The following is a 57671-nucleotide window of genomic DNA, read 5'->3' as shown; positions in this document are numbered from 1 at the left end:
GAGGTATAAACCATATCACCGTTTGGGTCAATGGCCACTTCAAATTTACTCTGAATGGTCTCTTTATGCTTCTGAAGTATCCGTACCAAATTTAGATACATATTGTTTTTAGCGGCAGAATTCTTATAAGCACCGGTGTCCTGAACCGTTACCGAATAAGCAAGCTTATTATAGGCCAAAACCTTTCCGTTCCGGTCATAAATATTACCCCTTGTACCGGCACTGGTAATAGTCTGCTCTGTAATCTGAAGATATTCATTAAGGGCTTTTTCTCCATTGATGATCTGCATATGGAATAGCTTGCTTACTAAGCCCGCATACATGGCAAAACAAATGGTTCCAAGTATAAAAAGCCGCGATGAGACGACTTTTTTAAAAAACTCAGAAGCGATATCCAATAAATCCCTAAACAATGTTAGAATCTCCTCTTTTTCCTGTGTCTTCTAAATGTCGGTTCAATATCAGGAATACCCGATAAAGAAGCAGCGTCGTCACCACGGTAAAAATGATTTCCGGTAAAACTATGTTTATGAAATAGTATCCAACTCTTAACTTCTGGCGAATCAGGAACCGGAAAACGTAAATGTAAAAGTTATAAGCCAATTCATTTAACACGCTGAGTATTAAAGGAAGGGTGATATAATCTTCGTAATAATACTTCGTACAGATACCATTCACATATCCTACATATAGAAAAATAAGAGTGTAAAATCCGAATGGGCCAGTATAAAACAAATCCATTAATAATCCGGAAAGCAGTCCGTAATACATTCCGGCCTCTTTTCCGTGTATAAAACCAAAGGAAAATGTCAGAATTAAAAGCAGATTTGGAGAAGCGGATAAAAACGGTAGCAACGGAAATATACAATTTTGAATCGTAAATGCCAGAATAATCAGCAGTACGTTGAAGAAAATACGTCTCATGTTACTCCTTTTCGCTACCTAGAAGCACCTTCTGTCGCCTGTGTTTCAGCTGGAGGGTTCTCCTTGGAAGCTTCTTCTTTCATCATATCAGATTTTAATTTAGTAACTACTAATACATCCTGCAGGCTGTCAAACTCTGCGGCAGGTACCAGATATCCGGATTTGGTAACGTTGTTGCTATCATTGGTAATATCAGATGCATAACCTACCAAAAGCCCCGGAAGAAACACGGAACTAATATTAGACGTGACAATCTTATCTCCGTCCTTTAAGTCGCTTTCCTTTAAAACGTTGGTAATTCGTAGTCTTCCTTCTTTAAATAAGGTCAAATCACCAGCAATGATACAGCTGTCACCGGATTGCATTGCCATACCACTGACCCGACTGGAATCATCAATGATTGAACGGACTGTTGCATAATTAGCACCCACATCCGTAACAATTCCCACTAAGCCGCCGCCAGCCATAACATTCATATTTACTGCTATGCCATCCTTGGAGCCCTTATCAATACGAAATACCTGAAACCAGTTGCTAGAATCATTGGCAATGACTCTGGCGCCTACCTTCTCATATTGACCGTACTGCTGGTCCAAACCATAAAGTTTACGAAGGCGGTTAAGTTCAAGTTCCTCCGACTGAAGTCTGGTATTCTCCTCTGTCAGCTGTGTGATAATATCTTTCATTTCTCTATTTTCTTTTTGAGCATTGCGTAATTTAGACAAGTCTGTAATTTCACCGTATATAGAGGAACCTACCGAATTAACACCGGACTGTACTGGTATTAAAATATAGCCCACACCGGTACGGAGTGGGGTCAGCCATTCATCTCGCATCGAAGTTAACCCGATTAACAGGACACAAAAAACGGTTAAAGATATAAGAACATATTTACTGCGCTTTGATTCCATTTACAAAATTCCCCGTTCCTTCAAACTAATATAGCAATTATCTCCAATAATTATGTGATCCAACAGCCGGATTCCTAATAATTCTCCAGCTTCCTTCACTCTTTTCGTAAGAAGGATATCTTCCCTGCTGGGAGCCGGATCACCGCTTGGATGGTTGTGGATCAACACCAGGCTTACTGCATGGTGCTTAACCGCTTCAATGAAAATCTCTCTTGGAGAAACCACGGATGCATTTACTGTACCCTGAGAGATCATTACGTCCCTAATAAGGAATCCTTTGGTATTCAAGAACATCACATAAACAAGCTCCTGTTCCCTGTGACGCATATCCTCTACATAGTAGTTCACGATATCAAGAGGGTTATGGAATGAAACTTCACCCAGATGAGCCGTCTTTTTCCAAATACGCTTGGATAGTTCTCCAATGCACAGTAACTGAGCACCTTTGACTTTTCCAATCCCCTTAATCTGCATAAGTTCCTGCATCGAAAAGTGCAAAAGCCCTAAAATACCCTTCTTCGGATAATTTAGGGCTAGTATCTTTTGTGCCAGCGCCAGAGAATTTTCCTCTCTGTTGCCTGTGCGGATAATGATAGACAAAAGTTCCGCGTCGCTTAAGCTCTGTGCCCCTTCTTTCAAACACTTTTCGTAGGGCCTTTCATCCGATGGGATGTCTTTCATGGTTATACGTTTCATATGCCTCCTGTCGCAACTCTCCAGGTACGTGTAAGACATATGTAAGAATCAAATGAACCGATACGTTATGAGGGCTACCCCTAATCCTATAATGCCGGCCATGGTTATTTTTATATTAAAACCAAGGGTAATGACTAGAATGCCGAAATTAACCACCATGGGTGTATCAAATCCAAAGGACTGTCCTGTATTAAGCCATGACAATCCGGATATGCCCTCAGTAAGATTTCCAATAAAGCCTCCTAGTACAACACCGGCAAGCATAAGAAGAAGCAGTACCCAGCAATTTTTGTACTTCATCTGCTCTGCTACCCCTTTTGGTTTAATGGCAGGAATGTCCATTCCTATCATAATATTTTAGCATAGTTTTCCATACGTGTATACCGTTTTTTTAAATTTGGATCAATCCTGCATCCAAAAGCTTTTGGAGGGACATTAAAATACCAAGCTTCGCATGATACCAGGTAAGTCCGCCCTGAAAAAAGACGGCGTAGGGAGGTTTTATAGGTCCATCTGCACTTAATTCAATGGAAGATCCCTGAACAAACGTCCCAGCCGCCATAATAACAGGAGCATCGTATCCTGGCATATCCCATGGTTCCGGCGTCACAAAGCTGTCGACCGGAGCCGCCGCCTGGATTCCCTGACAAAATGCAATGACGCTTTCTGGATTTCCAAAGGTAACAGCCTGAATAATGTCATGGCGGGACTCACTTCCACTTGGAATTACAGGGAAACCTAGCTTTTCATATACATTTGCTGCAAAAACAGCACCTTTAATGGCTCCGGCTACTACCGTGGGAGATAAAAATAATCCCTGATAAAAGGCTTGATTAAGTCCTAGGCTAGCCCCTACCTCTTTACCAAGACCAGGTGCACTTAGTCGATAAGATGCTCGGTCAATACAGTCTGTTTTTCCAGCAATGTATCCGCCGATTGGAGCGAGGCCGCCGCCTGGATTTTTAATGAGCGAGCCAACAATCATGTCTGCACCAACATCGGATGGTTCTATACGCTCCACAAATTCACCATAACAATTATCTACCATACATATTACATCTGGCTTTATATCCTTAACAAATGCAATCAGCTCACCTATCTGTGAAACAGAGAAGGTAGGACGAGTATCATAACCCTTTGATCTTTGAATGGTAACTAACTTTGTTTTCTCGTTAATGGCTTTTTTGATAGATTCGTAATCGAATGTACCATCTTGTAAAAGGTCGACCTGACGGTAACTGACTCCATACTCTTTTAAAGAACCAGTACTCTCTCTAATTCCGATTACCTCTTCCAAGGTATCGTAAGGCTTTCCTGCCGGTGAGAGCAATTCGTCTCCAGGACGAAGATTTCCAGAAAGTGCGATGGAAAGTGCATGAGTTCCGCTAATTAGATTTGGTCTGACCAAAGCTGTCTCGGTATGAAATACACTGGCATATACTGATTCCAGAGTATCGCGGCCAAGATCGTTGTAACCGTAGCCAGTGGTTGCAGCAAAGTGAATGTCACTAACTCTGTTATCCTGCATGGCTTTGATTACTTTCATTTGATTGTATTCTGCATTCTGATCAATTTCTTGAAAATGCTCTTTTAAACCTTCTTCAATTGTTTTTCCAAAATCCAGGACTTTTTTGCAGATACCAAGATTCTCATACATATTATCTATTTCCATGATTCGTTATTCTCCAATCCGTATTTCTCATTGATTTCCTTTACCATGGATTCCAGTACCTTATCCTGATCATAGGAAAAGTCGGGTAGATTCAGCCACCTTACATCTCGTTCTCTTTTAAACCAGGTAATCTGTCGTTTGGCAAAATGTCTCGTGTCTCTCTTTAAGAGATATATCGCATCGGATAGGGTGCAATCTCCCTGAAGATAATCGAGGATCTCTTTATAACCAAGCCCCTGCATGGAAACCATATTCCTGGTGCAGCCTGAGGCTTTTAGCTCTTTCACTTCTTCTAAAAGTCCCTGCTCTACCATCTGATCCACTCTCTGATCAATTCTTTGATATAAGATATCCCGGTCTGTATTGACTACATAATAGAGAAAGTCATAAGGAGATTTCTTTTCCCGTTCTCGTTTGTTATGTTCTGAAATGCATTCTCCTGTCTGTCTGTGGTACTCTATGGCTCGAATGACTCTTTTTATGTTGTTGGCATGAATCTGTTTCGCCGAATCAGGATCAATAGCCAGAAGTATCCCATGAAGATGCTCAGCACCTTTTTCTTCTGCTAGAGCTTCTAATTCTTCTCTTATAGAAGTGTCCTCACCATTCTCTGTAAAATCGATATCATTTAATAATGCCTGGATATAGAAACCAGTACCTCCTGCCAAAATAGGGATGTTTCCTCTGGAATATATCTCTTCTAATGATGCTTTTGCCATCTCCTGAAATACAGTTACATTGAATTCCTCATTTGGTTCCAAGACATCAATAAGATGATGGGGGATCCCCATCATCTCTTCTTTTGTGATTTTGGCTGAGCCAATATTCATGCGCCGGTATACCTGCATGGAATCTGCACTTATAATCTCTCCTCCGATCGCTTTTGCAAGACGAACAGACAAAGTGGTTTTCCCCACCGCGGTAGGACCGGTTAAAATAATCAATGGTTTCATTACACTATCCTCTTAAATTTCTTTTCCAGCTCATATTTGCTCATGGAAATAATGGTAGGTCTTCCGTGAGGGCAAGCATAAGGGTTTTCAAGACTGAGAAGCTGATCAATCAACTCATTGGCTTCCGCAAAGGAAAGACGGTTTCCGCCCTTTACTGCCGCTTTACAGGACATGGAAGCTACTCGTTCATATATAATATCTGGATTACTGGCTGAGCCTTCCTCTGACAGACTATCGATCATCTCAATTAAAAGTTCTTTCTTTGCAATGGAGAAAAGGTTTGCAGGAACTCCTCTGACCGCATATTCTCTTCCTCCAAAAGGTTCGATCTCAAAACCCATTTCATTGAAATATTTCAAATGCTGTTTTAATAAAACCTCTTCGTTCCGGTTTAGGGTTAAGATGATGGGAGGATTCACTAGCTGGGAAGTATATTCCCTTGTTTTTAGTGTTGCCATGGTTTTCTCATATAAAACCTTTTCATGGGCAGCATGTTGATCAATGATATAAAGCTGTTCATTAAATTCCACCAGCCAGTAGGTATCAAAAAGCTGCCCAATGAGATTATGTTTTGATCTTGCTTTGGGTTCTAACAGTTTTCCGTCAAAGAGATCCATTTGCTTTGGCTTTTCCTCTGGCTGTACTTCAGCCACGACTTGTTCCTGAGGTTTTAGCCAATTGTCCAAAAGATCATCTGGTTCTCTAACTGTTTGTGGCTGGGTGATGGGGGGCTGAGATGGAATCAGTCGCTTTTGGAACCCACTCGTCAAGTCAGGGGATATACTATATTCTTTCGTTGGCACTCTCGCAGTTTCTATCGCTGCAGCCTGTTGCTGCATTGCCATTAGTCTTCTCTGTTCAAATGGTTCTGGAGCTGGCTCATGCTTTCTACCAAGAAGGCCTTGATGGCTTTCTTCTTTCTTTTTTTCCAATTCAATCTCAGGAATGAGTTCTTTATGGGCAAGAGCACTGGCAACTGCTTGGTATACCATCTGGTATACCATTTCTCCATCTCGAAAACGCAGCTCCATCTTAGTGGGATGGACGTTGATGTCAAGCAGCTCAGGTTCAATCGTAAAATGTAGCATGGTAAACGGGTATTTATGTTGCATCATAAATGGTTTGTATGCTTCTTCGATGGCACGGCAAATTACGCTGCTTTTAATATATCTTCCATTTATAAAATAATTTTCATAATTGCGGTTTCCTCTGGCAATGACTGGCTTACCAATGTATCCCTGAATGGATATCTCAGGTTTTTTAGCAGAAATCTCTAAAAGATTGGAAGCAATCTCTCTTCCAAATACGGTGTATATAATATCCTTTAAATTATGATTTCCAGAGGTATGAAGCTTGTTCTGGTTATTTTGAATAAAGCGGATGGAGACTTCAGGATGGGACAAAGCCAGCTTTTCCACCAGTTCTGCCACATGTGCTCCTTCTGTCGTTGGAGTTTTTAGAAACTTTTTTCTGGCTGGAGTGTTATAAAATAAGTTTCTTGCTATGAAGGTAGTTCCTTCGGGAGCACCTATTTCTTCCAGAGTTTTTTCCTCCCCACCGTCAATTTGATAGCGGGTTCCAGTAAGTCCAATACTGGTTTTCGTAATAAGTTCCACCTGAGATACGGAAGCGATACTTGCAAGAGCCTCCCCTCGAAATCCCAGGGATGAAACGGTGAACAAATCCTCTACGGATTTTATTTTGCTTGTAGAATGGCGCAGAAATGCCAGCGGAACTTCCTCTCGCGCAATTCCGCAGCCATTATCTGTGATCCGGATGAAGGTAGTTCCCCCTTCTTTGATCTCCACAGTTACAGCTGTGGCCTTTGCATCAATGGCATTTTCTAATAACTCCTTTACCACAGATGCGGGGCGTTCAACAACTTCACCAGCTGCAATCTTATTTATGGTGTTTTGATCCAGTATCGTTATATTAGGCATAACAGGCTCCTTTCTGCTTGTCCGTTCATGTTAATCGAACATTAAGGTGCACCCGTTGGTTTTCTTACTGCCAACGGTTCTTAAGCTTTGTCTGCAAGCGGTATAAGATATTAAGAGCATCGATTGGAGTCATGTTCCCAAGCTCTAACTCTCCTAATTCCTTAATAATATCATTGTCTTTAACTGTATCAAACAGAGACATTTGCTGTAAATCCACTTCATCTGGCTTTGGAACAGCTTTTCTCTGGGTTATGTTTGAATTGGTCTCTGCAATCTCTTTTGCTTTCACTGTGATATCAGCTTCACTCAATTCGGATAATAGCTCTTTCGCTCTATAAATAACAGTATCTGGCACACCGGCAAGCTTTGCTACCTGAATGCCATAACTTTTATCTGCGCCGCCTTTTATGATCTTTCTTAAAAATACAATATCATCGCCTTGTTCTTTTACTGCGATGCAGTAGTTGTTTACTCCGCTTATAGTTCCTTCTAACTCCGTCAGTTCATGGTAATGAGTTGCAAATAAGGTCTTTGCACCGAGAAGCTTGGAGTTACTGATGTGTTCTACGACCGCCCATGCAATACTCAGACCGTCAAAAGTACTAGTACCACGGCCGATCTCATCTAATACAATCAGACTGTTTTTGGTCGCATTGCGGAGTATATTTGCCACCTCTGTCATCTCTACCATAAAAGTACTCTGCCCGGATGCAAGATCGTCCGATGCTCCTACTCTGGTGAAAATGCGGTCGCAGATTCCAATGTTAGCCTCTTCCGCAGGGACAAAGCTACCGATTTGGGCCATCAATACAATGAGGGCAGTCTGTCTCATATAGGTAGACTTTCCAGCCATGTTAGGCCCTGTTATAATGGAAAGTCGATTTTTGCTGTTATCCAAATAAGTATCATTGGATACAAATAAATCATCTCTAAGCATCTTTTCAACCACTGGATGGCGGCCATTTTTAATATCAATCAATCCTTTTTCATTAATACTAGGTTTCACATAGTTATTCCTTGTAGCAACGGAAGAAAGGGAAGTAATTACATCAACTCCTGCAATGGCACGAGCCGTTTTTTGAATGCGGAGAACCTGTGCCGCGACAGAATCACGAACCTCAGTAAACAACTGATATTCTAAGGTATAAAGCTTATCCTCTGCGCCAAGGATTACGTCCTCTAATTCTTTAAGCTCATCGGTGGTATAACGTTCTGCATTGGCAAGGGTCTGCTTACGAATGAAATAATCCGGTACAAGATCCTTAAAAGAATTAGTGACTTCAAAGTAATAACCAAAGACTTTATTGTACTTTACCTTTAAGTTTTTAATTCCGGTCTTTTCTTTCTCCCTTGATTCCAGTTCAGCCAGCCAACTTTTTCCTTCCGTCTTCGCATGACGAAATTTATCCGCTTCCTCATGAAACCCTTCTTTGATAATACCACCTTCACGCACTGTAATGGGTGGATCATCGATGATGGCCCGATCAATTAAATCTTTTACATCCGTTAAGGGGTCCAGCTCTTCTTGAAGATTCATCAGCATCTCGCTGTTAAATTCCTCTAATATTTTTTTGATATAGGGAAGCATCTCCAAAGAATTTTTAAAGGATATCAAATCTCTAGGGTTTGCAGTCTTATAGCTGATACGCCCGATCAAACGCTCCAAATCATATATGGGATTTAAGTATTCGCAGATTTCTTCCCTAGAAATATAATTCATATTAAGTTCTTCTATTGCATTCTGACGATTGATAATCTCTGATTTATGTATTAGGGGTTGTTCTATGTATGTACGAAGCATTCTTGCGCCCATGGCTGTCTTTGTTCGATCCAAGACCCATAAAAGACTGCCTCTCTTTTGCTTTTCCCGAAGGGTCTCAAGAAGCTCTAAGTTTCGTCTGGTAGAAGTATCAATGATCATAAACTGACCCGTTGAATAAGGTGTTATGTTGGTAATGTGAGACAAACTGCTCTTTTGAGTCTCATACATGTATTGCATCACGGAACCGGCAGCAATAATCCCGTTATCATAATCTTCTAATCCCAGTCCAGAGAGTGCTGCAACCTTATAATGCTCTTTTAAAATTTTTCGGCAGACTTCATCCGAAAAGAAATGATTATCCAGAGATGAAACTACCGCATGATAGCGGTTTTTGATATCTTCTATATCAACGCCAGAGACATAAAATGCCTCATTGCATATGATTTCAGATGGGTTGAATTTATTGATTTCATCTGTTAGTTCTCGTTCTGATTCTACCTCAGTAACAAGAAAGTCACCGGTACTGATATCTGCAACGGCAATTCCAAAAGTTTCTCCAATATAGACAATGCCCATCAAATAATTGTTTTTTGTTTCATCAAGAGCCTGGGCACTTGTAATGGTTCCAGGTGTTACAACACGGATTACTTCTCTTTTAACCAATCCCTTTGCAAACTTTGGATCTTCCATCTGCTCAGCAATTGCAACTTTATATCCCTTTTGAACAAGGCGTATTAAATAATTCTCAACGGCATGATGAGGAACGCCGCACATAGGCGCCCGTTCCTCTAATCCGCATTCTTTTCCTGTTAATGTTATTTCCAACTCCCTGGAAACGGTAACCGCATCCTCGAAGAACATTTCGTAAAAATCTCCTAGTCTGTAAAACAGGACGCAGTCCGGATATTCCTTCTTCGTTTCCAGATAGTGGGTCATCATTGGTGATAAACCGGCCATGCTTTTTTGTTTCCTCTTTTCTTATAGTTATGGTCTTAAAGTTCCCATGTAATAGAATCCTTTTGATTCATCCAGATACACATTCACGGTTTTTCCGATAAGAGAAGAATCTCCTTTAAAATGAACGGTGACATTATTGCCCATGCGCCCGGTTAAAAGTTCTCTTGCAGGATCATTGATGTCCTCGACCAATACTTCTTGTATTGTATGCTCGTCCCTGCGACACATTTCGGAAGAAATGAGCTTCACTTCTTTTAATAAGCGATCAAAACGGTTTTTTACAGCCTCATCTGAGATCTGACATTCCATCTTTGCTGCTGGAGTTCCGGTACGTTTGGAGTAAACAAAGGTAAAAGCACTGTCAAAACGAACCTTTTTCACCACATCAAGTGTTTCTAAAAAGTCCTCTTCCGTCTCTCCTGGGAAACCTACGATAATATCTGTGGTCAGGGAAATATCCGGCATGGCTGCACGTATCTTGTCCACAAGCACTAAGTACTGTTCCTTGGTATAACTCCGGTTCATAGCTTTTAAAATATTGCTACTTCCAGACTGAAGAGGAAGATGGATATGGCGGCATACTTTTTTAGAGTTTTTCATGGCCTCAATCAACTCGTCGGACAGATCCTTTGGATGGGATGTCATAAAACGAATTCGTTTCAGTTCCTCAATCTGGTCAATCTCGGTGAGAAGCTCTGCAAAGCTTACAGGCTCTTCTAAGTTTTTACCGTATGAATTAACATTCTGGCCTAGAAGCATAATTTCCACAACGCCGTCTTTAGAAAGCTTTTTAACCTCGTCTACAATATCCTTAGAACTTCTGCTTCGCTCTCTTCCACGTACATAAGGAACGATGCAGTAGCTGCAGAAATTATTGCAGCCAAACATAATATTAACGCCTGATTTAAAGGGATACTTCCGATCCGTAGGAAGATCCTCGACGATACGGTCTGTTCCTTCCCATATATCCACTACCATCTTTTTCTTTTGCAAACGTTCCGCCATCAATTCCGCAAGCTTAAAGATATTATGGGTACCAAAAATAATATCAACAAAACGGTAGCTTTTCCTAATCTTTGCAACAACTTCTTCTTCCTGCATCATGCAACCACAAAGGGAAATCATCATGTGAGGGTTTTTCTGCTTTAAGCTATTTAAGTGGCCCAAACGTCCGTATACTCTCTGGTTGGCATTCTCTCGGACCGTACAGGTATTATAAAGTACAAAATCGGCTTCTTCCGAATCCGTTTCCTCAAACCCGATGGCTTCTAAAATCCCCTGAAGTTTTTCTGAATCCCTGGAATTCATTTGACAACCAAAAGTGGCAAGATGAAAGGTAAATGTTTCTTTCTCAGCAACCTCCTTTAGCTTATCAAGCAAAGCCTTGCAATATTCTATAAAATAATACTGCCTTGCAGGCTCTTCAATCGGTGCGTGATGACAGGCTTCATCATAAGTCATATTTATATAATTCATCTACTTAACCTCTTATTTTTATTCGATTTTCCCATTATAACATAAATACTATTGATTGCAAAGTCCAAAATCCACTTGCTCCACCTGTATCCTGCTGGTTGTAATCTGATTGGTAAATGCCTCATCATGCTCAACAAATATCATAGTTGGCTGGAATTCTTTGATTAATTCTTCGATCTGAATTCTCGAATATACATCTATAAAATTCAACGGTTCATCCCAAATATAGAGATGTGCACTCTCGCAGAGACTTCTGGCAATCAGAACCTTTTTCTTTTGTCCTTCACTGTAATCTTCCATGTTGTTATCAAACTGTTCTCTGGAAAAATCAAGCTTTCTTAAAACGGATTTAAAAAGGGGATCTTCCACCCCACATGCCTTGGCATACTCCGTTAAACTTCCGTGTAAAAAGGAAGTGTCCTGGGATACATAAGAGATAATTAAACCGCTGGCCGCTTCAATAACTCCCCTGTATAATAGTGAGCTAAGATCTTCTTCCCTTCCAAGGATAAGCTTAATAATACTTGACTTACCACTCCCGTTTTTTCCTTGAAGTGAAATCCGTTGCCCTTGCTCTAGTAAAAAGCTAATTGGTTTGCACACGGGAGAATCAAAATAGGGGACTACTTCGTTTAACGTGAGAATTCGTTGCATATGATGTTTTGCTTTATAAAGTTTCAGACGTTCTGCTTCTTCCAAGTTTTTTAATAACCCTTTTTTCTCTTCAATTGCATGGTCCTGTCTTTGCTCCAAGTTTTTTCTGCGCATCTGCATCCGTCTGGATTTTTCACCAATATAGGCTCTGGAATCTATGGATTTTTCATGGGCCATGGACTTTTTACCGATTTTGGTTGATTCTACTTGTTCCGCCCATTCTTTGGATTGCTTTGCGGATGCTTCCAAACGGTGTATTCCCTTTTTCAACTTGGTATTTTCAGATAATTCGTATTGGTCTTGTCTTTGCTTGTTGTCATACCAGGATGTGAAATTACCTTTTTGAACTTCTATATTGGATTTATTAATGGATAGAATATGATCCACTGAGGTGTCAAGGAAATTTCTATCGTGGGATACCAGTATAAATCCCTTTTTACTGCTTAAATATTGACTAACCAAAGCTCTTCCTTCCCGGTCGAGATGATTCGTTGGTTCATCAATTAGAAGGAAATGGTTTTCCTTCAAAAATAGCGCTGCCAGAAGTACTTTAGTTCGTTCTCCATTTGATAACGTTGAGAACGGGCGATACAAAACATTTTCATTAACCTGCAATTTGGTCAATTCCCTCTTAAGCTCCCAATACTCATATCCTTCATTAAGGGAATCAAGAATCTCCATGGTGTTTCGATCTTGATCTTCTACCAAAAATGGAAAGTAATCAAATGTAACACTTGAAACAATGCTGCCTGTAAATTCGTAGCGCTTCATCAAAAGGTTTAAAAATGTGGTTTTCCCTCTCCCATTTCTCCCGGTAAATCCAAGTTTCCAATCCGTATCGATTTGAAAAGACACATGTTCAAACACGGGCTCAATGGCTCCTTCGTATGTGAAAGACAAATCTGTAACTTGTATTAACGACATATACATACCTCCAATTCAGCAGAAAGATATTTCTGCACAAAAAAACGGCTGCAAGAATTCAATTCTCGCAGCCGACAGCCACCTGCCTTTTCAGGCAAGGGGATTTACCAATTTTCGCAAATTTAAAAACTATAAATTTACAAACAAAAAAGGCCTGAGAATGAAGTGATATTCTTGCATAACAAACACAACAAAAAAGCATAGGAAGCCTATTACTTATATTGTGTAGTAACATCAGCAAGAATTATAACTTCATTCTTTCACCTCTTTCTTTAAAATATAAATCTAGCATACCATAGAATACAAAATGTGTCAAACATAGAAGACCTAATTTGCTCTTCCAGTAATTGTGATTTCTACTCTTCGGTTCTTTGCCCTGCCATCTTCCGAATCATTGGTAGCAATAGGATTGTAATGGGAATTGCCTTCAATCGACATCTTTTCTGCTTCTAATCCGATGGAGGTCATATAATTTAATACAGTAACCGCACGGTTTACGGAAAGCTGCCAGGAATCAGCTTCGTTATAAGCATCTCGGTTTCCCAAATCCGCAGTATTACCTGTTATGGTAATATGATGAATGTCTCCGTAGATTGCTTCCAGACTTTTTGAAATCTCTTCAATAATCGGCTTGCTTTCCGCTTGTAATATAGCGGTATCCGGTTTAAATAGCATGGCATCTCTCATTCGAATGGTAATTGATGTGCCAGTGGAAGATAAATCTATAGTCTGTTCCAGGTTCCGCTCTTTTACATAAGACTGTAAGCTTTTATATACATTTTCCAAATTATCTGATGGAAGAATGCCTCCTGACTGCTCTGAGCCTTTAGAGGATCCATGATTTAAAGCCTGCTCCAACCCCTGAGACAACTCTTTTACTTTTTGTGAATCAACGGAACTCATACCATACATAATGATAAACAAAGCCAGGAGCAGAGTAATCATATCTGCATATGTAAGTAACCAACGATCAGAATTATCTTTCTCGACTTCATGTTCTACGCTGCCTCTTCTGCCCATCGTACTCTCCTCCTTCGATTAGTTATCAATTCCCTGCTTATATCTCTTCCCGCCGTCTGAAAATGCTTGGAAGTAGAGAGCAAGTTCATTTTCAATGTTCCTAGAGGTGCTGCCTCTGGCTATCATGCATACACCATCTACAATCATCTCTTTTTGAATATGTTTTCTCTTTAACTGTGTCTTTAACTTAGTTGCAATGGGTAAGTAAACAATGTTCGCCAAAAAGACACCGTAAAGGGTTGCGATAAATGCAGTCGCAATAGAACCGGCTAATTTTGATGGATCATCAAAGCCGGCTGCGAGTACCATGATTAGTCCCATTACGGTACCGATAACTCCCATGGTTGGGGAAAATCCGGCTGCGGACTCAAATACGTTGGCCTCAATGCTTCTTTGCTGTACATATGCTCTAATATCGGACTCCAGAGTGTATTGTATATCTTCCGGAGATTTCAACTCCTGAATCAATACAAGGCCTTCTTTTAGAAGGAGATATTCTTCCTGATTAAGCTCAGGATCACGACTTATTTCTTCAAGACATGTTACACCATTCGCTCTATAACGGGTAGCGATCATGGATATCTTAGAGATAATCCTCTCCATACTTCCTGAATGAGGATGGTTAAAACTTTTCATCATCGCTCTCATAGCCATAGCAATGTCTGTAAAAGAAAACGATGCGATAACACATCCTACGGTTCCTCCAAAGACAATGATAAAGGGGCTAACTAAAAACAAGGATGATATTACACCGTGCTCCAGCGCATAACCCGTCAAAAGCGCGGCTACACCAATAATAATTCCAACAATCAGCGAAAAATCCATAATAATCTCCTTTGTAACTAGTATTATAATTTTATAGCTTCAATTTTATCATATTTTGACGAAATCGTACGCTAAAAAAGCGCTAAATTTAGTTTCAAATTTAGATTAAGTGGTATAACAGTCTAATTTCATGTAACAAATAGTATGCTGATATCCGTTTTATGGGCGAACCTGACCATTTCCGTATATGATATATTTGGTGGTGGTCAATTCCTTAAGCCCCATAGGGCCCCTAGCATGTAGCTTTTGTGTGCTGATTCCGATCTCTGCTCCAAATCCAAACTCATATCCATCCGTAAACCTGGTAGAAGCATTGATATAAACAGCAGCGGCATCAACCTCATTTAAAAATTTCTGAGAATTTCCATAATCGGAAGTAATAATCGCCTCAGAATGTCTTGTACTGTACTGGTTAATGTGGTTAATGGCCTCATCAATCGAGCCAACAATCTTTAAAGACAGAATGTAATCCAGATACTCTTTGCCCCAATCCTCTTCTGTTGCAGGCACGAAGCTGGGTTCAAGAGAACAAGCCTCTTTATCAGCACGTATTTCAACAGATTTAAGGGAAAGTCTTTCTTTTAATAATGGAAGAAATTTAGGTGCGATCTCTCTATGAATTACTAAGGATTCGCAGGAGTTGCAAACACCGATTCTTTGCGTCTTCGCATTGAAAATAATATCTAGTGCCATATTAAAATCAGCCGACTCATCCACAAAAACATGGCAATTGCCCGTACCTGTCTCAATAACCGGAATCGTGCTGTTATCTACAACGGCTTTAATTAGTCCTGCGCCACCTCTAGGAATCAGTACATCTACATATTCTCTAAGACGCATAAACTCCTTTGTTACTTCTCGGTCTGTATCTGTAATGAGTTGGATGGAGTCTTGTGGAAGTCCAGCATCTGACAATCCTATTTGTAGCCATTTTACAATAGCTATATTGGATTCCAGGGCATCGCTTCCACCTTTTAAAATTACTGCATTACCAGATTTAAAGCACAATCCAAAGGCGTCGGCTGTGACATTTGGTCTTGCTTCATAAATAATTCCGACCACTCCTAAAGGAACGCGCTTTTGTCCAATGGTAAGACCGTTAGGCCGGTTCTTCATAGATAGAAATTCTCCCACCGGATCTTCAAGAGCCGCAACAGACAAAAGGCCGTCTGCCATGGCTCCAATTCGATCGGAAGTCAGTTCCAGACGGTCAATTAACCCAGCATTCATACCTGATTTAGTAGCTTTTTCTACATCTTTTTGATTGGCAGCAAGAATTTCTGTTGCTCCCGATATCAGGGCCTCAGCCGCTGATCTTAAGCCCTGATTCTTTTTTTCAGAGCCAAGTATCCCAAGAATATTTGTAATCTCTTTCGCTTTCTTTCCAATTTCATGAACTGTCATATTAGAGTCCCCCAATTCTATCCTTTCGGAGTGATAATCCGGTCTACTCGTTTGTCGTGAGATTCTGCCGGAATTCGTTCAAATAGCTGAAAATCATATGCAATAGCTAAGCGGGGGTGAGAAGGCTCCCGTTCAAAGAAACGGTCGTAATATCCGCCGCCGTACCCCAACCTATTTCCTTCCCTGTCAAAGGCGATTCCTGGTACAATAACAGGAGCATCTGGATCACACACCTTTAAACAGGTGGATTTTGGTTCCATGATACCCATTACGCCCTCTTCTAGATCTTTCTTGCCACTTATAGCGTAAAACTCAATTTGTTTGCCCGAAACTTTAGGAACAGCTATGTATTTCCCCTGATTTAGTAAAGCCTCCATGAAACTCCATGTACCGGCTTCCCCGTGAAAGGAAGCATAGCAATAAATACAAAAGGCTTGGTGGATTTCTGTGAGATTTAACAGCTTCTGGCATATAACGTCATTCCATAAGTGTTCCGTAGCAGAGTCCAGTGTTTTCCTTTGTTCCTTAATCCAGCTTCTTATTTCATTCTTTTCTGACTTTTCCATATTTTTCACCCAGATCGGTAATCGATCCGTCTTCTTCCTGAATAGAGATACTATTTAGGTTTCCTCTTAAACTGGAACGTATGGATTCAATATAATCCTTCCGTAAAGCAGCCTGCTCTGCCTTTTCTTCCTCTGACAAACCAACTGATTTGGATTTGTGATAGAGAGCATTGATGCGGTCTAATTTTTCCTGATTCATTTGTTTCTCCTTAATACTCGTGGTTAATATAGTCCATCAAATCAAAATCATGATTGGGATGAGCCATAAACAAAGTTCCTTTTTCTTCCCCCGACATAATCTGTTGAATTACTTCAACGTGATCGCCATTGGCAATTACCATATCTGACCCACCATCGGTAGCAATACGTGCTGCAGCAAGCTTTGCAGCCATGCCTCCGGTTCCTACATCGCTTCCTGATGTGGATTTACCCATCTGGAGAAGCTCGGGTGTTATCTTCTCCACCAGGCCAATGAATTTCGCTTCTGGATTCTGCCTTGGATCATCCGAATACAGACCATCTATATCAGAGAGCAGTATCAGCAAATCAGCTCCAATAAGAGCGGCAACAATAGCAGAAAGCCGGTCATTATCTCCAAAATTATCAACCAGAGGGATTTCAGAGGTGGATACTGTATCATTTTCATTGACTACCGGAATGGTTCCCAGTTTTAACAGTTCATCAAATGTATTCTGGGCATTATATCGGTTGATATCATGAGTCATTGTATTCTTAGTTAATAGGACTTGTGCAGCGATCTGATTATATTCTGCAAACAGTTTTTGATAAACCATCATTAGTCTTGCCTGACCAACGGCGGCAAACGCCTGTTTTTCAGCGATGGTACCAGGCTTGGAATGATGTCCCAAGGCCTGGCGTCCAGCAGCAATGGCTCCAGAAGAAACCAGTATAACTTCCTTGCCTTCTCCTTTTAGATCGCTAATAACACGAATGAGTTTTTCGATTTTTGTAAGATTTAAATCACCGGTACAAGCGTGAGTTAAGGATGAAGATCCAATTTTAATGACAATTCTTTTCTTTTCTTTTAATTTCTCTCTCTCCCTGATGCTCATAGTCTCATCCACTTTCTTCCGTTCTTTTGTTAAATATCTTACATCATTTTTAAAGTTTCGTCAATTTTTATAGAGAGAGCTTATTGAATCTTGCGGCAATAGCTTCTGCGACTTTTAAACCATCCATAGCGGCAGATGTGATTCCTCCGGCATATCCGGCACCCTCTCCGCAAGGATAGATTCCCTTGATGCTGCTTTCAAACACATCATCTCTTGGGATTCTTACTGGGGATGATGTTCTGCTCTCCACACCTGCTAAAATCGCATCCGGTCTTGAAAAACCCTTGATCTTGCGGTCAAATGCTTCTACTCCTTCGATCAATGCTTCTGATAAATAAGCGGGCAAGAAATCACTGATGGAAGAAAATCCATATTGACCTTTAAATGCTGGCTCTACATCACCAAAGCCACTTGATAACTGTCCTTTTTTAAAATCTCCGTAAAGTTGTACGGGAATCTTACCTTCACAGCTTAAATAAGCTGCTTTTTCCAGTTCTCTTTGATAGTGCACTCCGGAAAGAGGACCTGTTGCGCCAAAATCTTCTGGTGTTACGGTTACGATTAAAGCACTGTTAGCATTTTTCCCAGCCCGGTTGTGATAACTCATTCCGTTTACTGCAAGCATATTATCTTCTGAGGAAGCATTAACAACATAGCCACCTGGACACATGCAAAACGTATAAATACCTCTGCCACTTGAACTTTGGTGAGTCAACTTATAATCAGCGGCTCCAAGAACAGGATGATTTTTGACACCATACTGGCAACTATTTACGTTATCTTGAGGATGCTGGATTCTTAATCCTACGGCAAATGATTTCGCCTCCATAGGAACTCCTCTTTTTTCAAGAATTTCAAGTGTATCTCTTGAACTGTGACCAATGGCTAATACGAGAATTTCCGCAGAGATCTCCTCTTCGCCTACAACTACACTAGAGAGTTTACCGTCCTTTATGATAAAGTCGGTTACGCGGCTGTTAAAACGCACCTCTCCTCCAAGGTGATTGATTTCCTCTCTCATCTTTTTTACAATACCACCCAAAACATCGGTACCAATATGAGGCTTATTCATATACAGTATGGAAGGGTCTGCTCCAAACTCTACAAACAGCTCTAAAACCTTGCGGTTTCTCATTAGAGGATCTTTCACCAAGGTGTTAAGCTTACCATCAGAAAAGGTTCCTGCTCCGCCTTCTCCAAACTGAACATTGCAGTCTTGTTTCAAAGTTCCATTTTTCCAGAATTCATCCACTGCTTTTCTTCGTTCGTCCACTGCTTGTCCGCGTTCTAGCAGTATAGGGCGGTATCCGTTTCTAGCAAGCATGACACCGCAAAATAATCCTGCTGGTCCCGCGCCAATAATGACCGGACGTCCGGGCATCGCCTCAGTGCCATTTACAGGGAAGCGATATACCTTTTTCTCAGTTAGTACGACATTGACATTTTTAGCTCTATGTAATACTGTTTTCTCATTTTGTACTTTAACATCAACGGTATAGGTAAAATGAAGTTCCTCTTTTTTCCTTGCGTCAATGGATTGTTTGATAATTTTTAAAACTTCTATTTCCTCAACAGGCATTCTTAATGTCTTTGCTGCTTTTAACCATAATTCTTCTTCCGTATGGTCCACTTTTAATTTTAATTGATTAATTCTAATCATCTTAGTCCTCTTCCCGCATGTCTTCCAGCCAGTATACCACTGGTCCATGCCCATTGTAAGTTATATCCACCACATATTCCATCTACATCTAGTACTTCGCCAGCCAAATAAAGTCCTTTGACCAACGTTGATTCCATGGTCTCAGGGTTGGCCTCTCTTGTATCAATTCCTCCACTGCATACTTGAGCTTGCTCATAGGAATTGAAGGAGGTGACCACTGTCTTTAGCCCTTTTAAGGCATCGGTCAAAGCTTTTATCTGGGCTTGGGTAAGCTGAGCGACATTACCCGAATGTATTCCAGCTTCTTTTAGAAGGATTGGAATTAACTTTTGATTGATTACGCCATTTAAAAACTCTTTGGCTGGCCGATGTCCAAAGCGGTTCCTTCTTTCTGTGAGATATTCCATGGTTTCTTTATAATCCATAGCTGGTATCAAATCCAGTTCTATTATAACTGGTTTATTCTCCTTTAATCCCTTTACCGCAAACCTGCTTACTTGAAAAACTGGAATCCCTGAAACTCCATAATCAGTTAGCTGTAACTCTCCTCGGTCTGAGGCGGTTACTTTTCCATCTACCTTTAGTGTAACGATGGCTTCGGTCCGCACACCGGTTACCTGCTTGTACCACGTTTCCTTGCATTTAAGTTGAACGAGAGCAGGAAGTGGGGGGATAATCCGGTGTCCTAACGCTTTTGCAAGTGTATAACCACTTCCATCGGAACCAGTCTTTGAAGCGGCCATAGATCCAGCGGCCAGAATGACCGCATCTGCCTTTCGTTTTCCTGCCGATGTTATAACAGTAAGATCAGGTTGAATTTGTGTTACCCGACAATCCGTTATGATTTCCACGCCCAGATACTTTAGCTCAGCAAGTAGTGCTTCAAGAACTGCTGTGGCCTGTCCGGAATAGGGATAAATATATCCATTCCTGTCTGTAAGTACGAGACCAAGATCCCGAAAGAAATGAAGTGTCTCTTCTACCGTTACTTGTTTCCTGGCTTTATTAATAAATTCAGGATAGTTACTACGGTAGGCTTCATCAAACTGATTCATATTCGTTAAGTTGCATTTTCCATTGCCAGTAGAAAGAAGTTTTTTCCCTGGTTTTGATGTATGTTCTATAATTGCAACAGAAGCGCCCGATCTGGCAGCTACAATTGCTGCTGTAAGACCAGAAGCGCCTCCGCCTACAACAATTACCTGTTGTTTCATATCCTCCTCCTGTATCTTCAAATGAACTGTTTTAAGGAGTTCATCTTTTTGTTTTAAGAAATTCCTAGCTTGTATAGGATTCCAAGTAATTAAACACCTCTATCATGGAAGTAAACCAAATTCCCTCCATTAGCTTTCCGCGTTCTTCCTCCGGAAAGTCTGTGACAGGCATATGGGTATAGAGACAGATGGTGGTTTTATCTTGATAGAGGACGAGCAAATATCCGTCCTCTGAAACAAGATAATATTTCTCCTTGCCTTTTGCATTGGCAGGTTGGACCTCTTCCTGATTAATGACGATCTGCGCTTCTGTTACGGTTTCGGTTTCAAGGGTCGCACCTGGCAAGGCTTTTTCTGGCCTTACACTGTCTTTTGTTATGACAAACCCAACACCCAAACAGATCGCAGATGCGGCGACGAACAAAAGAAAGCAGAACATATACTTCTTCATGAAATGATACCTCCTTCAAGTAAGTATAGTATCTGCTCTCTTTTCGGTTTTTAATCACAACAAATGGAATTTTCTTGCAATATTTGCTATTTTACCCCCTCCTGGAAGGCTCATCAGCTCTTTTTCATCGACACAATGAAGTTTTAGCAAAAGAACTCCATATACACCTGAGGCTACGATAATAGCAACCAGAACACCAAGAAAGTTGCTTTTTAATATAGAATGAATAATAAAATGGGTTCCATAGGCAGCACCACCCATAATTGCAGCGGCAAACGTAGGTAGAAGAAAGGTCTTTATTACTTCCTGCTTATAGTGAAGAAATTTGCCAATTGCCAAACCATTAAAAAGGCACATGGTTAAGGCAAATATAATGTTTGAGTACAGAACTCCGTAAATCCCCATTTTAAATACAAATATCATGACGCAAAGGATCCCTACATGTAGAACGAGAGAAATAACTGCGTTCTTAAGAGGAGTACGCATGTGGTTGATTCCCTGAAGCACTGCGTTTGTCACCGTTGAAAGGGAGAAAAAAACAACCGCTACGGATCCATATACCATCATACGAATAAGATCTGTATTATCATCTCTTTGGAACAGCAAATTACATATGGGTCCTGCAAGCACTGTTAGTCCCACAGTAGCTGGGATGGATATAATCATTGAAAAACGGATTACCATGGATATTTTTCTGGTTATCTGCATCTTGTTGCGTTCTGCTACTGCCTGGGATAGAGATGGTATAAGGGCAGATGCCAAAGAATTCGCTATGGCTACTGGAATATTAAAAAGCAGACGGTACTTTCCAGAATATATACCCCAGTTAGAAGCGATTTCAGAAGTTTCCATACCAAGAATCGACATACCATTCCCGTAAATACTGTTATCTATAACAATGCTAATATTATATGCAACACTACTTAATACAATGGGAAATACAGTCATCACAAGCAGACTAGACAGTTCCTGGTAAGATTCCAGTCGTCTGGTTCGATCTCTTATAGACTGTTTTTTAATCACCGGCCGATAACTTAGCATGATAAATACCAAGAATAAAAGAGCTGCCAACGCTCCAACTCCCGTTCCAATGGTTCCTCCAGCAGCTCCAAAAGCAAAGGAATACTGATTGGAACCATACACTGCATTGGACTTAAGTCCTAATTCAAATAACTTTGCAGCCGCATAGATGCTGATTACAGCATTCACGATCTGCTCAAAAACCTGGGATATGGCCGTGGGAAGCATAGTGCCAAGTCCCTGAAAATAGCCACGAAAAACCCCAAGGTATGCAATAATCCAAATGGTTGGAGCCAGTGTTTTAAGAGCGTAGCTGGTATAGGGCATCTTTAGAAAATCATTTGCGAAAACATCTGCTCCAAACCAAAGTACTGCCGCCCCAAGGCCTCCAACTACGGTTCCATAAAATAAAGATACCTTTAAAACACGAAACGAGTTTATATATTCTTTTCGTGCTAATCTGGTAGCAACCAACTTAGAGACTGCGGTGGGCATACTGTAAGATGAGACAATCAAAAGTATGGAGTAGATTGAAAAGGCGGAGCTGTAATAACCGTTTCCTTCATCACCTAAAATACTGGCCAGGGGAATACGGTAAAACATCCCTATAATACGTACGATAATACCGGCAACCGCAAGAATTGTACCTTGAATCAGAAAATTCGAAGCACCCCTTTTGGTTGAGTTATTTCTTGTTTTATTGTTTTCCATATAATTCTACATTGGGAGAATCCTGTGCGGATATGATACAAACCCAGGTTTTTCCCTGGTTCAGGATAATCTCATTATTCTCCATGTCGTAATAATGTGTGGGTCCGAATTCATCATTCTTTGACCACTTAAGAGGGATTGCACGTCCCTGTGTTATATACATTCCATAGGATACGCCTTGCACATCAATATTCAAATAATCGGTGGTTGCATAATGTGCTGCAGGACAGTATTGCAGTAATATATTCTTGACTTTAATCTGTCCTTCATCCCCTTTATGAGGGCCTCCATACTGGAAGCGATAATACAGGCCATCGTCTTCATGATATTCAAACCATGGTTTATTCAGAGGATAACCAGGTTTTACTTTGTAAGCATCCCTAACCTGAGGCGCATCCTTTAATGTGACTTCCTTGCCAGTTTTTGCAAAGCGGTAATGACCTTGATAGGCCTTGTTGTATTCCTTCGAATACCCAAGCTTAGCAATGGACTCATTTAATCTGCTCCCGCTGGTATACGCATTGTGGGGAGCCTTTTTATCTTTGGAACGGAAATATGCAACATTACCAATGGCCTCTAAACCATTGATATTATCCACATTAGCTAAGTAGGGTTTTGCAAAGGTACTTTGACCATAATGAGCATAGATTGCATCAAATTCACGGGCAAAGTATGTATAATAAGTACGGCAGCTTCTCACCGAACCAATTCGCTCCAAATTATCATAATCTTCAATCAGTGCCATATATCGGTTCATCCCACCTTCGGCAGGCGCCTCATACACAATGCTGGCCCGGTTAATTCCATATTGGGGAAGGGCAGCTTTATCGTTACTCATCATGACGGCGATTGGTCTGCGATCTCCAATAGCTGCTTTTATCATCTCTCCGGTTAGATAACTGCGTATCATCCCATCTTTTTCTTTGCGTTCAGAAAAGGTATAGTAATCACCTGGGCTTTCTTCCGGTGTTTCAGCGGCTTTTGTGCTACTGTCTATCTTGATTTCATTAGAGGCAGCCTCTTTCGTTGGAAGTTCCGTCACCGATACTTCCGCATATCGCTTTCCACATCCCATTAAAAAAGTGGCAGATAACATCAATCCAGCAAGCCCAAACCATACCTTTTTCATCATCTTACATATCCCCTCCGACTTAATATTTCTTCTTGCTTTTGTTCCATGACCAGACGCTCGTCCTCTTCCATGTGGTCATATCCAAACAAATGCAACATACTGTGAGCCACTAAAAAGGCCATCTCCCTCGTCTCAGAGTGGCCGTATTTTTCCGCCTGCTCCATAACCTTATCAACGGAAATTACAATATCACCAAGAAGAAGTTCTCCAGTTTCGGGACTAAAATAATCGTTTGTCATATCCTCTAGGTGATCAAAGTTGGAAGGGGATTCATAATCCACCATAGGGAATGAAAGAACATCTGTAGGACTGTCTATATTACGGAATTCTTTATTGATTTGGCGAATGTCCTCATTGTCAGTAATCAGAACATTCACCTCAGCTTCATAAGGACATCCTTCATAATCCATAGATTCCTCAATTGCGGCTGTAATAATTTCTTTATACGGAATATCGAGTTTGGTTTCGGACTCGTATTCAATGTTAATCGTCATAATGTGCCTTTCTGCCACCAGTGGCTTTTGTCTTTCGTTCTACCGGCTTTTCCTTTGATTCAAATTCATCATAGGCTTGTACAATTTTCTGAACAAGAGGATGGCGGACCACATCGCTGCTTGTCAGCTGGCAAAAGCTGATATCATCAATTTTATTAAGAATCCTCATTGCCGTATCAAGACCGGATGTTGCCCCTGAAGGAAGGTCCTTTTGAGTCTGATCACCCGTTACAATTACTTTTGATCCAAACCCAATTCTTGTAAGAAACATCTTCATCTGGGCAGGAGTCGTGTTCTGTGCCTCATCCAAAATAATATAGGCATTATCCAGGGTACGCCCCCTCATATAAGCAAGAGGAGCCACTTCAATTAATCCCTTTTCCGAGTTATGAAGAAAGCTTTCCGCCCCCATAATCTGATAAAGAGCATCGTATAAAGGTCTTAAATAAGGATCAATCTTGCTTTGAAGATCTCCCGGAAGAAACCCAAGCTTCTCTCCTGCTTCAATGGCGGGTCTTGTGAGAATAATTCGATTCACTTCTCCGTTTTTAAATGCCTGTATGGCCATTGCCATGGCTAAATATGTTTTGCCTGTACCGGCAGGTCCAATGCCAAACACAATCATCTTTTTCCGAATTTGATCCACATACTGCTTTTGACCAAGGGTCTTTGGCTTTACCGGTTTTCCAGCTACCGTGCGGCAGATAATATCTTTATCTATTTCAAGTATCTGACTGTCGCTTTCAGAAAAAGAGAGAGAAAGGGCATAATCCACGTTCTGCTCCGTTATGGAATTTCCGCGCTTGGACAGTTCAATTAAATTACTAAAAACACTTCTTGCTTTCTGAACCATTAATTCTGGTCCTATGATTTTAAGAGCACCATCTCTTGCGACCATGGTGACATGAAGAGTCCGTTCAATCTTCTTTAAGTAACTGTCAAATTGTCCACATACATTTTTTTCGTGTTCTGCTGGGATATCTATGATTGTCTCAATTACGCTCATCTGAATGATTTGTCTCCTTCTGTTCCTCAGTTGTCTGAATCTTAAAAGCTTCCTGCCTTCCAACCGGTTCATCCGTTATGAGATCCATGGTAATTTGGCATAAAGATTCATTATCTAGTATTTTAACACGATTCTCTAAAATTTGTACCCCTTTTTCCAATAATTTTTTTTCGAATTCCTTATTTATGTTATCAGCCAGCTGTTTTTTCTCCTCTTCAGTATAGGGACGTTCATAGGAAATAAATTCTTTTCCTGTTATGTTACCTATATAGATGGGCAGATAGAAATTCTGAAACAAATGAAGCTGTTCCTCTTCCATGGTTTTTTTCCATGAGGTTCCATCTGGACGCGGGCGCATAAGCAAAAAAGATGTATTAAACGCTTTGACGTACAGTCCTTTTCGAACCTTACCTGTTTCCACATCAATTTTACGGTATAAAGGAACCTTTCTTTCTTCATGATATTCTGTTTTCGCTCGAATATCGGCCTCCGAATGAACGTAATGTGTGTTTACGATTTCCTCACTGTCTCCGATAATAGGAATTGCACTGCTTACCAATACCTGGCCTTTGGTTATGGTATCTCCCACGGATACCATTGGAATCCCACTTCGAACGATCATAGAAGTAATTATCCCGTCCTTCTCCGCCACAATATCGCAAGGAGTTTCATCCTTTACCGGGATTTCTGACAGCACCTCGTTCTCCTTTATCTTAACCAAAAGCCTGGTTCCCGATACTCTAGCAGATACCCATGTTATCTCTGGAAAAGAGGTACGGAGGGATTCCTCTAGTGCATCACAGTCAATTTTAGATTTCTGCATACCGTAACGGATCTGCTCCGATTCACAGTACTTAAGAAGAGTGTCGTATGTATACATTCTATTTCCATCAAATTCGATATCCCAAATAAAAAGAGAAAGAGCATATATAATTACAAAAAATCCAAAAAAACCTGCAGCATAAAATTTACGTCTACGATTGCGGTATAAAAAAAAAGGAAGTCCAAACTTTTTTAAAATCCTAAGTCTGACCTTCGATTTGCGAACAAGAGGTTTTATCTTTCGAAACCCCGGGACGGTCATAAAAAATTGATAAGTCGGACCAGTATTCACTACTTTCCACAACTCTATCTCATGAACCGTACACATATTTAAAAACCGTTCCGGAGAAAACCCGGACATTTCTATAAAAAGATAACCGAAAAAGTGACGATTCAGCCATTCAATCACGTTCTTACACCTCCAACTCCCCTGCTTATTCAAATTCCAGGGATTTGATAAATCCATTGATTTTCATCTCTTCATTGGTGTAATATTCGATCATGAGCCTACTTCCGGTAATATTGACCCGACAATTCTTTGCCTGAAGTTTTATAAAGTTATCTGTATACAAGATAATGCTTCGGTAATTTTCGATCACAACGCTATGGCGCCCGAGAAAGGACACAAGCACCTCTCCAAGCACGACATCCTTGGGTAGTTTTAAGGTGGAAGCTGCCTTTTCTATGGATTCCTCCAACATATTCTCTCTGCCTTCCTCACTTTTATTCCTTTATACTATATGCAAAGAGGATATGGAAAATTCTAAGGCCCTTCAAAAGTAGAAAAAAACCCCTGGTTACGCCTAGGCAAAACCAGAGGTTTATCTTTTAGAAATTAGTTAAATTTACGTTTTCTAGCCGCTTCAGACTTTTTCTTGCGTCTTACGCTTGGCTTCTCGTAATGCTCTCTCTTACGAATTTCCTGTTGGATACCTGCTTTAGCACAGTTTCTTTTGAATCTGCGTAAAGCGCTATCTAAGGTCTCGTTATCTTTAACGATTACATTTGACATGGCTCACACCTAACCTCCCTCCAGTTGTGTACTTGTGCATAATACAACTGTTTGGGTATTTTATAGCACTGATATGATTATAGCATAATTTTGCCATACGTCAAGAAAAACTTTCATATTTTTTCGTTATTCAGCAACAATTAATTTAGTTGTTCATTGACTACTTCCACAGCTTTTGCAAGACATTCATCAACTCCAGCTGGGTTCTTTCCACCTGCCTGAGCCATATTTGGACGTCCGCCGCCGCCACCATCTACAAGAGCAGCGATTGCCTTTAATAAATTACCAGCATGAGCACCTTTCTTTTGTGCATCATCTGTAACGGAAGCCATAAGGTTAACTTTATCGCCTTGAATGGAAGCAATTACAATAACACTCTCACCTAATTTATCCTTAAGCTGGTCACCAAGAGTACGGAGTCCGTTCATGTCTACATCCATAACCTTAGTCACAAGAACCTTAACGCCGTTAACTTCCTTTACCTGATCCATTACATTACCAAGAGAATCTTTTGCAAGCTTACTTTTTAATTTTTCATTCTCAGAGTGTAGGGCTTTGATTTCCTCTAAAAGAGATTCAATCTTTGAAGTCAGGGAAGATGGAGTTGTTTTGGCTGTTTTTGCCGCTTCGTGGAGTTCACGTTCGGTTTCTTCATAATAGTGCATAAGACCATCTCCGGTCAACGCTTCGATTCTGCGGACACCTGCAGCAATTCCTGCTTCGGAAAGAATCTTAAAATTACCAATAGCACTGGTATTTTCAATATGGGTACCACCACAAAGTTCTGTGGAGAAATCTCCCATCTTTACTACACGTACACTATCTCCGTATTTTTCGCCAAATAATGCCATAGCGCCAGACTTCTTAGCATCCTCAAGTGTCATGACTTCTGTATTCACTGGAAGTGAACTCTTGATTTTCTCATTTACAAGGTTTTCCACATTTTTAATATCTTCTGGTGTTAATGCTGAAAAATGAGTGAAATCGAAACGAAGTCTGTCTCCTTCAACCAGAGAACCAGCCTGCTCTACATGGTTTCCTAAAACAACTCTTAATGCTTTCTGGAGAAGATGGGTAGCACTGTGGTTCTTTCCGATATTCTGACGATTTTTCTCGCTAACCTTTAAGGTAACTTCATCTCCGGTCTGGAACATACCTTTTACCATTTTTCCTACGTGGCCAATCTTTCCACCCTGTAAGTGAATGGTATCTTCTACTTTAAACTCACCGTTTTCACTAACAATGGAACCAACATCACCCTGTTGTCCACCCATTGTGCCATAGAATACAGTTTGACTTGTAATAATAGTACCGATCTCACCGTCTGTAAGAGCTTCTACAAGCTCTGTTTCTGCGGTAAGAGCTGTAATAGCGGAAGTACAAATAAGATTTTGATAGCCTACGAATTCTGTAGAAAGTGTGGGATCAATGGACTGATAAACCGTAACATCCGCTCCCATATAGTTTGAAGTCTTTCTTGCATTTCTCGCAGTCTCTCGCTGTTTTTGCATTGCAGCCTTAAAGCCTTCTTTATCTACTCCAAAATTTTTCTCTTCTAGAATCTCAAGAGTCAAATCAAGAGGGAATCCATAGGTATCGTATAATTTAAATGCTTCATTCCCAGTAAGGACGGTTTCATTCCTACTACGCATATCATCTTCCAAATCACTTAAAATAGCAAGTCCCTGGTCAATGGTCTTATTAAACTTATCTTCTTCCTGAACCAGTACCTTTAAAATCATTGCGTTTTTTTCTTCAAGTTCAGGGTAACCATCCTTTGAAAGTTCAATGACAGTTTGGGAAAGATCTGCAAGGAACTTTCCTTCAATCCCCAGAAGTCTTCCATGACGTGCCGCTCTTCTTAAAAGACGACGGAGTACATAACCTCTTCCCTCGTTAGACGGCATAATTCCGTCAGAAATCATGAAGGTACAGGAACGAACATGATCGGTAATCAGACGAAGGGATACATCAACGTTTATATCCTTTTTATATTCTGTATGAGCAAGTTCTGCCACACGGTTTAAAAGAGCTTTTACTGTGTCAATATCAAAGATAGAATCTACCTCTTGAACTACCACTGCAAGACGCTCAAGGCCCATACCTGTATCAATATTCTTCTGTTTTAATTCTACATAATTGCCGTGACCATCGTTCTCAAACTGAGTAAATACGTTATTCCAAACTTCCATGTAACGATCACATTCACAGCCAACGGTACAGCCAGCTTCTCCACAACCGTATTTCTCGCCACGGTCATAATAAATCTCAGAACATGGTCCGCATGGTCCAGCACCGTGTTCCCAGAAATTATCTTCTTTTCCCAAACGGAAAATACGTTCCGGAGCAATTCCAATCACTTTATTCCAGATCTCAAACGCTTCGTCATCTTCTAAATAAATGGATGGATACAGTCTGTCTGCTTCCAATCCCACAACTTCAGTCAAAAATTCCCATGACCACTGGATGGCTTCTGTCTTAAAGTAATCACCAAAGGAGAAATTACCAAGCATCTCGAAGAATGTGCCATGACGTGCTGTCTTTCCAACATTTTCTATATCACCGGTACGGATGCACTTTTGACATGTGGTCATTCTATTTCTTGGGGGAATCTCCTGACCGGTAAAATATGGCTTTAATGGAGCCATACCTGAATTAATCAATAACAAGCTGTTATCATTATGTGGAACCAGGGAAAAGCTTTTCATAGCCAGATGTCCCTTACTTTCAAAAAATTCAAGGAACATTTTCCTTAAGTCATTCACACCATAGTTCTTCACGTTACTGTCCTCCGTTTGTTATATTGTCTCTTCTGACAAAGTGCCGTTATTGGCGGCAACCTTGAGTTTTTTAATATTGCGCCGCTTATTAATACTGATTCAATCATTATAATAATGATGCAAAAACAGCATGCGGCAGGCAGGAAATATACAAAATATAGCTATTTTCCCTCCCATACACTCATGTCATTTATCTTACTATCCTATCATAAGGGATTTTATTTATCAAGATGTTCCAATGGAAATTTTTTCTATTCAATAAAAAAGTACGGCAAAAGCCGTACTTTACTGATTTTTAGAAGATGGAAGCACATCTGAATATTCTTTTACCAGTTCATATGTTCTTTCCCTAGTAGATTCAGCTAAAGAGGCAGTATATTCAAGACCTTCCAGACTGCCGCCGCTGAACTTCTTTGCGGCATCCACCGCTTTTGAGTCTCTGGTCTTTACCCAGTTCTGCTGAGATACTTCCAGAGATTTTCGCTCTTCGTCGGAAATCGCCTGAGCAACGGTATCATAAATCGTGTTTTGTTCCATATTCCAAAGTTTCAGTTCCTTATCAGCCAACGCTTTCATGGAATATGTGTTAGAATCTCCTGATTCCTCTCGTATTTTTTTAATTTGCTCATCCAGGCTCACCAGATGTTTCTGGTAAGACGCAGCTCCGTTTTCAGAAGCTGGTTCAATTGATGACTTTGCCTTTAAATCCGGGTTTATAGGAGAAATAATTGTTTCTTGTATGCTTTCTGCTGCTGGAGGGGCCATAACCGCATCTGCAGAATCGCTTGCAATTCCCATCCGCTCTTCCGGTCCAGCTTCTGCCACTACCCGCTTATTAGTGGACTCATCGGACTTTCCTTCTGCTCTTGCGGCTTTTTTTAAACTAGCCCCTTCTTCCGGAATGGAGGTTTGTTCCTTGGATTTTTTTTGATCCCCGGAATACATCTCCTGTCCTTTGTTGTAATACATTCCATTATCCTGATCAGAAGAAACTTCAGAACTGGAAAAGCTCTGAATTCCAACAGGATCCGGAATGATTTTTTTGCTATTAATAAAGCTGGTGGTAGCTATAGTAATAAGTACACCGATCACCAGAATACTTCCTATAACAATCCAAATCCCTCTGCCTTTATTCATGAATGATCATCCTAACATGATTTGATGAAGTAACAATATCATAAATAAAAAAGAAAGGATATAGGAATTCGTATTTAGTAAGACATTGTAAGAGATATGTAAGTTTTTGGAATCTCTTACCATTTACAGCCCCTCATCTACTATAAGTTGGTTCCCATCTGCTGCACTTGTTGCAAGTTGGTCACATCGCTCATTTTGCGGGTGCCCAGCATGTCCCTTTACCCAATGAAAGGAAACATCATGGGGTTCTTTCGCTTTTAAAATTCGTTCCCATAAATCAATATTCTTTACAGGGCCGCTTTTTCCCCTTTTCCAATTATTCTTTACCCAATTATCAATCCAGTGTTGATTAAATGCATCGGTAAGATACTTGGAATCAGAGTAAAGATCCACCTGACATGGCCTTGTTAAGGCCTCCAGGCCGGCAATTGCCGCCATTAGCTCCATTCGGTTATTGGTTGTTTTAACATAGCCACCTGACATTGTTTTTTCATGGAGCTGCCCTTTGGAATCAGTAAATTGCAATACGGTACCATAACCACCTGGTCCATCAGGGTTTCCTCTTGCAGCTCCGTCAGTGTATAACTGTACTCTAGTCACGATCTGTAGTTCTCCTTATCTATCCCATTTATCACATAATGAATTAATTTGATCTGCAAATTTGCCAAGATCCTTGTTTGCACCGCCTTCGTTATGACGGATAACCTGCAAAAGCCTTTCACCGGCAGCAAAAAGTCTTCCATAGACACCAGCCGGTTTTTTCTGGAGTTCCGGAGCTCTGATTATTTCAACGCCTTCTGTATTTACCAACCACACTCCCTTAGAGAGGTCATAAATGGACCCTGAATGAGGTGCAGTTACTTGGTAACCATATTCTTTTTCAAGAAGCTGTTCGAAGGAATTGCAGACGAAATCATCACCATGTACCAGAAATACTTGTTGGGGCTTATTCTCAAATGCCTTCAACCAGTCAATCAGTCCTTCCATATCTGCATGTGAGCTCATTCCTTCCATACGCTCAATATGAGCCTCTACCTGGATGGTTTCGCCAAACAGCCTAACCTCTCCTGCACTGTCTAAAAGGCTTCGCCCTAGTGTCCCAACGGACTGATAACCTGTAAAGACGATGGTACAGGCAGGTCTCCATAAGTTATGTTTTAAATGATGTCGGATCCGTCCGGCATCGCACATTCCTGCCGCCGAAATAATTACCTTGGGCTTAGGATTAGAATTGATGTTAATGGATTCCTCACTGGTAACGGAAAGCTTAAGCCCAGGAAATGAAATTGGGTTAATCCCCTTAAGAACCAGTTGTTTTGTTTCATCATCATAGCAGTCCACTAGATTATCCTTAAATACCTGGGTAGCTTCCACTGCTAAGGGACTGTCAACGTATACTTCAAACCCATCGTGGCCAGTAACCCACTTTTCTGCTTTTATGCGTCTAAACATATAAAGAAGTTCCTGGGTTCTTCCTACTGCAAAAGCAGGTATTACTACGTTTCCGCCCCTGTCTAATGTTCTTTGAACGATATCTGAAAGCACGGATACATGATCTGGTATTGCCCCATGAAGGCGGTCGCCATATGTGCACTCCATAACCACATAATCCGCTTCTTTTATATACTGAGGATCTCGGATGAGAGGCTTATTACGATTTCCGATATCACCGGAGAAGACAATTTTTTTGGTATTTCCATCTTCTTTGATCCAAACTTCAATCGAAGCAGAGCCTAGAAGATGCCCCACGTCTATAAAACGGATCGCTAAATCATCTTCAAGCTCTGCTTTTTCATCGTAGGCATAAGAAATGAACAGCTTTAGAACTCCAGCTACGTCATTAATCCCATATAAAGGCTCTTCTTCTGGCAGGCCAGCTCGTTTGGCTTTGCGGTTCTTCCAATCGGTTTCAGCTTCCTGAATATGTGCGCTGTCTTTGAGCATAATGCTGCAAAGATCAGCTGTTGCCACGGTAGAAACCACCCGTCCTCTAAAACCTCTTGCATAGATAAAGGGGAGCATCCCAGCATGATCGATATGTGCATGGGTCAACAGAACGTAATCAATCTCTGCATAGCTCACAGGCAGTTCCACATTCTGGAATCTGTCAATGCCCTGCTCCATACCGCAGTCCACAAGGATTTTTAAGCCGGCTGTCTCCAAATAATGACAGCTTCCGGTTACCTCATGGGCTGCGCCAATGAACATTAATTTCATATGAGCCCTCCTTTTGTATCTGTTTTTTCGTATTATACCATTAATTTAGATAATAATGCAAATCATACCGCCATTACTATCGTTAATAATTTTTTGGAGGGTGTCTTGAAGCTTTAATTGGCAATCTTCCGTAAGTTGAGACACTTTTGCTTGTATGCCATCTTCTACAATTTGCTCGATGGATTTTCCAAAGATATTGGTACTCCAGATACCATCTTCACCATTCTTCGCATTTTCTTTGATATAAGCAATCAAATCCTCTGCTTGCTGTTCACTCCCTACAATTGGAGCAATTTCCGTCTGGATATGGGCTTTAATTAAATTAATGGATGGTGCTTCTGCACGCATTTTCACCCCATATTTATTTCCATGTTTAATAACTTCCGGTTCGTCTAAGATGATTTCTGACCGCTCCGGTGTTACTACGCCGTATCCTTTTAATCTTACCTGACTCATGGCCTGGTTGACTTTCTCGTACTCTGCCTTCATTTTAGCCAAATCACTTAAGGTCTGCATCAGTTGGTATTCTCCCTCAATCGGAAGGCCAACATAGTCGCTTAAAATTTGATAATAGTAGCTATCATCCACATCCATTCCAACGGCTACGCTTCCGTCAGCCATATCCATGTTTTGGATCTTGATCGCGCGTACGCTCTCTGTAGCCCCGTCATAGAGTTCAGTGGCTACATCCTTCATATGGGTTACCTTTTTCACCATATTTTTAGCGGCTTCAATGACCTGAGCCTTAAGCCAATGGGTAGTAGGTAGGATCTCCAACCATTTGGGAATGAAGAAATCCATTTCTGTAACAGGAAATTCTTTTAAAACCCGTTCCAAAATATTGTTTACATCTTCCTTTTTTAACTGCTCGCAGTTAATAGGTAGTACTGTTACACCATATTTCTGACTCATTTCCTTAGAAAGTGCAGTCGCTTCATCGGATAATGGCTTTGCAGAATTAAGTAGAATGATAAACGGCTTACCAAGGACTTTTAATTCCTGCACAGTACGCTCTTCGGCTGCTATGTAGTTGGGTCGTTTCAATTCTCCAATGGTTCCATCTGTGGTGATGACTACACCAATGGTAGAATGGTCTTTAATAACCTTTCTGGTCCCGATTTCTGCTGCTTTGGTAAATGGGATTTCGTAATCAAACCAGGGAGTTTTCACAAGGCGCTCTTCATCATTTTCAATGTGCCCGGCAGCACCTTCTACCATGAAACCAACACAATCAATGAGGCGTACCTTTGTTTCAATTTCATCTCCTAGACGAATGGTGGCAGCATCCTTGGGGATAAATTTGGGTTCTGTTGTCATTATGGTTTTTCCTGCCGCGCTTTGTGGCAGTTCGTCCCTTGTCTGAGTCTTCTGATGTTCATCCTCCATGCCCGGCAGTACCATTAATTCAATAAAACGCTTGATAAATGTTGATTTTCCTGTTCTTACCGGTCCCACCACGCCGATGTAGATCTCTCCATTGGTTCGGGCTTTGATATCATTGTATACGTTATAATTGTCCATAAAGATTCCCCCTTCTGTGCTGTTACACTATATGCGGGGGAGGAAAGATTATTCCGTTTTCTTTTCCAACCAGTTTCTTATAGTTTTTCCTGTGATCTTTATAAATCGAAATTCTTCTTTTGAAATAAGGCCATCATAAAAAGCTTCTTTCAACTCGCCTTCATTCAGAGTCAGTATTTTATTATCCCAGGTTTTTACTACTTCCAGATGGAGAAGCGTATAGGAAATAGAGTTAATTCTAGTAACTTCCATGTCTCTTATTATATAATAATGTTCTCTCAAACTGCGACCAAGGGTATCATAGACCGTTTTTCTGTACCACTTTTCTCCTTCTGGGAAGAAAAGTTCATACCTAGGGCCAGAAGTTCTCCATGATACTGACGTTGTCATGTGCTCGAGGGTAAACTCATATTGGACCTCCTCTTCAGATACACTTGCAGCAATGCCTCTGCGACCTTCTCTACTGTCTTTAAAGACATCAGAGACATATCCTCTAAAAAGCCCTGTCTCTTCATTGTAGTCAATCCTAAAACGATTGCAGTCATCGGATGCCACATGGATCCTTGATAATTTTTTGTGAGCTTCCTTGATGGTGTCGTCAAGGACGTCAAAAAGCAGTTCTTTACTTAGCCCCTTAGCAGGCAGACAAGTTATTCCGGCAAACATAGATAACGGAATGGCATCTTCCTTATAAAGAAAGTCCTCACCATTACATTCCAAAACAGAAAGGACCTGTCTTTGAACCGTTTTGTAATCAGAAGACTCAAAATTAACAACAAATTTATCGCCAGACAAACGAAACAAATGTTTTCCCCTTTTTGTTATTTCCTCTATTCGCTGTAGTGCTTTTAAGGCTGCTGTTTCCCCTGCCTTTCTTCCAAAACAGGTTTTAATGAAACGTATGCCCACTATGTCAAAACAGGCCAGTATAGAAGATTCACTCTGTTTTAGTTCTTTTAACAGAGGGGAAAGGTCAAAACGTCTGCGAAATACTTGATAAGAATCATAGATAAACTCCTGCTTTAGAAAGAGTCTGTAAAATTGATGGTTTCTGCGATATACACCTGGTGTCTCGTCCCATACTTTAGTAAAGGCTCTGGTAAAAACCTCTTGAGATCCATATCCATAAAGAAAGGCAACAGAACATACTGTTTCTTTGGTTTGCAACAGTTCTCCAGCCGCTTCCGTGATTTTTCTTTGGTTCACATAGTCCATAACTCCATATTGAAAAACTTTATTAAAAAGATACTTTAAATTCGACACGGAATAATTGCACGCGATAGCAATATCTTCTGGTGTGATTTGCTCTTTTAAATGATGTTCCACATAGCGTATTGCATCATTTAATATGTAAAAGCTTTCCATTTTCTTCTCCTGATCCTGTGTTTTTATAAAGTCTCCTTACAATTTCATCAATCTCTGGTTTTTTTATTGTAAGATCTGTGACATCATAGGAATCTGGTATAGAATTTAAAAGCAGGTTAAACGGAACCATTGCTGCATCTACCAGATAAGTGTGGCATAGAGGTTGGTTCTCCGTCATGGTGATTCCGGGAATTGCGAGAGGCTTCCAATTGGAAGAAAATGTAACTTCAACATAGTAATGATCTGTACCTTGCTTTTTGAACTCTACAATCGTCTGATCAAGCATTAATTTACCATGATCAATCAGTATAATTCGATTGCAGATTTCCTCGATATCAGCCATATCATGGGTGGTAAGGATTACCGTTGTCTTTTTTTCTTTATTCAGACTGCGAACGAATTTTCGTATGTTATCCTTGACTACTACGTCTAGTCCAATCGTAGGTTCATCCAGGTATAGTATGGAAGGATCATGAAGCAATGCAACGGCCAGCTCTGCCCTCATCTTCTGTCCTAGGCTTAGTTGTCTGACTGGTTTTCTAAGAAACGACTGCATCTCTAGGAGCTCAACAAACATATCCACATTTCTTTTATAAGCAACATTTCCAATGTGATACATTCTGCGGTATAACTCAAAGGTATCCTCCATTGGCAGGTCCCAGTTCAATTGGGATCTTTGTCCAAACACAACCCCAATATTACAAGCATTTTTCTTTCGTTGTTCCCATGGCACAATATCTCCAGTGACAATGCTTCCGGTAGATGGCACCAGGATGCCAGATAACATCTTTATGGTAGTTGACTTGCCCGCTCCATTAGGGCCAATGTATCCAACAAGTTCTCCCTTTTCAATGGAAAAGGAAAGATCGTCAACTGCCTTCATTCTATCATAATCTCTTTTGAATAACGTACAAAGGGCATTTTTTAAACCATCTGGTCTTCGAAAGCTCTTAAATTCTCTAGTTACGTGTTTTACTTCTATAAATGACATGCTGTTCTCCCCTTTCGTGTTCCGACAATCAAGAACCAGTGCTTTTGTATGCCCGAAGACCCTTTAACCAGAAACAATAGGCTCCTAAAAAGGTCACAATTCCTACAATAGGCGTTAAATATTGGAAATAAGATGAAAACATACCTTCCTGCTTATGAATGAAATACTGTACCGGATAAAAATTGATGAATGCATAAGGGAGAAGGAAGGTTAAGAGGGCTTGGACTCCTCTGTGATAAATAGATAGAGGATATTTCAAAAAGTCTGTAAGGTTTTTATAGAACAAGCGATAAAGACCATCGCTTTTATAAAGCCAGAAGGCAGGAACCGTAGTAACCATAAATCCTGCCGCCTGTATGAAAGATGCACCGATTATATCCAGGATCAGCCAGACAAGACTAAAACCGTTTAAGGATATTCCTAGTTTCTTTAAACTAAACACCATAATTCCCAGTGCAATCACATAATTGCTGGTATACCCTGCGCTGATCTTAGTGGATACAAGATACACAAAAGGATTGACTGGCTTTGTTAGAATACCATCAAGCTCTCCTTGACGAATCATTCTTGGTAGTTTTCCAAATGCTCCCATACAGAAGGTGCTTGCAATGGAATAGGAAATGACATCAAAAGCATAGAGTAAAAGAATTTCATAAATACTCCATCCTCCTACGGTACGAAACTTTTGAAGGAGAACCATAAGCATAATAAAACCGGTAGACCAGCCAAGTATTTTTGCCACCATACGCATAAAATACTGACCTCTATATTCTAACTGAGTTAAGAAAGAAATCCTGGCAAATGCCCAGTATAAGCCAATCATAGTTTTCAACCTCCCTGAATTTCTATATTCTTTTTAATAAAATTCCAAAGATTTCGTTCGGTTAAGAACAAGGTCATGAGCCAGAACATTTGCATCATAAGAGTAAACGCAATTTCCCTTACCCCCATTTGACCCAGCCATATGACAATTGGCTCATGTACGATAAACCGAAAGGGAAGAGCTTGTCCGATTCCCCGCAGCCAATCCGGATAAAACCACAAAGGAATCTCGATACCAGAGAACATTACAAACAAGGCGTAGGTTATCATATTAGTATAAGTCCCATCTTTCATCCAAAACACAAGAAGACCAATAATGTATTGAATATAAAACATGATGATGATCCCCATGGTCAGGCATAAGACAAAAGGAATTATTATTTTTATCTCGGGAATAGGAAGACTCCAAACCTTCCAGGAGATTACAGCAATTAAAACTCCTTCAAATAATAAACTAAATAAGTTTTCTCCAATTTGATTGAAAAAGCAATACCATTTGAGAGAAATAGGACGAATCAGATCTACCGCTATCATCCCAGACCGAACTCGGTCAGAAAGATCTTCTGCCACGTGAGATTTTGTTAAGAGCATAACCATAGACGCAACAATGGTATAAGCAGCTAGGGATTTAAAATCAGCTCCATCTCCGCTTCCCGCCATCAAAAGGGCATTCCATATGCAAATTTTTATATAAATCCTTAACCAGTCACCTATGATATGGAACAATAGATCCCATTTAAATTGAATCTGTTGCTTAAAGCTACATTTTATTAGTGTCATATACATCTGTTTATCCCCGCCCCTTTTTCGTGTTTCCAAATATATTACCATATATTTCCATAAATTTCTTGATGTTTTAGTTAAACTTCAAAACAAAAAAGCCCTGGGTATTGAAGCAAGTATGTATCTTGCTCAATATCCAGGGAACATATATCGGTCCTGATATTAAATTACCTTATTCACTTAAATAAGCTTTTTTTACAGAATCATTATTCATAAGTTCTTTTGCATCTCCGCTTAAGACAATATCTCCTGTCTCTAATACATAAGCTCGATTCGCAATGGACAATGCTTTTTTCGCATTTTGCTCCACTAGTAACACAGTGGTACCTGACTTATTAATTTCTTGAATGATGTCAAATATCTCACTAACATAGATTGGAGAAAGTCCCATAGATGGCTCATCAAGGACAATTACCTTTGGATGGCTCATAAGTGCACGTCCCATAGCTAACATCTGCTGTTCTCCGCCGCTTAAGGTTCCTGCTGGTTGATTCTTTCTCTCTAATAGCCTTGGGAAACGCTTATAGATCATCTGTAGCGTTTCTTCGATCTCATTCTTATCCCGCCTGGTGTAAGCCCCCAGCTTTAAATTTTCGTATACGCTTAAAGCTGCAAATACACGTCTGCCTTCCGGTACATGGGCCATTCCCATTCCAACAATTTTATCTCCACGAATCCTAGTGATATCATTGCCATCAAATTTAATACTGCCAGTAGCCGATTTTAAAAGGCCGGTTATGGTGTGAAGAGTTGTAGTCTTTCCTGCTCCATTGGCTCCGATCAGGGCCACAATCTCTCCTTCGTTTACATCAAAGGAAATACCTTTCAGCGCTTTAATTACGCCATAGTATACTTCCAGATCTTTCACTTCAAGTATTGCCATGTCTTTCGCCTCCTTATTCGCCCAGATATGCTTTGATAACTTCCGGGTCATTTAATACATCTGCTGTATTACCCTGGATCAGCACCTGACCAAAATTCAAAACTGTCAGCTTCTCGCAAATGCCGGAGACAAGCTTCATATCATGCTCAATCAGTAGAATCGTCATTTCAAAATTATCACGTACAAACCTGATGGTATCCATAAGTTCTGTGGTTTCATTGGGATTCATACCTGCCGCAGGCTCATCAAGAAGCAAAAGCTTAGGCCCTGTAGCAAGCGCACGGGCAATCTCTAACTTTCTTTGTTTACCATAAGGCAGATTGGATGCTAAGAGGTCCTTTTCCTTATCAAGATCAAACACTTTTAAAAGTTCAATTGCCTTTTCATCCATTTCCTTTTCAACTTTATAATACTTTGGAAGTCGAAGGATGCCAGTTAATGTAGAATAAGAATAACGGTTATGAAGTCCAGTCTTTACGTTATCCAAAACGGTTAATTCTTTAAACAAACGGATATTTTGGAAGGTTCTTGCGATTCCAGCATTGTTGATATCCTTTGTTTTTTTACCTGTTATATTATCTCCGTCCAAAAGGATGGTACCTGCACTGGGTTTGTATACGCCAGTTAACAAGTTAAACATTGTTGTTTTACCAGCTCCATTGGGGCCAATAAGACCATACAACTGCCCCTTTTCTATGGTGATGCTAAAATTATCTACGGCACGCAAACCGCCGAAGGAGATTCCAAGATTTTTAATTTCCAGCAAAGCCATGGTTACACCTTCTCTCTTTCTGCCTTGTTCTTATGAAAAAATCGTTTTCTGAGGTCGATGAGCTTTGGACTCCAGTTGAATATCATCATAAAAATCAGGATGAGGGCGTAAATCAACATACGATACGTGTTTAAGCCTCTTAAAAGTTCAGGGAGCAGCGTCAGAGTGATTGCAGCGATTATAGATCCCCGTATATTACCAATCCCTCCAAGTACAACAAACACCAGAATCATAATAGACTGGTTATAGCCAAAATTCTTCTGAGTTGCCGTAAGGGACGATAAATTGTGGGAATACAGAACTCCAGCAACACCTGCCAAGGAAGCAGAAATAGTAAATGCCATAAGTTTATATTTTGTGATATTAATACCGATGGATTCTGCCGCTATTCGGTTGTCACGAACTGACATAATCGCACGACCAGATCTGGAATGGATTAAATTAAGCACGATAAATAGTGTTACCAGGATAAGGAGCACACCAATAAAAAACGTAGAGTCTTTTGGCGTTCCGGTGATTCCCTGGGCACCGTTTAAGATCATTTTACCGTCCTTTTCCATATTAAGTGCCATCGCATTTTTCATGGAGAAATGTAAGCCATTTGAGTCTTTACCAATAAAGATAACATTTACCACATTCTTTATAATCTCACCAAAGGCCAGAGTAACAATGGCTAAATAATCGCCACGAAGTCTTAAAACTGGTATTCCTATTATGATTCCGGCAACAGCAGCCGCAGCCGCACCAATAAGGATCGCCAGAAAGAAACGGAATCCGGAATTAGGAATTGCCTCTAACATAGAGATGGAAAAAAGGGAACTGGAAAATGCACCTACACACATAAAGGCCGCATGTCCCAGACTCAACTCACCAAGGATTCCTACCGTTAGATTTAAGGAAACAGCAAGTATGGTATAGATACACAAAGGTACTAAAAGTCCCTTCATAAGACTGCTTACTTGACCAGCATTTATAAGTAGCTGGACAATCAAAAAGGCTGCGATCACGATTCCATAGGTAATTAAATTACTTTTTAATGTTTTACTAAGATGAAAATTTGTTTTATTACTTTTTTCCATATATCCCACCTAAACTTTCTCGCTGATCTTCTTGCCCAAAATACCAGTTGGCTTAACAAGAAGAACAACAATCAATACTCCAAATACGATGGCATCAGACAACTGGGATGAAATATAAGCCTTGCTTAAATTTTCAATGATTCCCAGAAGAAGTCCGCCGATAAGCGCTCCCGGTATAGAACCGATTCCTCCGAATACAGCAGCAACGAATGCCTTGATTCCTGGCATGGAGCCGGTATAAGGAGTAAGGGTTGGGTATGCAGAACATAACAGTGCACCTGCAACGGCTGCTAAAGCAGAGCCAATGGCAAAGGTAAGAGCAATGGTACCGTCTACGTTAATACCCATTAACTGGGCAGCTCCCTTATCTTCTGATACTGCAAGCATCGCCTGCCCTGCTTTTGTCTTCTTGATAAAAGTAGTCAGGCAGATCATGATAACAACACAACTAATAATAGTTACGATTGTTTCACCTGAAATTGTCAGCTTTCCGTTTGCCAATTTCAAAGCAGGAATTGTTACTACGGAAGTAAAAGATTTAGGATTGGATCCGAAAACAAGCAGTGCGATGTTTTGAAGCAGGTAGCTCACACCGATTGCTGTAATCAGAACTGCAAGAGGACTTGCCATACGCAAAGGACGATAAGCGACGCCCTCAATGACCACGCCTAAAACAGTACATAAGATAACCGCAAGGAGTACGCCTGCAACAGGACCTAAGCCCATTGTGCTGACGACTGTGAACACCATGTATCCTCCAATCATAATTACATCGCCATGAGCAAAATTCAGCATCTTGGCAATGCCATATACCATGGTATATCCTAAAGCAATAATTGCGTAGACACTGCCCAGGCTTAAACCATTAATAAAATAGGATATGAAACTCATCATACCAACGCACCTCATTCGTTGTTTATTTTAAAAAAGAGGGTCGTCCCTTGGACGACCCTCCATTGGGTCATTTACCAAATAATATTTGGTTGCAAATTACATTGCGGTATAAACACCATTTACAATCTTAATCGCTTTTGGAGCTTTATCTGGCTCGCCGTCAGCGGTCCATTTCATGTTCTCACCTGTCAAACCATTGATTGAAATTTCTGTCATGGCTTTCTTTAAACCGTCACAGATCGCAGAAGCGTCCATATCCGGTGTAACAGCTGCCTTTTCAGAAGCTGCCTTGATTGCATAGATTGCATCATAAGCATCAGCAGCAAACTGGTTTGGTGTTTCTTTATATTTTTCTTTGTAAGAAGCTACAAACTTCTGAGTTAACTCATCCTTTGCATCAGCAGCAAATGGTGTCAGAAGCATAACGTTCTCTGCAAGAGTTTTGTCGAAGTTCTCAACGTTCAAAAGACCATCAAGACCGTCACATCCAAAAAATGATGTTTCATATCCCATCTGCTTAGCCTGTGCCAGAATCAAAGCAGCCTGAGAATAATAAATTGGGAGGAATACCAGCTCAGCGCCAGAATCCTGTGCCTTTTGAAGCTGTACAGAGAAGTTTGTGTTGTTATCAGCAGTAAATGCTTCATCTGCTACAATTTCAACTCCCTGTGTTCCTGCTTCGGAAATAAACTTATCATGAATACCGGTGGAATAAACATCGGAGCTATCATAGATTACAGCTACTTTCGTTGCAAGCTTGTTTTCACCGATGTACTGCGCTGAAGCAGAACCTTGGTTTGGATCTGAGAAGCATACACGGAACTGATTCTCGAACTTTGTACAGTCTACAGCAGAACCAGATGGTGTTAACTGGAACATATTGTCGTTACTGGACTCAGCACCAACAGCAATACAAGGAGCTGATGTAACTGTTCCCATTAATACCTGCATTCCCCAGTCTTTTAAGGTGTTGTAAGCATTTACAGCTTTCTCTGTATCACCTTCATCATCCTGAAAATTGTACTCGATCTGAGCGCCGCCAATACCACCACCTGCATTAATCTCCTTAATAGCCAGTTCGGCACCATTCATAACAGCCTGTCCATAGATTGCAGTACTTCCAGTAATCGGGCCGATGCCTCCGATTTTAAAGGAGCCTTCGCCGGATGCCTTTGGTGATTCTGTCTTTGATTCTGTTGTTGCAGTACCATTAGACTTTCCACCGCAAGCAGTCAAGGATGCTACCATAGCAATTGCCATAGTAACGCTCAATAACTTCTTCATAGATTTTTTCATAATCCATTCCTCCTCATGAAATGATTTGATATATACAGTTCTTCTGACTATATATACATAGTCTTTATAATAAAATGGCTTTAAAAAAATGTCAACCGCTTTTATTAAATATAAATAAAATCAGTTTTCATTAATCTTCCCACGGGAGGTCGGAACTTTCTATCGTTTTATCACGAAGCATCAGATCTTTCACCGCGTCAGAAGCAGGTTTGTTATTAAAGAGCACCTCATTTACCTGTTCTACAATCGGCATGGAAACTCCATACTTTTCAGAAAGGGCTAATGCCGCTTTTGCGGAATAGATACCTTCTACAACCATCTTAACTTCCTTCGTTGCTTCTTCCATGGTTCTGCCCTGTCCAATTAAAATACCAGCCCTCCGATTTCGACTGTGCATACTGGCACAAGTCACAATCAGGTCACCGATACCGGAAAGTCCGCAAAACGTCTGAAATTTACCGCCCATTTCAGTACCAAGTCTAGATATTTCAGTAATTCCCCTAGTAATGAGGGCAGCTTTTGTGTTATCTCCATAGCCAAGACCATCTGCAATTCCAGCAGCAAGAGCGATGACATTCTTGAGTGATCCACCGATTTCAATCGCTAGGATATCAGGACTTGTATAGACTCGGAACACTTCATGCATAAATATCCCCTGAATGTATTCCGCTGTCTTTCTGGTACGGGCACCTGCCACACAGGTAGTTGGAAGTCCTTTGCTTACCTCTTCGGCATGACTTGGGCCGGATAAGACGGCTACGTCTGCCATAGGGAGCTCATCTTCCAAAACTTCAGAAAGCGTCATAAGTGTGGATTCTTCAATGCCTTTGGCTACGTTGACTACTACTTGACCATACCGGCAGAAAGAACTCATCTTTTTTGCTGTAGAACGGACATAAATTGAAGGAACCGCAGTAACCAGAATGTCCCGTCCAGTCATGGCCTCTTCAAGACTCTCTGTAAATCTCATGTCCTCTGGAAGAACCAACTCCGGAAGAGTATGGTGTCTTCGGGTCGTCTTCATCTCTGTGATCTCTTCTGGAAGCGCCGACCATACCGTCACCTCATGCTTATTATTATATAGAAGAGATGCCAAAGCAATACCCCAGCTTCCCGATCCGATTATTCCAATTTTTGCCATTTCCTTCACCTCATTTTATTTTTTGCCAAAGTTTAGGGAGATTTTATTCTCTGTACCACGGACAAGGCGTCCGACATTCGCCCGATGACGCCAAAATGCCAATCCACTGATCATCGCTGTCACGAGATAGAATTCTGGAAGTAGCTTCTGATCCAGCCCATAAGCGCCTAATGTGGCAAAAAGAGCCAGCCACGCAAATAAGATAACAGCCACCACCAGAGAGCCTAATGAGACGTATCTGGTAATGATTACAATGGATAAAAAGGCTACGATACACAAAAGTGTCATTCGTAAATCAGTGGCGACAATCAAGCCAGCCGTAGCCGCAATACCCTTTCCCCCTTTAAACTTAAGATAAAAGGGATAGTTGTGGCCTAATATGACACCTAAGCCTGTATACATCATCAACAAGTATATAAACTCGGGTTTGTCTTTAAAAAGTACTCGTACTACGAGACAAGGAAGCAATGATTTTAAGAAATCTCCCAAAAACACGACTGCCCCTGCCTTTGCACCCATAACCCTTAAGGCATTGGTGGTGCCAGAATTACCACTTCCATGGTTACGGATATCAATCTTATGTGCTTTTCCATAAAGATAACCGGTCTGTATTAAGCCAAACAAATAACCAGCTAAAAGACAGATAATTCTTTCCATACTATTGATCCTTTCCGCTTCTTTCTCTATATAGAAATTTAAGGGATGTTCCTTTGAAACCAAATGCATCACGAATCTTATTTTCAATATATCTTGTATAAGAGAAATGGGTAAGTTCTTTGTCATTAATAAAGATTACAAATGTTGGTGGTTTTACGGCAACCTGAGTAATGTAATAAAGTCTGAGATGTTTTCCCTTATCAGAAGGTGGTTGCTGCAGAGCTACGGCTTCAGACATAATTTCATTTAATACGCCAGTGGAAACTCTAAGAGTCTGGTTCTCTCGTACGATATCTATCATTTCAAATAGTTTATTCATTCTCTGCCCAGTTTTTGCAGAAATAAATGCAAATTCTGCATATGGCATAAAGGATAAGGTGTTTTTAATCTTATTGGTGTATTCGTAAATGGTTTTGTCGTGCTTTTCAATGGCATCCCATTTGTTAACGGCAACGATAATACCTTTACCACGATCGTGAGCAATGCCTGCTATCTTGGCATCCTGCTCCGTAACGCCTTCCTCCGCGTCAATTACAACTACCACCACATCAGCTCGCTCTACGGCGGTTACCGTACGAATGATACTGTAACGCTCTAATTCTTCTTTGATTTTGCTCTTACGTCTCAAACCTGCTGTATCAATAAATACATATTCCGTTCCATCGTGCACGATCTCAGTATCTACCGCATCTCTGGTGGTTCCTGCAATATCAGATACAATGACTCGGTTTTCGCCTAAAAGTTGATTTATAATAGAAGATTTTCCTACGTTAGGCTTTCCTACAATTGCAATTCTAGGACGGTCATCGTCTTCCTCTTCCTCTTTTTCAGTTGTAAAATGCTTAATAACTTCATCAAGAAGTTCTCCTAGACCAAGTCTGGAAGCAGCCGAAACTGGAACGGGTTCACCGATACCTAAATTGTAAAATTCAAAAACATCATTTCCGAATTTTTCGAAGCTGTCTACCTTATTAACTGCAAGCACTACTGGCTTCTTTGATTTTCTAAGCATATCTGCAACCTTTGAGTCAGAATCTACCAACCCCTGGCGCACATCAACAATAAAGACAATGACATCTGCAGTAGCAATTGCGATCTCAGCCTGCTCTCTCATTTGAGACAAGATAATATCTTTGGTATCTGGCTCAATGCCTCCTGTATCGATTAGAGTGAAGTTTCTATCTAACCAGTTACAGTCTGCATAGATTCTGTCTCTGGTAACTCCTGGTGTATCTTTTACGATGGAAATTGTATCTCCAGCTAAAACATTAAACAACGTAGACTTTCCTACATTTGGTCGGCCCACGATGGCAACTATTGGTTTACTCATATGATATCTCCTTTAATTCGTATCCGTCATAAGAAGCTAGGTTCTCTTTTACCGGCCCTAATACGGCCTGAACTAAATCCTGACCGCTTGATTTTACAATATCTACCTGTACTTGTAAAGCATTTTGTACATCGGTTCTTGTCAGGTCGTCAAGAAACACTTCTTCTCCACTGCGGAACATACATTCTGGAAGCAGAAGTCTGCTTCCAAGCTCTTTGCCTTTTAACTGGCTGGTTAAGTCCTGACCAGTGATTAAGCCAGCAACCGTAATATGCTCACCGAAAAAGACATTGGTAATGGTATAGACATGAACCTTTCTTCCCGGAAACTTTTTCGTGATTTTTTCTACCAGGTCTTTTATATATGGAGCTGCCAGTTTCCCTGTAGCAATGGAAATCTCCTCCACCTGTTTGTCCCCTTTTAGTTTCTTTAGGACACCTATCACTTCTTCTTCCAGCTGACGGGTCATTCCAACCCCGTTTTCTAATTGAATATAACCGTCATATCGTTTCTCTTCCGGCATGGCAAGTCCTGCAAGAATATAGAACTCATCACTGACATGGATAAAATGGTTGCCGTAAGTTTTATATAACTTTTTTTGCCACCGTTCTACGGTTTCAATTACATTTCTTGCGTCGTCTTCATTCAATGCTTCCAAAGGATATAAACCCTCTCGGAATTTAGACACGCCTACAGGGACAATTGAAACACTCTTCATATGAGGAAGATACTTTGCCAGATCCTTAATGGTCCGCTCCAACTCTTTTCCGTCATTTACGCCTTTGCAGAGTACAATTTGTCCGTTCATTGGAATCTCAGCTTCATAAAGCTGGTCTATCTTTGAAAGGGATTCCCCTGCAAAACGGTTATGAAGCATCTTGCACCGCAAAACTGGATTTGTGGTATGAACCGATATATTAATCGGTGCCAGTTTGAATTCAATAATTCGATTGATATCATGGTCGCTCATATTTGTAAGAGTTACGTAGTTTCCCTGAAGAAATGAAAGCCTAGAATCGTCATCTTTAAAATAGAGAGTCTCTCTCATTCCAGGAGGCATCTGATCAATAAAGCAAAAGATACAATTATTCCGACAGGTTCGATACTCACTCATTAAACCATTTTCAAAAGTAATTCCCAAATCCTCGTATTGATTTTCTATTTCCAGTTCCCATTCTTCTCCATTCTTTTTCTTCACAACCATAAGAATGGATTCGTTATTTATATAATATTCATAATCAAAAATGTCTTCTAGTTCCCTACCATCTATGGAAATCACAGCATCACCTGCTTCTAATTCCAATTGGTCTGCGATAGAATCCGGATCGACTGTTTTGATAATATGTCCTTTTTTACTCATGTTCATTTACCTTTCTATAGCCATACTAATATATCATAACAAGATTGTCACTTTTTGTAAAGGAAGCGTTTTTTGTTTTTTTCACGAAAATATAACAAATTCTATTGACGCATTCCGTCTATCGATGGTATAAAAGGGGTAAGATAAGAAACAGGCAGTCTAAAAACTGGCTGTTCATTCATTATGGAGGAACGTTTGTCATGGCAAATGATTATGTATTCAAAGACCAACTGCCTGTTGCACCCTTAAAAATTGCGGCACTGGAAAGCTGCCAGGAACTGGCTAAAAAAGTAAATGACCACATTGTAGGTTTCCGCAGAAATGATATTGAGGAATTAAAACGCCGTGAGGCTGATCTCCATTACCGCGGTTATGATATAAATTCCTATCTTCTTGATTGCCAATGTCCTCGTTTTGGAACTGGAGAAGCAAAAGGAATTATTAAAGAATCTGTTCGTGGAACGGATGTTTTCGCAATGGTAGATGTGACTAATTATAGTATTCCATTTACGGTCAACGGTTATAGTAACCACATGTCACCAGATAATCATTTTCAGGATTTAAAACGAATTCTAGGCGCATCTTGTGCGACTGCTCACAGAGTAAACGTTGTTATGCCGTTCCTCTATGAGAGCCGCCAGCACAAAAGAACCAAGAGAGAATCACTAGACTGTGCTATGGCTCTGGAAGAGCTAGTTAACATGGGTGTCAGCAACATTATTACCTTTGACGCTCATGATCCTAGAGTACAAAATGCAATCCCTCTAAGCGGTTTTGACAACTTCATGCCTACTTACCAGTTTGTAAAGGCAGTGCTTAAGCAGTACCCAAATCTTAAAATTGACAAAGAAAACCTGATGGTTATCAGCCCTGATGAAGGAGCTATGGACCGAGCTGTTTATCTTGCCAATAACTTAAGTGTAGATATGGGTATGTTCTACAAGAGAAGAGATTATTCCAAAGTAATAGACGGACGTAATCCTATTGTTGATCATGAATTCTTAGGTTCTTCTGTAGAAGGCAAAACCGTGTTGATTGTAGACGATATGATCTCCTCTGGAGAAAGCATGCTTGATACGGCTAAAGAGTTAAAAGAACGTAAGGCTGATAAAGTAATCGTCTGCTGTACCTTTGGACTTTTTACAAATGGACTAGAAAAATTTGATGAGTTTTACAATAAGGGATATATTGACAGTGTGGTAACTACCAACTTAAATTACCGTCCCAAAGAGCTTCTAGAAAGAGAATGGTATGTTGAGGCTGATATCAGCAAATATGTTGCTGCTATCGTGAATTCCTTAAATCATGATGTTCCAATCAGCACAGCTCTCAGTTCCACTGAAAAGATCCAGAATGTATTAAAAAAATATAAGGCTTAAATTGAAATCAAAACTGGCTGCAGCGTATGAAAAGATATATTCTCATTTGCTGTAGCCAGTTTTTAGTGTGAAATCTAAGACTTTTCACTATTCTGCAAGGGAAAGAAATGCAGCTAAATTACCTCTTTCATTGCCCGTAGTACGATGGGAAAACAGATAATCTGAGTTACAGTGAGTGCAGATATCCGTAACCTCCAGATTTTCTTTTTTAATACCGGCATTTAAAAGTACAATTTCATTTGCTTTCCAAAGATCCAGCCAGTACTTTCCATTTCCTTTATCTGTAAATATATCGCCCCAATGTTTTTGGTCATATCCTTTTTTAAATTCTTCAATTACTTCCGCTCCTACTTCATAACAAGTCTTGCAGATGCTAGGGCCAATACATGCAATCATATCTTCTGCCCTGGAACCAAATGCTTCCTCCATCTTTTTCACAGTCACTCCCCCCATACGGCCCACGGTTCCTCTCCATCCGGAATGACTTAAACCAATTGCCTTATGAACTGGGTCAAGAAAGTAAAGAGGAACACAGTCTGCGTAAAAAGTAACAAGCGTGATTCCTGGAACATTGGTTATTAATCCATCCACATCTTGATATTCTCTTTCCTTAAAAATTCCCTTTCCAGCGTCGGATTCTGTTACCACCCGGACATTCGTGGTATGGGTCTGATAAGACAACACCATCTTTTCCACATCAACGCCAAGTGCTTTTGCCATCCGTCTGTAATTTTCCTTAACGTGATCCGGATTATCGCCTCTGGTAAAGGTAAAGTTCATGGTCGCATACTTTCCCTGACTTACCCCTCCCATCTTTGTGGAAAATCCTTGTTTCACTAAGCCTGTATCTTCCAGAATTGGAAATGAAAAGTAAGGGACTTGTTCTGAGACTTTATAATTTAAACCATTCTCTGATTCTGCCCGTTTCCACATATCATTCATCCGTTTCCCTCCATTAAAATGCATCTCGTATCAACCGAATCTCCTGCCCAAGTATGGCCACTACATCAAACCGACAGGAGGTCTCTTCACCTAGATGGCTAAAATATAAGTAACCTCTCGCTGCATTTCTAATTCGAATCTGCTTTTTATAGTTTACTGCTTCTGCTGGATCACCTTTTGAAAGGCTCTTTCGATACTTTACTTCAATAAAGACCAGATCCTTTTCATCCATTGCAATGAGATCGATTTCTCCCATCTTATTTCTATAATTCTGTTCCAGAATTTTATAGCCGGATTTTTCAAGAAAATCGGCTGCAATTATTTCATACTCTGTTCCGATCTCTCTGTTGTTCTTCAATCATGCCCCTGACCTTTCCTAGCTTGTAAAATTCTTTATAAAGCTGCGACGGTGAATGGGACAGGGACCATATTCTTTTAATGCGCTGATATGAACTGGTGTTCCATATCCTTTGTTCTTTGCAAATCCATACTGGGGAAATAAAATGTCGTACTCTTCCATCATATGATCCCTCGTAACCTTTGCTATGATGCTTGCGGCGGCTATGGACACACTCTTTGCATCCCCTTTTATAATAGGCACTTGTTCCATGGTTAGTCCCGGTATGGTAACCGCGTCGTTTAATAAGACTTGTGGCTTAAGTCCAAGCTTGTCTACAGCCAGCCTCATGGCTTCATAGGTGGCTTGTAGTATGTTTATATCATCAGTTACTTCTGGTCCGATTACACCAACAGAATAAGCCAATGCCTTTTCTTTGATTTCAAGGTACAAAGCTTCCCGTTTCTTCTCAGATAGCTTTTTGGAATCATTGATATAAAGAATCTCACAATCCCTTGGCAATATCACTGCACCTGCCACTACAGGCCCCGCAAGAGGTCCTCTTCCCACTTCGTCGATGCCGCAGAGGAGAATATGGTCCTCATACCTGTATTCGTACTCCTTCATCATCTCCAGGCGTTCCTGCTCTGCCCTCAGTTTTTCTTCTGTTAATTTTCTCATTGTTTCCACTCCGCCTTTTTTATAGAAAAATAGGGCCACTCAAAAAGAGCCGCCCTAATTTTTATTTTTCTGTTTTTTTAGGAAATTCTAAGGTCATACGCCCCAATTTTCCGTTTCTAAAATCATCGATCAATAAGTTAGAGGCTTTAATCAAGTCAAATTCTCCACCTTTTGCAAGGCAAGATCTAGCTTTTGCTACCTCTTCCAATATCTTAAACTCATTATCTACTTCAATTCCATACCGGTTCAAAAGAACATTTGGATAATCTCGGTTCAAGAAACGAATCAGTTCAATGGCCAGTTCGTCTTTATTTAAGATCTGGTCATTAATAGAACCAATCATGGCCAGCTTAACGCCTACTTTTTGATCCTCAAACCTTGGCCATAATATTCCCGGCGTATCAAGTAGCTCCAAACTCTTATTTAAACGAATCCACTGGTTACCTTTTGTTACTCCTGGTTTGTTTCCTGTTTTTGTACATGCTTTTCCAGCAAAGGAATTGATAAAAGTTGACTTTCCTACGTTAGGAATTCCTACAACCATGGCACGTACCGGGCGGTTTAATATGCCTCGTCTGCGGTCTCTCTCTATCTTTTCTTTGCAAGCTTCCTGAACAATACCATTTATTTGTTTCAGTCCTGAGCCACTTTTTGAATTCACTTTGAGAACATGAAAACCCTGAGCTTCAAAATACTCTGTCCAAGCTTTGTTGAAACGCTCATCAGCAAGATCTGATTTATTAAGAAGAACGATGCGCGCTTTATTCACACCCAAATCATCAATATCAGGATTTCTACTGCTGAGTGGTACTCTTGCATCTACTAACTCAATAATCAAATCAATTAATTTGATGTCTTCTTTCATAGCCCTTTTGGCTTTGGTCATATGACCTGGATACCACTGTATATTCATAACATTCCTCTATTTCGAACGAATTAATTCCATCTTTACAAAAGGTAGCATCCGAAACCAGACTTTACCCTGAATTTGACTGCCACTTACATTGCCAATATTAGAAAACCGACTGTCTTCACTGCTGTCTCTATTATCACCCAGCAAAAAATACTCATCTTCTCCAAGCTTTACTGGCTTTTCTGCCAGTCCGGCCAGAGATACCCGGCCTAGACCCGCCGGTTGTTTTAACTTCTCACCATCAATATAAATTTCTTCGTTTTTGATTTGCACGGTTTCTCCCGGCAATCCAATGACACGCTTTACATTCATCTTACGGTCTTCCCTTTGAAAAACCACCACATCAAATCTTCCGGGGTGGCCGAAGTCGTAAGCCAGACGATCCATCATCACCACATCATCTGATGCGAGAAGAGGATACATGGAATGACCAGCAATTACGATTTGTGTTCCCAGGGAATAGGCTAGAAACCATGCAAAAGCGATCACTACAATAATATCAACAATCCAATTGATTATATGGCGAAGCTTATTATTGTCATCACTGTGATAAAATTCCATACCAAACACCCCATCTACTAAAGAAAGGGACAATTTGCATTGTCCCCTCGCCTGTTCCGGAATTATCTAACTAATTCTTTAACCTTAGCAGCTTTACCGATTCTGTCTCTTAAGTAATACAGTTTAGCTCTTCTTACTTTACCTTTTCTAACAACTTCAACGTTGTCTACAGAAGGGGAATGTAATGGCCAGGTTTTCTCAACGCCAATACCGTTAGAGTTCTTTCTTACGGTAAATGTTTCTCTAGCGCCGCCGTTCTGTCTTTTAATAACAGTTCCTTCGAAAATCTGGATTCTTTCGCGGGTTCCCTCTTTGATCTTGTTAAATACTTTAACAGTATCGCCAACGTGGAATACCGGTACGGTCTGCTTTAACTGAGCTGCTTCGATATTTCTAATAATTTCGTTCATTGTGTGAACCTCCTTGATTTTATTTGATGTTCTTAATACTTCATACGGAAATCCGTAACAGAGGAACATCTCCTTGTCATCACAACATTTTGTATTTTATCATAAAGAACTATGGATTGCAAGTCCTTTCTTTCTTAAATTATGCCCCGTTTTCCCGCGTATTTACAAGCTTTTTTAAATATTCGGCTTCTTTTTTTGAAAGGATTGCTTCTTCAAGAAGATCAGGCCTGCGCTCTAAGGTACGCTGAATGGATTGCTCTCTTCTCCAGGCATCAATATTCTTATGGTGCCCCGATAGCAAGACCTCAGGGACTTTTAATCCTTTATATTCTTCCGGACGGGTGTACTGAGGGTATTCAAGCAGGTTATCTTGGAAGGATTCAAATTCTGCTGAAGTATCGTTATTTAATACACCTGGAATCAAACGAGATATGCTATCTATCATAACCATGGCAGGAAGTTCTCCACCAGTCAACACGTAGTCTCCAATTGATAGATAATCCGTAGCAATTAACTCCAGTGCTCTTTCATCGATTCCTTCATAATGACCACAAAGAAAAACCAGATCTTCTTCCTTTGCCAGCTCTTGTGCAATCTTTTGGTTAAAGACTTTACCCTGCGGAGTCATATAAATAACACGGGGGTTTTTGCCAATTTTCCCACAAAGATCTTCGTAAGCATCACAGATTGGCATGGGCTGCATGACCATTCCAGCCCCGCCTCCATAAGGATAATCATCTACATGGCGGTGCTTATCCGTAGAATATTCCCGGATATCAATGGCCTCAATGGAAAGCAGACCTTTTTCTGCCGCTCTTCCGATAATGCTGGTGTGTAGTCCGTTTAGTACCATTTCTGGAAACAGAGTTAATATATGATAATTCATTTGTTTTACTCCTCCGCCTTAATCCAGAAGGCCATCCATGATGTGGACGGTAACGGTCCCTTCTTCTAAATCTACTCCAAGTACACATTGTTTGATGGCAGGAAGCAATACTTCTTTTCCTTCTTTCGTCTTAACTTCATAGACATCATTGGCGCCTGTCTTTATTACATCTGTAAGGGTACCAAATTCTGTGCCATCTTCTAAAACAACCCGAAGTCCGATTAATTCAAAAATAAAGTTTTCATCTGGCCCAAGCGCTACCGCTTGGTCTCTTTCTATCAAAAGATCTTTTCCCTTATATTTTTCCACTTCATTAATGGAATCGAATTCCTTGAATTTAAGAATTACCATATTTTTAAAAAACTTCACTCCCTGAATCTCCAAATTCATATGTCCGCTTCCGGTATCCATCGTTACATTCTTTAAGGATTTAAAACGGGTTGCGTCATCTGTCGTTGGAAATACCTTTACTTCTCCTTTTAAACCATGGGTGGAAGAAATCACACCAACTCTCAATAAATCATCCATCTATCTCTCCATATCATACAAAACAAACCGCGTATCGCTACCCGGCTCATTTTAACTACTAAATAATGCCTTTAAAAAAACAAAAGAAGACCGTCTTCCGACAGGTCGGCGGTCTTTCAAAATTACTGTATTTCTACGGTAATCTTTTTGTCTTCTTTGGAAGCTGCTGCTTTTACAACAGAACGAATAGCTTTTGCAATCCTGCCCTGTTTGCCAATAACCTTACCCATATCGGAAGGCGCAACCGTAAGCTCAAGGACAATTTCATCATCCTTTACAGTCTCAGTAACAGCAACCTGATTAGGATCATCAACCAGTGCTTTTGCAATTACTTCTACTAATTCTTTCATATGCTTCACCTCTCACTACTGGATACCGGCGATCTTTAAAAGCTTGCTTACAACTTCTGTTGGCTGTGCACCTGTTCCTAACCACTTTTTAGCGCTCTCTTCATTGAACTTGATTACGCTTGGCTCTGTGGTAGGATCATAGTAACCAATCTCTTCGATAAATCTACCATCTCTTGGAGATCTGGAATCTGCAACTACAATTCTATAAAAAGGAGCCTTTTTCTGACCCATTCTTTTTAATCTCATCTTAACTGCCATTTTGAAATTCACCTCCTTAAACATGAAATTTTAAAACATATATATAGCGAACGCAGAAACCTGCCTTGCTAACATCAAAGTAATATTAAAACGGTAATTTCAGTTTGCTAAGTAATCCACCGCCACCATGGCGTTTTCCGCCACCCATCATTCCGGGAAGCTGCTTCATCATCTTTTTCATCTGGTCAAACTGTTTGACGATTCGGTTTACCTCGCCGACATCTACACCAGCTCCCTTTGCCACTCTTTGCTTCCTAGAAGCATTCTTCATAAGTTCAGGGGTGGTACGTTCTTTGGTCGTCATGGAAAGAATAATAGCTTCCACTCGGTCCAAAGCCTTTTCGTCAAAATCAACGTCTTTTAATTGTCCCATGCCGGGCATCATGCTCATAATACTTGCCATTCCACCCATGTTTTTAACTTGGCTCATCTGCTCTAAAAAGTCATTGTAATCAAACTCTGCCTTTCGAAGCTTCTGGGATAATTCTTTTGCTTTCTCTTCATCAACCTGGGATTCTGCCTTCTCAATAAGAGAAAGAATATCTCCCATTCCAAGGATCCTCGACGCCATACGATCCGGATAAAACTGTTCCAAATCAGTAAGTTTTTCTCCCATACCCACATAAAGCACAGGTTTACCTATAACTGCACGTATGGAAAGGGTCGCTCCACCTCTGGTATCACCGTCAAGCTTAGTTACGATAACTCCATCAATACCAATCTTATCATTGAACATTCCGGCAACATTCACCGCATCCTGTCCTGTCATGGCATCAACGACTAAAATCGTCTGATCGACTGTTATAGCCTCTTTGATTTCAATTAGCTCATTCATCATATCATCATCAATATGAAGTCTACCAGCTGTATCAAGTATCACCACATTCTGATCATTCTTGATTGCAGATGCAATGGCCGCCTTTGCGATATCAACGGGCTTATGATTCTCACCCATGGAAAATACTGGCACACCCTGCTTTTCTCCATTGATCTGTAACTGCTTAATAGCGGCAGGACGATAAACGTCGCAGGCAACGAGAACAGGCTTTCTGCCTTTTGCTTTTAATTTACCAGCAATCTTGGCAGTCGTTGTGGTTTTACCAGCACCCTGGAGACCAGCCATTAAAATTACGGTCATATCACTGGCCGGTTTTAATTGGATTTCAGTGGTTTCAGAGCCCATTAATTGAACCAATTCTTCATTTACAATCTTTATTACCATCTGGCCCGGAGTGAGACTGTTTTGAACATCTTGTCCAATAGCTCTCTCTTGCACAGCACTAATAAACTGTTTTACAACCTTAAAGCTTACATCCGCTTCTAATAAAGCCATCTTAACTTCTTTAAGGGCTGTTTTTACATCGGCTTCAGACAAACGTCCTTTGCCTCTTAAGTTTTTGAATACATTTTGTAATTTATCGGATAAGCTCTCAAAAGCCATATAACGCCCTCCTAATGAGCTTCTAGCTCGACAATTTCGCCCGATATCTCTTCGATGCGATGGATTAGACCCATATCCCTATTTTCAGAGAATGCTTTGGTCAGGCTCTGGATTTCTCTTGCCAGTTTCTTTGTCTGTTCAAACTTTTCCACAAGATGGAGTTTTTCTTCATAACTCTCAAGAATCTTATTACACCGCTTAATCAGGTCATGTACCCCCTGACGGCTGATTCCTTGTTCTTCTGCAATCTCACTTAAAGATAGATCATAAAATACCACATCTTCATAGACATGCCTCTGATGTTCCGTTAGAAGCGCTCCATAGAAATCATATAACAATCCCTGTCTTGCAATCTTTTCCATATCATCACCTGTGATATCATACAATAGTTTTCTTATGGTGTCAAGTGTTTTTTCTTTACACCTTATTTATTCGAGAGATTTTTTACTGCTGCATGGGAGCCGCTAGAAATTTCTTTATAATGTAATAAAGCTTTTCGCTGTGGACGATATAACTTCCATGCCCTTCCCGGGGAAGAATCCGAAGAATGCTATGCCGGATATTGGAAGCAAGGTATCTGGTATGGGCTTCCTTTACCATATCCCATTGTCCAGCAAGAATCATAGTTGGTGCAGATATTTGCCCAAGTTCTTTGGCGGTAATTCTTGGTTCTGTCTG

59 protein-coding genes (2 of these 59 running past the window's edge) are annotated in these 57671 nt (G+C 40.5%); 1 reads left to right on the top strand and 58 read right to left on the bottom strand.

Annotated features, from left to right (window positions below; genetic code table 11):
- From BET01_RS21415 to BET01_RS21195, 45 genes are all read right to left on the bottom strand, one after another.
- On the bottom strand, positions 1-413 hold the 5' portion of the coding sequence (locus BET01_RS21415) for a penicillin-binding transpeptidase domain-containing protein (RefSeq protein ID WP_120198901.1). Its footprint begins 2452 nt before the window's first position; 413 of the gene's 2865 nt are visible here — the first part of the coding sequence; the start codon lies at positions 411-413; its stop codon lies off the left edge, out of view.
- Entirely contained in the window at positions 406-924 is a 519-nt protein-coding gene (gene mreD, locus BET01_RS21410; protein WP_120198900.1) for a rod shape-determining protein MreD, read from the bottom strand. The genes BET01_RS21415 and mreD overlap by 8 nt, the downstream gene beginning before the upstream one ends.
- Before the next feature lie 14 nt (positions 925-938).
- A complete protein-coding gene (mreC, locus tag BET01_RS21405) occupies positions 939-1835 on the bottom strand; it encodes a rod shape-determining protein MreC (protein WP_120198899.1) in 897 nt (298 codons plus the stop codon).
- Positions 1836-2531 carry a RadC family protein gene (gene radC, locus BET01_RS21400; protein WP_120198898.1) on the bottom strand — a complete coding sequence of 232 codons (696 nt, stop codon included), beginning with the start codon at positions 2529-2531 and terminating at the stop codon, positions 1836-1838.
- Between the two features lie 48 nt (positions 2532-2579).
- Positions 2580-2831, bottom strand: coding sequence for a DUF4321 domain-containing protein (locus tag BET01_RS21395; RefSeq protein WP_120198924.1), 252 nt, complete (start codon positions 2829-2831; stop codon positions 2580-2582).
- 91 nt (positions 2832-2922) lie between these two features.
- The gene (locus BET01_RS21390) at positions 2923-4203 is read right to left on the bottom strand and encodes a methionine gamma-lyase family protein (protein ID WP_120198897.1); all 1281 of its coding nucleotides are present in this window, start codon (positions 4201-4203) and stop codon (positions 2923-2925) included.
- Positions 4194-5156 (bottom strand): tRNA (adenosine(37)-N6)-dimethylallyltransferase MiaA, encoded by a 963-nt coding sequence (gene miaA / locus BET01_RS21385; protein ID WP_120198896.1) that lies wholly within the window; start codon positions 5154-5156, stop codon positions 4194-4196. Before miaA ends, BET01_RS21390 begins: the two co-directional genes overlap by 10 nt.
- The gene (gene mutL / locus BET01_RS21380; RefSeq protein ID WP_120198895.1) at positions 5156-7096 is read right to left on the bottom strand and encodes a DNA mismatch repair endonuclease MutL; all 1941 of its coding nucleotides are present in this window, start codon (positions 7094-7096) and stop codon (positions 5156-5158) included. Before mutL ends, miaA begins: the two co-directional genes overlap by 1 nt.
- A 64-nt stretch (positions 7097-7160) precedes the next feature.
- Positions 7161-9815, bottom strand: a complete 2655-nt coding sequence (gene mutS / locus BET01_RS21375) for a DNA mismatch repair protein MutS (protein ID WP_120198894.1) — start codon at positions 9813-9815, stop codon at positions 7161-7163.
- A 27-nt stretch (positions 9816-9842) separates the two neighbouring features.
- Positions 9843-11291, bottom strand: coding sequence for a tRNA (N6-isopentenyl adenosine(37)-C2)-methylthiotransferase MiaB (gene miaB, locus BET01_RS21370; protein WP_120198893.1), 1449 nt, complete (start codon positions 11289-11291; stop codon positions 9843-9845).
- 48 nt (positions 11292-11339) lie between these two features.
- A complete protein-coding gene (gene abc-f / locus BET01_RS21365) occupies positions 11340-12869 on the bottom strand; it encodes a ribosomal protection-like ABC-F family protein (protein ID WP_120198892.1) in 1530 nt (509 codons plus the stop codon).
- Between the two features lie 327 nt (positions 12870-13196).
- Positions 13197-13889, bottom strand: coding sequence for an OmpA/MotB family protein (locus BET01_RS21360; RefSeq protein ID WP_120198891.1), 693 nt, complete (start codon positions 13887-13889; stop codon positions 13197-13199).
- A gap of 18 nt (positions 13890-13907) precedes the next feature.
- Positions 13908-14714, bottom strand: coding sequence for a motility protein A (locus tag BET01_RS21355; protein ID WP_120198890.1), 807 nt, complete (start codon positions 14712-14714; stop codon positions 13908-13910).
- 159 nt (positions 14715-14873) lie between these two features.
- Positions 14874-16118, bottom strand: a complete 1245-nt coding sequence (locus tag BET01_RS21350) for a glutamate-5-semialdehyde dehydrogenase (protein WP_120198889.1) — start codon at positions 16116-16118, stop codon at positions 14874-14876.
- Between the two features lie 17 nt (positions 16119-16135).
- Entirely contained in the window at positions 16136-16684 is a 549-nt protein-coding gene (locus tag BET01_RS21345) for a 5-formyltetrahydrofolate cyclo-ligase (RefSeq protein WP_120198888.1), read from the bottom strand.
- Positions 16662-16883 carry a DUF896 domain-containing protein gene (locus BET01_RS21340; protein WP_120198887.1) on the bottom strand — a complete coding sequence of 74 codons (222 nt, stop codon included), beginning with the start codon at positions 16881-16883 and terminating at the stop codon, positions 16662-16664. Before BET01_RS21340 ends, BET01_RS21345 begins: the two co-directional genes overlap by 23 nt.
- A 10-nt stretch (positions 16884-16893) precedes the next feature.
- On the bottom strand, positions 16894-17757 hold the full coding sequence (gene proB, locus BET01_RS21335; protein WP_120198886.1) for a glutamate 5-kinase: 864 nt from the start codon (positions 17755-17757) through the stop codon (positions 16894-16896).
- A gap of 67 nt (positions 17758-17824) precedes the next feature.
- Complete coding sequence (locus tag BET01_RS21330) at positions 17825-19417, bottom strand: NAD(P)/FAD-dependent oxidoreductase (protein ID WP_120198885.1); 1593 nt, start codon at positions 19415-19417, stop codon at positions 17825-17827.
- The gene (locus BET01_RS21325) at positions 19414-20652 is read right to left on the bottom strand and encodes a BaiN/RdsA family NAD(P)/FAD-dependent oxidoreductase (protein ID WP_330513380.1); all 1239 of its coding nucleotides are present in this window, start codon (positions 20650-20652) and stop codon (positions 19414-19416) included. The genes BET01_RS21330 and BET01_RS21325 overlap by 4 nt, the downstream gene beginning before the upstream one ends.
- Before the next feature lie 43 nt (positions 20653-20695).
- A complete protein-coding gene (locus tag BET01_RS21320) occupies positions 20696-21082 on the bottom strand; it encodes a hypothetical protein (RefSeq protein WP_120198883.1) in 387 nt (128 codons plus the stop codon).
- Positions 21083-21136: 54 nt separating this feature from the next.
- Positions 21137-22813: a putative polysaccharide biosynthesis protein gene (locus BET01_RS21315; RefSeq protein WP_120198882.1), complete on the bottom strand. Its 1677-nt coding sequence runs from the start codon at positions 22811-22813 to the stop codon at positions 21137-21139.
- Positions 22800-23945, bottom strand: coding sequence for a DUF3048 domain-containing protein (locus BET01_RS21310; protein ID WP_120198881.1), 1146 nt, complete (start codon positions 23943-23945; stop codon positions 22800-22802). Before BET01_RS21310 ends, BET01_RS21315 begins: the two co-directional genes overlap by 14 nt.
- The gene (gene ybeY, locus BET01_RS21305) at positions 23942-24439 is read right to left on the bottom strand and encodes an rRNA maturation RNase YbeY (protein ID WP_120198880.1); all 498 of its coding nucleotides are present in this window, start codon (positions 24437-24439) and stop codon (positions 23942-23944) included. The genes BET01_RS21310 and ybeY overlap by 4 nt, the downstream gene beginning before the upstream one ends.
- Positions 24429-25445: a PhoH family protein gene (locus BET01_RS21300; protein WP_120198879.1), complete on the bottom strand. Its 1017-nt coding sequence runs from the start codon at positions 25443-25445 to the stop codon at positions 24429-24431. Before BET01_RS21300 ends, ybeY begins: the two co-directional genes overlap by 11 nt.
- Positions 25432-26676, bottom strand: a complete 1245-nt coding sequence (gene yqfD, locus BET01_RS21295) for a sporulation protein YqfD (RefSeq protein WP_243117297.1) — start codon at positions 26674-26676, stop codon at positions 25432-25434. The genes BET01_RS21300 and yqfD overlap by 14 nt, the downstream gene beginning before the upstream one ends.
- A 25-nt stretch (positions 26677-26701) precedes the next feature.
- Positions 26702-26968: a YabP/YqfC family sporulation protein gene (locus BET01_RS21290; protein WP_120198877.1), complete on the bottom strand. Its 267-nt coding sequence runs from the start codon at positions 26966-26968 to the stop codon at positions 26702-26704.
- Between the two features lie 134 nt (positions 26969-27102).
- A complete protein-coding gene (rpsU, locus tag BET01_RS21285; protein ID WP_004613829.1) occupies positions 27103-27279 on the bottom strand; it encodes a 30S ribosomal protein S21 in 177 nt (58 codons plus the stop codon).
- A gap of 140 nt (positions 27280-27419) precedes the next feature.
- Positions 27420-30026: an alanine--tRNA ligase gene (gene alaS, locus BET01_RS21280; protein ID WP_243117301.1), complete on the bottom strand. Its 2607-nt coding sequence runs from the start codon at positions 30024-30026 to the stop codon at positions 27420-27422.
- A gap of 318 nt (positions 30027-30344) precedes the next feature.
- The gene (locus BET01_RS21275; protein ID WP_120198875.1) at positions 30345-31196 is read right to left on the bottom strand and encodes a lysozyme inhibitor LprI family protein; all 852 of its coding nucleotides are present in this window, start codon (positions 31194-31196) and stop codon (positions 30345-30347) included.
- 123 nt (positions 31197-31319) lie between these two features.
- Positions 31320-31796, bottom strand: coding sequence for a ribonuclease HI (gene rnhA / locus BET01_RS21270; RefSeq protein WP_120198874.1), 477 nt, complete (start codon positions 31794-31796; stop codon positions 31320-31322).
- Positions 31797-31811: 15 nt separating this feature from the next.
- Positions 31812-33413 carry an MBL fold metallo-hydrolase RNA specificity domain-containing protein gene (locus BET01_RS21265; RefSeq protein ID WP_120198873.1) on the bottom strand — a complete coding sequence of 534 codons (1602 nt, stop codon included), beginning with the start codon at positions 33411-33413 and terminating at the stop codon, positions 31812-31814.
- A 45-nt stretch (positions 33414-33458) separates the two neighbouring features.
- On the bottom strand, positions 33459-34934 hold the full coding sequence (gene spoIVA, locus BET01_RS21260; protein ID WP_120198872.1) for a stage IV sporulation protein A: 1476 nt from the start codon (positions 34932-34934) through the stop codon (positions 33459-33461).
- Positions 34935-34982: 48 nt separating this feature from the next.
- Complete coding sequence (locus BET01_RS21255; protein WP_120198871.1) at positions 34983-36299, bottom strand: helix-turn-helix domain-containing protein; 1317 nt, start codon at positions 36297-36299, stop codon at positions 34983-34985.
- A complete protein-coding gene (locus tag BET01_RS21250; protein WP_120198870.1) occupies positions 36274-37290 on the bottom strand; it encodes an ABC transporter ATP-binding protein in 1017 nt (338 codons plus the stop codon). The genes BET01_RS21255 and BET01_RS21250 overlap by 26 nt, the downstream gene beginning before the upstream one ends.
- 28 nt (positions 37291-37318) lie before the next feature.
- Complete coding sequence (locus BET01_RS21245) at positions 37319-38113, bottom strand: ABC transporter permease (RefSeq protein ID WP_120198869.1); 795 nt, start codon at positions 38111-38113, stop codon at positions 37319-37321.
- A gap of 5 nt (positions 38114-38118) precedes the next feature.
- Positions 38119-38898: an ABC transporter permease gene (locus tag BET01_RS21240; protein WP_158585118.1), complete on the bottom strand. Its 780-nt coding sequence runs from the start codon at positions 38896-38898 to the stop codon at positions 38119-38121.
- 169 nt (positions 38899-39067) lie between these two features.
- Entirely contained in the window at positions 39068-39778 is a 711-nt protein-coding gene (locus tag BET01_RS21235; RefSeq protein WP_120198867.1) for an ABC transporter ATP-binding protein, read from the bottom strand.
- A 13-nt stretch (positions 39779-39791) separates the two neighbouring features.
- Complete coding sequence (locus tag BET01_RS21230; RefSeq protein ID WP_120198866.1) at positions 39792-40550, bottom strand: ABC transporter ATP-binding protein; 759 nt, start codon at positions 40548-40550, stop codon at positions 39792-39794.
- A gap of 2 nt (positions 40551-40552) precedes the next feature.
- Complete coding sequence (locus tag BET01_RS21225) at positions 40553-41629, bottom strand: branched-chain amino acid ABC transporter permease (RefSeq protein WP_120198865.1); 1077 nt, start codon at positions 41627-41629, stop codon at positions 40553-40555.
- A 9-nt stretch (positions 41630-41638) separates the two neighbouring features.
- Positions 41639-42520: a branched-chain amino acid ABC transporter permease gene (locus BET01_RS21220; protein WP_120198923.1), complete on the bottom strand. Its 882-nt coding sequence runs from the start codon at positions 42518-42520 to the stop codon at positions 41639-41641.
- 99 nt (positions 42521-42619) lie between these two features.
- Entirely contained in the window at positions 42620-43819 is a 1200-nt protein-coding gene (locus BET01_RS21215; RefSeq protein ID WP_120198864.1) for an ABC transporter substrate-binding protein, read from the bottom strand.
- 130 nt (positions 43820-43949) lie between these two features.
- The gene (locus BET01_RS21210) at positions 43950-44960 is read right to left on the bottom strand and encodes an NAD(P)H-dependent glycerol-3-phosphate dehydrogenase (protein WP_120198863.1); all 1011 of its coding nucleotides are present in this window, start codon (positions 44958-44960) and stop codon (positions 43950-43952) included.
- A gap of 15 nt (positions 44961-44975) precedes the next feature.
- Positions 44976-45617, bottom strand: coding sequence for a glycerol-3-phosphate 1-O-acyltransferase PlsY (plsY, locus tag BET01_RS21205; protein WP_120198862.1), 642 nt, complete (start codon positions 45615-45617; stop codon positions 44976-44978).
- A 1-nt stretch (position 45618) separates the two neighbouring features.
- The gene (gene der, locus BET01_RS21200; RefSeq protein WP_120198861.1) at positions 45619-46947 is read right to left on the bottom strand and encodes a ribosome biogenesis GTPase Der; all 1329 of its coding nucleotides are present in this window, start codon (positions 46945-46947) and stop codon (positions 45619-45621) included.
- A complete protein-coding gene (locus tag BET01_RS21195; protein ID WP_120198860.1) occupies positions 46940-48307 on the bottom strand; it encodes a DUF512 domain-containing protein in 1368 nt (455 codons plus the stop codon). Before BET01_RS21195 ends, der begins: the two co-directional genes overlap by 8 nt.
- Before the next feature lie 200 nt (positions 48308-48507).
- On the opposite strand from BET01_RS21195, the gene BET01_RS21190 reads away from it, so the two are divergent.
- Entirely contained in the window at positions 48508-49686 is a 1179-nt protein-coding gene (locus tag BET01_RS21190) for a ribose-phosphate pyrophosphokinase (RefSeq protein WP_120198859.1), read from the top strand.
- An 87-nt stretch (positions 49687-49773) separates the two neighbouring features.
- Here the strand turns inward: BET01_RS21190 and pgeF are convergent, their stop codons facing one another.
- The 13 genes from pgeF to BET01_RS21125 form a co-directional block, all read right to left on the bottom strand.
- Entirely contained in the window at positions 49774-50619 is an 846-nt protein-coding gene (gene pgeF / locus BET01_RS21185) for a peptidoglycan editing factor PgeF (protein WP_243117300.1), read from the bottom strand.
- Between the two features lie 22 nt (positions 50620-50641).
- Positions 50642-50986, bottom strand: a complete 345-nt coding sequence (locus BET01_RS21180) for a YraN family protein (protein ID WP_120198858.1) — start codon at positions 50984-50986, stop codon at positions 50642-50644.
- An 18-nt stretch (positions 50987-51004) separates the two neighbouring features.
- Positions 51005-51646, bottom strand: a complete 642-nt coding sequence (locus BET01_RS21175) for a ribonuclease HII (protein WP_120198857.1) — start codon at positions 51644-51646, stop codon at positions 51005-51007.
- Between the two features lie 61 nt (positions 51647-51707).
- Positions 51708-52559, bottom strand: coding sequence for a ribosome biogenesis GTPase YlqF (gene ylqF / locus BET01_RS21170; RefSeq protein WP_120198856.1), 852 nt, complete (start codon positions 52557-52559; stop codon positions 51708-51710).
- Positions 52560-52568: 9 nt separating this feature from the next.
- Positions 52569-53120, bottom strand: coding sequence for a signal peptidase I (gene lepB / locus BET01_RS21165; protein WP_120198921.1), 552 nt, complete (start codon positions 53118-53120; stop codon positions 52569-52571).
- Between the two features lie 62 nt (positions 53121-53182).
- A complete protein-coding gene (gene rplS / locus BET01_RS21160; RefSeq protein ID WP_120198855.1) occupies positions 53183-53530 on the bottom strand; it encodes a 50S ribosomal protein L19 in 348 nt (115 codons plus the stop codon).
- A gap of 139 nt (positions 53531-53669) precedes the next feature.
- Positions 53670-54416 (bottom strand): tRNA (guanosine(37)-N1)-methyltransferase TrmD, encoded by a 747-nt coding sequence (gene trmD, locus BET01_RS21155; RefSeq protein ID WP_120198854.1) that lies wholly within the window; start codon positions 54414-54416, stop codon positions 53670-53672.
- 18 nt (positions 54417-54434) lie between these two features.
- Positions 54435-54944 (bottom strand): ribosome maturation factor RimM, encoded by a 510-nt coding sequence (gene rimM / locus BET01_RS21150; protein ID WP_120198853.1) that lies wholly within the window; start codon positions 54942-54944, stop codon positions 54435-54437.
- 122 nt (positions 54945-55066) lie between these two features.
- On the bottom strand, positions 55067-55294 hold the full coding sequence (locus BET01_RS21145) for a KH domain-containing protein (protein ID WP_120198852.1): 228 nt from the start codon (positions 55292-55294) through the stop codon (positions 55067-55069).
- Positions 55295-55309: 15 nt separating this feature from the next.
- The gene (rpsP, locus tag BET01_RS21140) at positions 55310-55552 is read right to left on the bottom strand and encodes a 30S ribosomal protein S16 (protein WP_120198851.1); all 243 of its coding nucleotides are present in this window, start codon (positions 55550-55552) and stop codon (positions 55310-55312) included.
- Positions 55553-55637: 85 nt separating this feature from the next.
- On the bottom strand, positions 55638-56993 hold the full coding sequence (ffh, locus tag BET01_RS21135) for a signal recognition particle protein (RefSeq protein WP_120198850.1): 1356 nt from the start codon (positions 56991-56993) through the stop codon (positions 55638-55640).
- A gap of 11 nt (positions 56994-57004) precedes the next feature.
- Positions 57005-57355, bottom strand: a complete 351-nt coding sequence (gene ylxM, locus BET01_RS21130; protein ID WP_120198849.1) for a YlxM family DNA-binding protein — start codon at positions 57353-57355, stop codon at positions 57005-57007.
- 82 nt (positions 57356-57437) lie between these two features.
- Positions 57438-57671: the 3' end of an alpha/beta fold hydrolase gene (locus BET01_RS21125; protein WP_120198848.1), read on the bottom strand. 438 nt of this gene lie beyond the right edge of the window; 234 of the gene's 672 nt are visible here — the last part of the coding sequence; its start codon lies beyond the right edge, outside the window — the gene reads right to left on this strand; the stop codon is at positions 57438-57440.

The organism is Lacrimispora algidixylanolytica (genome assembly GCF_003609635.1).
Lineage (GTDB): Bacteria > Bacillota > Clostridia > Lachnospirales > Lachnospiraceae > Lacrimispora > Lacrimispora algidixylanolytica.
This window is presented reverse-complemented; position numbering and strand designations above follow the sequence as displayed.

What these genes read in the sequence shown, in the direction of transcription:
- BET01_RS21345 (WP_120198888.1), bottom strand. Translation starts at nt 16,684, where the DNA reads ATGGAAAAGTCAGAAAAGAATGAAATAAGAAGCTGGATTAAGGAACAA.
- rplS (WP_120198855.1), bottom strand. Translation starts at nt 53,530, where the DNA reads ATGAACGAAATTATTAGAAATATCGAAGCAGCTCAGTTAAAGCAGACC.
- BET01_RS21340 (WP_120198887.1), bottom strand. Translation starts at nt 16,883, where the DNA reads ATGAATCAGGAAAAATTAGACCGCATCAATGCTCTCTATCACAAATCC.
- BET01_RS21395 (WP_120198924.1), bottom strand. Translation starts at nt 2,831, where the DNA reads ATGAAGTACAAAAATTGCTGGGTACTGCTTCTTCTTATGCTTGCCGGT.
- pgeF (WP_243117300.1), bottom strand. Translation starts at nt 50,619, where the DNA reads ATGTGGAAACGGGCAGAATCAGAGAATGGTTTAAATTATAAAGTCTCA.
- trmD (WP_120198854.1), bottom strand. Translation starts at nt 54,416, where the DNA reads ATGAATTATCATATATTAACTCTGTTTCCAGAAATGGTACTAAACGGA.
- spoIVA (WP_120198872.1), bottom strand. Translation starts at nt 34,934, where the DNA reads ATGGACAATTATAACGTATACAATGATATCAAAGCCCGAACCAATGGA.
- BET01_RS21320 (WP_120198883.1), bottom strand. Translation starts at nt 21,082, where the DNA reads ATGAAGAAGTATATGTTCTGCTTTCTTTTGTTCGTCGCCGCATCTGCG.
- BET01_RS21390 (WP_120198897.1), bottom strand. Translation starts at nt 4,203, where the DNA reads ATGGAAATAGATAATATGTATGAGAATCTTGGTATCTGCAAAAAAGTC.
- BET01_RS21310 (WP_120198881.1), bottom strand. Translation starts at nt 23,945, where the DNA reads ATGATGAAAAAGGTATGGTTTGGGCTTGCTGGATTGATGTTATCTGCC.
- BET01_RS21210 (WP_120198863.1), bottom strand. Translation starts at nt 44,960, where the DNA reads ATGGCAAAAATTGGAATAATCGGATCGGGAAGCTGGGGTATTGCTTTG.
- BET01_RS21355 (WP_120198890.1), bottom strand. Translation starts at nt 14,714, where the DNA reads ATGGATTTTTCGCTGATTGTTGGAATTATTATTGGTGTAGCCGCGCTT.
- lepB (WP_120198921.1), bottom strand. Translation starts at nt 53,120, where the DNA reads ATGGAATTTTATCACAGTGATGACAATAATAAGCTTCGCCATATAATC.
- BET01_RS21220 (WP_120198923.1), bottom strand. Translation starts at nt 42,520, where the DNA reads ATGAGTTTCATATCCTATTTTATTAATGGTTTAAGCCTGGGCAGTGTC.
- proB (WP_120198886.1), bottom strand. Translation starts at nt 17,757, where the DNA reads ATGAGCATCAGGGAGAGAGAGAAATTAAAAGAAAAGAAAAGAATTGTC.
- plsY (WP_120198862.1), bottom strand. Translation starts at nt 45,617, where the DNA reads ATGGAAAGAATTATCTGTCTTTTAGCTGGTTATTTGTTTGGCTTAATA.
- BET01_RS21330 (WP_120198885.1), bottom strand. Translation starts at nt 19,417, where the DNA reads ATGATTAGAATTAATCAATTAAAATTAAAAGTGGACCATACGGAAGAA.
- BET01_RS21240 (WP_158585118.1), bottom strand. Translation starts at nt 38,898, where the DNA reads ATGTATATGACACTAATAAAATGTAGCTTTAAGCAACAGATTCAATTT.
- rimM (WP_120198853.1), bottom strand. Translation starts at nt 54,944, where the DNA reads ATGGATGATTTATTGAGAGTTGGTGTGATTTCTTCCACCCATGGTTTA.
- BET01_RS21275 (WP_120198875.1), bottom strand. Translation starts at nt 31,196, where the DNA reads ATGAATAAAGGCAGAGGGATTTGGATTGTTATAGGAAGTATTCTGGTG.
- alaS (WP_243117301.1), bottom strand. Translation starts at nt 30,026, where the DNA reads ATGTTCCTTGAATTTTTTGAAAGTAAGGGACATCTGGCTATGAAAAGC.
- BET01_RS21315 (WP_120198882.1), bottom strand. Translation starts at nt 22,813, where the DNA reads ATGGAAAACAATAAAACAAGAAATAACTCAACCAAAAGGGGTGCTTCG.
- BET01_RS21175 (WP_120198857.1), bottom strand. Translation starts at nt 51,646, where the DNA reads ATGAGAAAATTAACAGAAGAAAAACTGAGGGCAGAGCAGGAACGCCTG.
- BET01_RS21250 (WP_120198870.1), bottom strand. Translation starts at nt 37,290, where the DNA reads ATGTCATTTATAGAAGTAAAACACGTAACTAGAGAATTTAAGAGCTTT.
- mreD (WP_120198900.1), bottom strand. Translation starts at nt 924, where the DNA reads ATGAGACGTATTTTCTTCAACGTACTGCTGATTATTCTGGCATTTACG.
- rpsP (WP_120198851.1), bottom strand. Translation starts at nt 55,552, where the DNA reads ATGGCAGTTAAGATGAGATTAAAAAGAATGGGTCAGAAAAAGGCTCCT.
- ffh (WP_120198850.1), bottom strand. Translation starts at nt 56,993, where the DNA reads ATGGCTTTTGAGAGCTTATCCGATAAATTACAAAATGTATTCAAAAAC.
- rpsU (WP_004613829.1), bottom strand. Translation starts at nt 27,279, where the DNA reads ATGTCAAATGTAATCGTTAAAGATAACGAGACCTTAGATAGCGCTTTA.
- BET01_RS21195 (WP_120198860.1), bottom strand. Translation starts at nt 48,307, where the DNA reads ATGAGTAAAAAAGGACATATTATCAAAACAGTCGATCCGGATTCTATC.
- ylxM (WP_120198849.1), bottom strand. Translation starts at nt 57,355, where the DNA reads ATGGAAAAGATTGCAAGACAGGGATTGTTATATGATTTCTATGGAGCG.
- BET01_RS21145 (WP_120198852.1), bottom strand. Translation starts at nt 55,294, where the DNA reads ATGAAAGAATTAGTAGAAGTAATTGCAAAAGCACTGGTTGATGATCCT.
- mutS (WP_120198894.1), bottom strand. Translation starts at nt 9,815, where the DNA reads ATGGCCGGTTTATCACCAATGATGACCCACTATCTGGAAACGAAGAAG.
- miaA (WP_120198896.1), bottom strand. Translation starts at nt 5,156, where the DNA reads ATGAAACCATTGATTATTTTAACCGGTCCTACCGCGGTGGGGAAAACC.
- BET01_RS21225 (WP_120198865.1), bottom strand. Translation starts at nt 41,629, where the DNA reads ATGGAAAAAAGTAATAAAACAAATTTTCATCTTAGTAAAACATTAAAA.
- miaB (WP_120198893.1), bottom strand. Translation starts at nt 11,291, where the DNA reads ATGAATTATATAAATATGACTTATGATGAAGCCTGTCATCACGCACCG.
- BET01_RS21350 (WP_120198889.1), bottom strand. Translation starts at nt 16,118, where the DNA reads ATGACAGTTCATGAAATTGGAAAGAAAGCGAAAGAGATTACAAATATT.
- BET01_RS21255 (WP_120198871.1), bottom strand. Translation starts at nt 36,299, where the DNA reads ATGGAAAGCTTTTACATATTAAATGATGCAATACGCTATGTGGAACAT.
- der (WP_120198861.1), bottom strand. Translation starts at nt 46,947, where the DNA reads ATGAGTAAACCAATAGTTGCCATCGTGGGCCGACCAAATGTAGGAAAG.
- abc-f (WP_120198892.1), bottom strand. Translation starts at nt 12,869, where the DNA reads ATGTCGTTAATACAAGTTACAGATTTGTCTTTCACATACGAAGGAGCC.
- BET01_RS21215 (WP_120198864.1), bottom strand. Translation starts at nt 43,819, where the DNA reads ATGAAAAAATCTATGAAGAAGTTATTGAGCGTTACTATGGCAATTGCT.
- BET01_RS21235 (WP_120198867.1), bottom strand. Translation starts at nt 39,778, where the DNA reads ATGGCAATACTTGAAGTGAAAGATCTGGAAGTATACTATGGCGTAATT.
- mreC (WP_120198899.1), bottom strand. Translation starts at nt 1,835, where the DNA reads ATGGAATCAAAGCGCAGTAAATATGTTCTTATATCTTTAACCGTTTTT.
- BET01_RS21360 (WP_120198891.1), bottom strand. Translation starts at nt 13,889, where the DNA reads ATGGGCAGAAGAGGCAGCGTAGAACATGAAGTCGAGAAAGATAATTCT.
- ybeY (WP_120198880.1), bottom strand. Translation starts at nt 24,439, where the DNA reads ATGACGATTAACATTGAATACGAGTCCGAAACCAAACTCGATATTCCG.
- ylqF (WP_120198856.1), bottom strand. Translation starts at nt 52,559, where the DNA reads ATGAATATACAGTGGTATCCAGGTCATATGACCAAAGCCAAAAGGGCT.
- BET01_RS21265 (WP_120198873.1), bottom strand. Translation starts at nt 33,413, where the DNA reads ATGAAATTAATGTTCATTGGCGCAGCCCATGAGGTAACCGGAAGCTGT.
- BET01_RS21230 (WP_120198866.1), bottom strand. Translation starts at nt 40,550, where the DNA reads ATGGCTTTGCTGGAAATTAAAAATCTTGGAATCTCCTTCGGCGGTTTG.
- radC (WP_120198898.1), bottom strand. Translation starts at nt 2,531, where the DNA reads ATGAAACGTATAACCATGAAAGACATCCCATCGGATGAAAGGCCCTAC.
- BET01_RS21300 (WP_120198879.1), bottom strand. Translation starts at nt 25,445, where the DNA reads ATGAGCGTAATTGAGACAATCATAGATATCCCAGCAGAACACGAAAAA.
- mutL (WP_120198895.1), bottom strand. Translation starts at nt 7,096, where the DNA reads ATGCCTAATATAACGATACTGGATCAAAACACCATAAATAAGATTGCA.
- BET01_RS21290 (WP_120198877.1), bottom strand. Translation starts at nt 26,968, where the DNA reads ATGTTGGAGGAATCCATAGAAAAGGCAGCTTCCACCTTAAAACTACCC.
- BET01_RS21245 (WP_120198869.1), bottom strand. Translation starts at nt 38,113, where the DNA reads ATGATTGGCTTATACTGGGCATTTGCCAGGATTTCTTTCTTAACTCAG.
- BET01_RS21190 (WP_120198859.1), top strand. Translation starts at nt 48,508, where the DNA reads ATGGCAAATGATTATGTATTCAAAGACCAACTGCCTGTTGCACCCTTA.